At 46.5% G+C, this 47662-nt stretch carries 40 protein-coding genes and 1 pseudogene; 25 read left to right on the forward strand and 16 right to left on the reverse strand.

Translation table 11 applies throughout. The features are described 5' to 3' along the window. Positions 1–240 precede the first annotated feature (240 nt). Positions 241–1620, forward strand: a complete 1380-nt coding sequence (gene psbC / locus QT979_RS20205) for a photosystem II reaction center protein CP43 (RefSeq protein WP_333216871.1) — start codon at positions 241–243, stop codon at positions 1618–1620. A 568-nt stretch (positions 1621–2188) separates the two neighbouring features. Next, positions 2189–6049 (forward strand): GAF domain-containing protein, encoded by a 3861-nt coding sequence (locus QT979_RS20210; protein ID WP_333311505.1) that lies wholly within the window; start codon positions 2189–2191, stop codon positions 6047–6049. Positions 6050–6380: 331 nt separating this feature from the next. Here QT979_RS20210 and QT979_RS20215 read toward each other — a convergent pair whose 3' ends face one another. The 3 genes and pseudogenes from QT979_RS20215 to QT979_RS29070 form a co-directional block, all read right to left on the reverse strand. Continuing rightward, complete coding sequence (locus QT979_RS20215) at positions 6381–12413, reverse strand: response regulator (RefSeq protein ID WP_445304796.1); 6033 nt, start codon at positions 12411–12413, stop codon at positions 6381–6383. Between the two features lie 225 nt (positions 12414–12638). Next, a complete protein-coding gene (locus tag QT979_RS20220) occupies positions 12639–13652 on the reverse strand; it encodes a PleD family two-component system response regulator (protein WP_333311507.1) in 1014 nt (337 codons plus the stop codon). 514 nt (positions 13653–14166) lie between these two features. Then, positions 14167–14321, reverse strand: a pseudogene (locus tag QT979_RS29070) (IS701 family transposase); the annotation flags it as partial. A 164-nt stretch (positions 14322–14485) separates the two neighbouring features. Between QT979_RS29070 and QT979_RS20225 the strand changes: the two are divergent. The 5 genes from QT979_RS20225 (at position 14486) to folP (ending at position 18168) form a co-directional block, all read left to right on the forward strand. After that, on the forward strand, positions 14486–15439 hold the full coding sequence (locus QT979_RS20225; protein ID WP_333311508.1) for a hypothetical protein: 954 nt from the start codon (positions 14486–14488) through the stop codon (positions 15437–15439). A 100-nt stretch (positions 15440–15539) separates the two neighbouring features. Next, on the forward strand, positions 15540–15725 hold the full coding sequence (locus tag QT979_RS20230; RefSeq protein WP_006633749.1) for a PCP reductase family protein: 186 nt from the start codon (positions 15540–15542) through the stop codon (positions 15723–15725). Between the two features lie 75 nt (positions 15726–15800). Then, complete coding sequence (gene tpiA / locus QT979_RS20235) at positions 15801–16526, forward strand: triose-phosphate isomerase (protein ID WP_333295203.1); 726 nt, start codon at positions 15801–15803, stop codon at positions 16524–16526. Between the two features lie 121 nt (positions 16527–16647). Next, positions 16648–17208, forward strand: coding sequence for a Uma2 family endonuclease (locus QT979_RS20240; RefSeq protein WP_333311509.1), 561 nt, complete (start codon positions 16648–16650; stop codon positions 17206–17208). A 93-nt stretch (positions 17209–17301) separates the two neighbouring features. Further along, positions 17302–18168 (forward strand): dihydropteroate synthase, encoded by an 867-nt coding sequence (folP, locus tag QT979_RS20245; RefSeq protein WP_333311510.1) that lies wholly within the window; start codon positions 17302–17304, stop codon positions 18166–18168. Here the strand turns inward: folP and QT979_RS20250 are convergent. After that, positions 18159–18995 carry a stomatin-like protein gene (locus QT979_RS20250; protein ID WP_333213606.1) on the reverse strand — a complete coding sequence of 279 codons (837 nt, stop codon included), beginning with the start codon at positions 18993–18995 and terminating at the stop codon, positions 18159–18161. The genes folP and QT979_RS20250 overlap by 10 nt on opposite strands. 190 nt (positions 18996–19185) lie before the next feature. Between QT979_RS20250 and QT979_RS20255 the strand changes: the two genes are divergently transcribed. After that, positions 19186–19941 (forward strand): tetratricopeptide repeat protein, encoded by a 756-nt coding sequence (locus tag QT979_RS20255; protein ID WP_333213607.1) that lies wholly within the window; start codon positions 19186–19188, stop codon positions 19939–19941. Positions 19942–20037: 96 nt separating this feature from the next. Here the strand turns inward: QT979_RS20255 and aroB are convergent, their stop codons facing one another. Continuing rightward, entirely contained in the window at positions 20038–21132 is a 1095-nt protein-coding gene (aroB, locus tag QT979_RS20260; RefSeq protein WP_333213608.1) for a 3-dehydroquinate synthase, read from the reverse strand. A gap of 77 nt (positions 21133–21209) precedes the next feature. Here aroB and petL point away from each other — a divergent pair, with 77 nt between their 5' ends. Next, on the forward strand, positions 21210–21311 hold the full coding sequence (petL, locus tag QT979_RS20265; RefSeq protein ID WP_006633742.1) for a cytochrome b6-f complex subunit PetL: 102 nt from the start codon (positions 21210–21212) through the stop codon (positions 21309–21311). Between the two features lie 151 nt (positions 21312–21462). On the opposite strand, the gene QT979_RS20270 is transcribed toward petL, so the two are convergent. The 3 genes from QT979_RS20270 to QT979_RS20280 all read right to left on the reverse strand — a co-directional run bounded on the left by QT979_RS20270 (position 21463) and on the right by QT979_RS20280 (position 22723). Further along, positions 21463–21915 (reverse strand): HNH endonuclease signature motif containing protein, encoded by a 453-nt coding sequence (locus QT979_RS20270; RefSeq protein WP_333311511.1) that lies wholly within the window; start codon positions 21913–21915, stop codon positions 21463–21465. Further along, the gene (locus QT979_RS20275; protein WP_333311512.1) at positions 21834–22154 is read right to left on the reverse strand and encodes a hypothetical protein; all 321 of its coding nucleotides are present in this window, start codon (positions 22152–22154) and stop codon (positions 21834–21836) included. The genes QT979_RS20270 and QT979_RS20275 overlap by 82 nt, the downstream gene beginning before the upstream one ends. A 320-nt stretch (positions 22155–22474) precedes the next feature. Continuing rightward, positions 22475–22723 carry a hypothetical protein gene (locus QT979_RS20280; RefSeq protein ID WP_333311513.1) on the reverse strand — a complete coding sequence of 83 codons (249 nt, stop codon included), beginning with the start codon at positions 22721–22723 and terminating at the stop codon, positions 22475–22477. 39 nt (positions 22724–22762) lie between these two features. On the opposite strand from QT979_RS20280, the gene QT979_RS20285 reads away from it, so the two are divergent. Then, positions 22763–22975 (forward strand): helix-turn-helix transcriptional regulator, encoded by a 213-nt coding sequence (locus QT979_RS20285; RefSeq protein WP_333311514.1) that lies wholly within the window; start codon positions 22763–22765, stop codon positions 22973–22975. A 94-nt stretch (positions 22976–23069) separates the two neighbouring features. Here the strand turns inward: QT979_RS20285 and QT979_RS20290 are convergent, their stop codons facing one another. Then, positions 23070–23294, reverse strand: coding sequence for a KTSC domain-containing protein (locus tag QT979_RS20290; RefSeq protein WP_333102552.1), 225 nt, complete (start codon positions 23292–23294; stop codon positions 23070–23072). Positions 23295–23490: 196 nt separating this feature from the next. Here QT979_RS20290 and QT979_RS20295 point away from each other — a divergent pair, with 196 nt between their 5' ends. The 8 genes from QT979_RS20295 to QT979_RS20330 all read left to right on the forward strand — a co-directional run bounded on the left by QT979_RS20295 (position 23491) and on the right by QT979_RS20330 (position 34699). After that, entirely contained in the window at positions 23491–24081 is a 591-nt protein-coding gene (locus tag QT979_RS20295) for a chromophore lyase CpcT/CpeT (RefSeq protein ID WP_333213617.1), read from the forward strand. A 110-nt stretch (positions 24082–24191) separates the two neighbouring features. Then, entirely contained in the window at positions 24192–25340 is a 1149-nt protein-coding gene (locus QT979_RS20300; protein WP_333213619.1) for an NAD-dependent epimerase/dehydratase family protein, read from the forward strand. A 683-nt stretch (positions 25341–26023) separates the two neighbouring features. Beyond that, positions 26024–27157 (forward strand): glycosyltransferase family 1 protein, encoded by a 1134-nt coding sequence (locus QT979_RS20305; RefSeq protein WP_333311515.1) that lies wholly within the window; start codon positions 26024–26026, stop codon positions 27155–27157. 579 nt (positions 27158–27736) lie between these two features. After that, positions 27737–30388, forward strand: a complete 2652-nt coding sequence (locus QT979_RS20310) for a GAF domain-containing protein (RefSeq protein ID WP_333213625.1) — start codon at positions 27737–27739, stop codon at positions 30386–30388. A 150-nt stretch (positions 30389–30538) separates the two neighbouring features. Continuing rightward, a complete protein-coding gene (locus tag QT979_RS20315) occupies positions 30539–31681 on the forward strand; it encodes a response regulator (protein ID WP_333311516.1) in 1143 nt (380 codons plus the stop codon). Between the two features lie 150 nt (positions 31682–31831). After that, positions 31832–32662: a GUN4 domain-containing protein gene (locus tag QT979_RS20320; RefSeq protein WP_333311517.1), complete on the forward strand. Its 831-nt coding sequence runs from the start codon at positions 31832–31834 to the stop codon at positions 32660–32662. Positions 32663–33388: 726 nt separating this feature from the next. Continuing rightward, positions 33389–33979 carry a YdcF family protein gene (locus QT979_RS20325; RefSeq protein WP_333213631.1) on the forward strand — a complete coding sequence of 197 codons (591 nt, stop codon included), beginning with the start codon at positions 33389–33391 and terminating at the stop codon, positions 33977–33979. 102 nt (positions 33980–34081) lie between these two features. Beyond that, positions 34082–34699 (forward strand): GAF domain-containing protein, encoded by a 618-nt coding sequence (locus QT979_RS20330; RefSeq protein WP_333213633.1) that lies wholly within the window; start codon positions 34082–34084, stop codon positions 34697–34699. Positions 34700–34966: 267 nt separating this feature from the next. Here the strand turns inward: QT979_RS20330 and QT979_RS20335 are convergent, their stop codons facing one another. Both QT979_RS20335 and QT979_RS20340 read right to left on the reverse strand, forming a co-directional pair. Continuing rightward, positions 34967–35500 carry a hypothetical protein gene (locus tag QT979_RS20335; protein WP_333213635.1) on the reverse strand — a complete coding sequence of 178 codons (534 nt, stop codon included), beginning with the start codon at positions 35498–35500 and terminating at the stop codon, positions 34967–34969. Between the two features lie 154 nt (positions 35501–35654). Then, entirely contained in the window at positions 35655–36293 is a 639-nt protein-coding gene (locus tag QT979_RS20340; RefSeq protein ID WP_333213637.1) for a lysophospholipid acyltransferase family protein, read from the reverse strand. 134 nt (positions 36294–36427) lie between these two features. Between QT979_RS20340 and QT979_RS20345 the strand changes: the two genes are divergently transcribed. Next, positions 36428–36568: a hypothetical protein gene (locus QT979_RS20345; protein ID WP_333311518.1), complete on the forward strand. Its 141-nt coding sequence runs from the start codon at positions 36428–36430 to the stop codon at positions 36566–36568. On the opposite strand, the gene QT979_RS20350 is transcribed toward QT979_RS20345, so the two are convergent. From QT979_RS20350 to plsX, 5 genes are all read right to left on the reverse strand, one after another. Then, the gene (locus tag QT979_RS20350; RefSeq protein WP_333311519.1) at positions 36549–37493 is read right to left on the reverse strand and encodes a phosphate ABC transporter substrate-binding protein; all 945 of its coding nucleotides are present in this window, start codon (positions 37491–37493) and stop codon (positions 36549–36551) included. The genes QT979_RS20345 and QT979_RS20350 overlap by 20 nt on opposite strands. 10 nt (positions 37494–37503) lie before the next feature. Next, complete coding sequence (locus tag QT979_RS20355; RefSeq protein WP_333213643.1) at positions 37504–38217, reverse strand: PspA/IM30 family protein; 714 nt, start codon at positions 38215–38217, stop codon at positions 37504–37506. A gap of 392 nt (positions 38218–38609) precedes the next feature. Further along, entirely contained in the window at positions 38610–39491 is an 882-nt protein-coding gene (gene fabD, locus QT979_RS20360; protein ID WP_015175203.1) for an ACP S-malonyltransferase, read from the reverse strand. A 402-nt stretch (positions 39492–39893) separates the two neighbouring features. Beyond that, positions 39894–40895, reverse strand: a complete 1002-nt coding sequence (locus QT979_RS20365) for a beta-ketoacyl-ACP synthase III (protein ID WP_333213645.1) — start codon at positions 40893–40895, stop codon at positions 39894–39896. Between the two features lie 162 nt (positions 40896–41057). Continuing rightward, on the reverse strand, positions 41058–42107 hold the full coding sequence (gene plsX / locus QT979_RS20370; protein WP_333311521.1) for a phosphate acyltransferase PlsX: 1050 nt from the start codon (positions 42105–42107) through the stop codon (positions 41058–41060). 352 nt (positions 42108–42459) lie between these two features. On the opposite strand from plsX, the gene QT979_RS20375 reads away from it, so the two are divergent. The 6 genes from QT979_RS20375 (at position 42460) to QT979_RS20400 (ending at position 47584) form a co-directional block, all read left to right on the forward strand. Next, a complete protein-coding gene (locus QT979_RS20375) occupies positions 42460–43794 on the forward strand; it encodes a D-alanyl-D-alanine carboxypeptidase (RefSeq protein WP_333213649.1) in 1335 nt (444 codons plus the stop codon). A gap of 81 nt (positions 43795–43875) precedes the next feature. Continuing rightward, on the forward strand, positions 43876–44160 hold the full coding sequence (gene rpsP / locus QT979_RS20380; protein WP_333085027.1) for a 30S ribosomal protein S16: 285 nt from the start codon (positions 43876–43878) through the stop codon (positions 44158–44160). Then, the gene (locus tag QT979_RS20385) at positions 44099–44635 is read left to right on the forward strand and encodes a KH domain-containing protein (protein WP_333069122.1); all 537 of its coding nucleotides are present in this window, start codon (positions 44099–44101) and stop codon (positions 44633–44635) included. The genes rpsP and QT979_RS20385 overlap by 62 nt, the downstream gene beginning before the upstream one ends. 374 nt (positions 44636–45009) lie before the next feature. After that, entirely contained in the window at positions 45010–45963 is a 954-nt protein-coding gene (locus QT979_RS20390; RefSeq protein ID WP_333213651.1) for a PhoH family protein, read from the forward strand. A gap of 185 nt (positions 45964–46148) precedes the next feature. Beyond that, a complete protein-coding gene (locus QT979_RS20395; RefSeq protein WP_333227309.1) occupies positions 46149–46553 on the forward strand; it encodes a ChuX/HutX family heme-like substrate-binding protein in 405 nt (134 codons plus the stop codon). A 254-nt stretch (positions 46554–46807) separates the two neighbouring features. Continuing rightward, positions 46808–47584 carry a DUF6816 family protein gene (locus QT979_RS20400; protein WP_333311520.1) on the forward strand — a complete coding sequence of 259 codons (777 nt, stop codon included), beginning with the start codon at positions 46808–46810 and terminating at the stop codon, positions 47582–47584. The last annotated feature ends 78 nt before the right edge of the window (positions 47585–47662 follow it).

Below are 47662 nucleotides of genomic sequence, written 5' to 3' on the forward strand. Positions count from 1 at the left end.
CGTGCTTGGATGGCTCCGACAGACCAACCCCACGAAAACTTCATCTTCCCTGAAGAAGTTCTGCCTCGCGGTAACGCACTTTAAAAAAATCAGGATTTGGATTTCAGATTAATTTAGTTTTTTTAACTTAATCTGAAATCCAAATCCCTATTCCCCGGCGCAGGTGCGGTACTCCCGTGCCCTACTAGGGAACAAAAAAACCCAAAATCCAAAATCTAAAATCGTTGGAGGTTCTACCGGGTGGTAACGCTCTCTAATTCCTACGCAAGCGGTCGCGACCAAGAATCCTCCGGGTTCGCTTGGTGGTCTGGCAACGCTCGTTTGATCAATCTCTCCGGCAAACTGCTGGGCGCCCACGTCGCTCACGCTGGCTTGATCGTGTTCTGGGCCGGTGCAATGACTTTGTTTGAAGTCGCTCACTTTATCCCAGAAAAGCCCATGTACGAACAGGGCTTAATTTTGATGCCCCACGTCGCTACTTTGGGTTGGGGCGTAGGCCCTGGCGGTGAAGTCACTGATATCTTCCCGTTCTTCGTAGTCGGGGTTCTTCACTTAATTTCATCTGCAGTTCTCGGTTTGGGCGGCATTTATCACGCCGTTCGCGGCCCGGAAGTTCTCGAAGAATACTCTTCTTTCTTCGGCTACGACTGGAAAGATAAGAACCAGATGACCAACATCATCGGCTATCACCTAATTTTGTTGGGTGGCGGTTGCTTGCTGCTGGTTGCTAAGGCTATGTTCTTCGGCGGTGTCTATGACACTTGGGCTCCAGGCGGCGGGGACGTGCGTATTATCACGAACCCCACCCTGAACCCGGCTGTGATTTTTGGCTACTTGGTTCGCTCTCCTTTTGGTGGCGAAGGCTGGATTGTCAGCGTCAACAACATGGAAGACATCATCGGCGGTCACATCTGGCTTGGCCTGATTTGTATCGCTGGCGGTGTTTGGCACATTTTGACCAAGCCTTTCGGCTGGGCTCGCCGCGCCTTAATCTGGTCTGGCGAAGCTTACCTGTCTTACAGCTTGGGTGCTTTGTCCCTGATGGGCTTCATCGCTTGCTGCTTTGTCTGGTTCAACAACACTGCTTACCCCAGCGAATTCTACGGCCCGACGGGCCCGGAAGCTTCTCAAGCGCAAGCTTTGACCTTCCTGATCCGCGACCAACGCTTGGGTGCTAACGTCGGTTCTGCACAAGGCCCCACCGGTCTGGGTAAATACCTGATGCGCTCTCCTACTGGCGAAATCATTTTCGGCGGTGAAACGATGCGTTTCTGGGATTTCCAAGGCCCTTGGTTGGAACCCTTGCGCGGTACTAACGGTTTGGACTTGAACAAAATCAAGAATGACATTCAGCCTTGGCAAGCTCGCCGCGCGGCTGAGTACATGACTCACGCTCCTTTGGGTTCTTTGAACTCTGTGGGCGGTGTGGCGACTGAAGTTAACTCGTTTAACTTCACTTCTCCTCGTTCTTGGCTGTCCTGTTTCCACTTTGTGATGGGTTTCTTCTTCTTGGTCGGCCACTTGTGGCACGCTGGTCGCGCTCGCGCGGCTGTCGCTGGCTTTGAGAAGGGTATCGATCGCGAAAATGAAGCGGTACTTTCTATGCCAGACTTAGACTAATCGATCGAATTTATTTCTGATTTGATTGTCTAGTTGAAAAAGACTCCTGCTTAACGGCAGGAGCTTTTTTTTGATCTAAAAATATCTGAAAAAGCTGCGGATTGTCGATCGACCATTCTCCGAACCCGCTAGCAGCAGATCCAATCCTAGACATATAAACCCGGTTTCTGAGTTAACCTTTTGAATTCCATGCTATTTCTTTCCGTAAGCTCGTTCTTCAGCCAGCTTTTGCATCCTGGAGTCAGATACTTCGGTACGACCTTCATCGGTTGTGGTGAATGACTCTGCAAGTCTTGAAACTTGACAATTTTAGTCCGTTGGGGTAAAGAGCTTGCAAGGCAGGCTGTACAAAGTTTATATTTAAAGTACAAAAGTTGTAATCCCACACAATGGAAAGTTGCAATGGAAAGTTGCAATTTTAAGGCAGATCGCTACAGGTGTAAAACTAATCGACGATCGGCATCAGGATATTTATATTTTATTAAATGGCTGTGCTTGCCAAATTTTTTAACAGGCACAAAACTTGTGGGCCGCTTACTGTTATTGCTAGGAAAGCAAAAGATTAATAATGGACTCATTAAAGATCGAAAATCTCAAGGTGAGGTTCGATCGAGCAAATTTGCTCGAACGCATCGCCAACCGCATTCGCCGCTCTCTAGAACTCCCCGAAATTCTGAGCGCAACAGCAGCAGAAGTTCAATCCTTCTTGGGAACAGACAGAGTAAAAATCTACAAATTTCATAGCGACGGTAGCGGTGAAGTGATTGCCGAATCAATTAACGGCAACCGCTTGCCATCCCTATTGGGTCTGCATTTTCCAGCAGACGATATTCCCCCTCACGCCCGCGAATTGTTCGCGCAAGTACAGGTGCGATCGATCGTCGATATAGATTCCGGGCAGCTAGGCCAAAGTCCGCGCCGCGAGGCGGTTTCGGGCCAACTGCTGCCCGACGACCAAATGCACTTTCGTGCGGTTGACCCCTGCCACGCTGAATACTTGACTGCACTGGGCGTTAAGGCTTGCTTAGTAGTACCAATTTTTCACGGCGAAGAATTCTGGGGGTTGTTGGTATCTCACCACTCCGAGTCCCGGAGTGTTGGAGAAAACGAACTCCAAGGCGTTCAGATGGTGGCAGATCAGCTCGGCGTCGCCATAGCCCAATCAACCCTCCTCGCCCAAGCGAGGGCGAAAGCTCAACGGGAAGCTGCCGTCAACCGCGTGGCTGCCGCCCTTAACTCCCAGCCGGCGATTGAACTCCAAACGGCTTTGGTAGAATCGGTAGCAGCACTAGACGCCGCGGGCGGCAGGCTGTGCATTTTCGCCACGCCATTCATTTCCGACAGCAGCAAGGTTACGAACCGAGTTCCCTATTCGGATAACTCCACTGGCGAACTCACAGTCTACACTTGCGGCTCAGGGCCGAAGATGGGAATTTCCGCAAAATACCCCCAGGTTGAGCAATACAGCGTCTGGCACGAATATTTTAAATCCGGCGAGCAACAGGTTTGGGTAATTCCCGACTTGTACCAAATTAGCAGTTTGAGAAGCCTGCAACCTGCATTTCGAGCGACCAAAATTCGCAGCATTTTAATCGTACCACTCAGAACCCGCCAGCACATATTCGGTTACTTGACCATTTTTCGAGAAGAATTTGACACCGAAACTCTCTGGGCTAGACAGTTTGATAGCGACGGGCGGCTTGCCCAATCTCGGATATCTTTTGAAGCGTGGAAAGAGTCAAAAACTGCCCAAATTCGCGACTGGAAGGCTGAAGAAATTGAATTGATGCAAATTTTTGGCACCCATTTTTCTAATGCTATTAACCACTACCAACTCGATCAACAAATAGAGGAACTTAACACAAATTTAGAAAATCAAGTTCAAAAGCGCACCGCTCAACTACAGCAGTTGACCCAACAGCAGCGAGTGCTGTTTGAAGTGGTGGCAAAAATGCGGAAATCCCTCGACTTGACCAAGATTTTTAGCACGATGTCCCAGGAAGTGCGACGGGCTTTAAATGCCGATAGAGTTGCGGTTTACCGCTTCGAACTAGCGTCGGAATTTAACGACGGCGAATTCGTTTCCGAAAATGTTTTGCCAGATTTTGTGTCAGCAATGGCAGTCAAAGTGCAGGATCGCTGCTTTGGAGAAAAGTATGCCAATCTCTACTCTCAGGGACGAATTCACACAATTTCCGACATCAGACAGGCTGGACTCCAAGATTGCTATGAGCAACTATTGGAGCAATTTCAAGTCAAAGCTACTTTAGTTGCACCGATTATGAAAGGCAACGACCTTTGGGGGTTGCTGTGCGTACACCAATGTTCGGCTCCCCGCAACTGGGAATCTTCCGAAATTAAGTTTGCTACCCAAATTTCCGCTCAGCTCAGTATCGCCCTAGAACAAGCAGATTTGCTCGCTCAAACTCAGCAGCAAGCAGTTGAGTTGCAGCGGGCAGCAGAGCAGGAGCGAATACTGTTTGAGGTAGTTGCTAAGATTAGACAATCTCTCGATTTAGATACAATTTTTAGGACTACAACTACAGAATTGCGACGGATATTAAAAGCAGATAGAGTTGGCATTTATCGCTTCGATCCTAGTTTAAAATTTAATGAAGGCGAATTTATTACCGAAGATGTTTTGCCTGGTTTTTCTTCGGCAATGGATGTAAAAGTTCGCGATCATTTCTTTAGCGAAAACTATGCAAAAAAATACTGTCAGGGACAGATTCAAGTGCTACCAGATGTCGAGAATGCTGGACTTTCCGACTGCCATGCTGCTCTTTTAGCTCAATTTCAAATTAGAGCTCAGGTGATTATGCCACTGATGAATGGCAGCGAACTTTGGGGTTTGCTGTGCGTGCACCAGTGCAGCGGTTTGCGCCATTGGAACACTTCGGAAATTCAGTTTGCTACGCAAGTTGGAATTCAGTTGAGTGTAGGATTAGAACAAGCAGATTTGTTGGCTAAAACGCGGCAGCAATCAGTTTATTTACAGTGGGTAGCCGAGCAACAGCGGATACTGTTTGAAGTGGTAGCCAAGATTCGGGAGTCTCTCGATATCGACGCAATTTTTAAGACGGCTACTCAAGAAGTTTGTCAGTTTATGCAAGTTGATAGAATAGCTGTCTATCAATTTAATCCTGATTGGAGTGGCTATTATGTAGCCGAGTGTGTGAAAGATGGCTGGATAAAATTGGTAGGGGAAGGTATCAGTACAGTTTGGCAAGATACTTATTTGCAGGAAAACCGAGGCGGCAGATATGCCAACAATGAAACTCTAGCCATTGACGATATCTATCAAGTTTGCCACTCGGAGTGTGTGGTCGGTATTTTAGAGCAATTTCAGGTGAAGGCTTATGCGATAGCGCCGATTTTTGTAGGACAAAAACTTTGGGGTTTGCTGACAGCGTATCAACATTCTGGGCCCCGCTGTTGGGAAAGTTCAGAAGTTAACTTTTTAGCTCAGATTGCTAATCAATTAGGCGTAGCTATCCAACAAGCCGATTTGCTGGCTCAAACCAGACGCCAAGCAGAACAAATCGCTCAAAGTTTAAAGGATTTGCAGCACACTCAAGCTCAATTGATTCAAACTGAAAAAATGTCTGGTTTGGGGCAACTGGTAGCCGGGATTGCTCACGAGATTAACAATCCGGTTAATTTTATTTACGGCAATCTCAATCACGCTAGTGAATATACTGCTAGCTTACTTAGTTTGCTGGAACTTTACCAGCAGCAATATCCCGATTCTAGTCCTAAAATAGACAAATTAAGTGAAGATATTGACTTGGAATTTCTGCTAGAAGATTTGCCCAAATTGCTATCGTCAATGAAGGTGGGAGCCGATCGCATCCGTCAAATAGTTTTGTCTTTAAGGAATTTCTCCCGTCTTGATGAAAGTCAAATGAAGGCGGTTGATATTCACGAGGGCATTGACAGCACGCTGTTAATTTTACAGCACAGGCTGAAATCTAATGCGGACAGTGCCAACATTGTGCTAGTGAAAGAATACGGCATTTTGCATCGAGTTGAGTGTTATGCGGGACAGTTGAATCAGGTATTTATGAATGTAATTGGAAATGCGATCGATGCTTTGGAATCGAACAAGTTGCTCGCTGGTCAATCTGTAGTTCCTCAAATTAAAATCTCTACTGCTGTCGGTCAACTTAATGGTACTATTCCTAGCGCGCTGATTCGGATTTCTGATAACGGTACGGGAATTTCGGAATCTATGAGAAAACGCATATTTGACCCTTTTTTCACAACTAAGGCAGTGGGAAAAGGTACTGGATTGGGACTGTCAATTAGTTACCAAATTGTGGTAGAGAAACATGGCGGCGTTTTAAAATGCAATTCGGAATTGGGGAAAGGTACTGAGTTTGTGATCGAGATTCCGCTTCGACAGCAGTCATTAGTCATTAGTCATTAGTCATTAGTCATTATTGTAAAATCCAGCCAACAGTCAATAGTCAACAATCACGGACGCTCCAACCAGAATTGATCTAATTAATCTGCGTTACTCGGTGTTAGTCTGTCTGTATCTGCAGTTAAAATAAAAAATATAATTTATGAACCGCAGATGACAAGGAATTGATGCTGATTCACGCAGATGCAGAGAAGAGATATATGAATAATAATTCTGATGCTAACAGATTTGGAACCAGGCTTGATCATGCGTATGCGATCGCATAGTCATTTTGCGGCATCCAGGTGACAGTTGCCTAAGTCCTGATGCAAAAAGATACCTATTTAATGGACTTTCATAGATTAGTTTCGCTCTTTTGTAGTTCTTGTTGGAGAGTATTTTTGACACGATCGTACTCACCCTCGATTTGAGCCAATAGGGTTGAGGCTTGATCTAGTTCACCAGAGGTACTGATGACTTCTAACCTGCGACAAAGCTGGGCGAGAGGAGCAGCGCTTAGATTCGCACTACTACCTTTGAGGGTATGAGCCACTCGCTTTAGGGTTTGAGTATCCCCTTGGGCGATCGCTAATTTCATAGCTTCTAGCAACTTTAGACCTTCCTCCAAGTAGCAGTTCGCCAGCAAGCTCAAAATCTGGGTTGAATCTTGATCGATGCTGCTACAGAAAGCTTGCAGTTCTGTAAGATTAACTGCTGGCACATCAATTTCTGGCTTGTTGCTATCTGGTTCCTCCTTTTGGGCCTGCTGCGGTTCCGGGTTGGGTGGACACTGACTCAGCGCTTGGTTGAGAGCCTCTAGTCGAATTGGTTTACTGATATAGTCATTCATGCCAGCATCAAGACAAACCTGGCGATCGCCCTGCATGGCATTTGCCGTCATGGCAATAATCCTGGGACGAGTATGAGCCGGCCACTCCTGGCAAATACGACGGCTGGCTTCTAGTCCATCCATCTCTGGCATTTGTACATCCATCAGCACCACATCATAAGGCTGGCGATTCAGGGCTTCCAAAACTTCTAATCCATTGGCAGCAATATCTGCCCGGTATCCCAAACGCTCTAACAGCAGCAGTGCCACCTTCTGATTCACCAGATGATCTTCTGCTAAAAGAATTCGCAGTGGGAGTCTCTGGGCCAGTTTCATATCATCCTGAACAGATATAGGAAGTTGTTGTTGAACTTTTTTCGGTTGAGCTTGTAGCACATGGATCAGTATTTGATAGAGCTGGGATTTTTTGATGGGTTTGCTTAAAAAAGCCGCAAAGTGGGTCGATAGCGCTGAAGAAATCGCTTCTGGGTAGCCCATTGAAGTCAGCAACACTAGGGGTAAACGGTGGCACTTAGGATGCTGGTGGATGGCTGAGGCGAGTGTGAGACCGTCCATTTGTGGCATTTGCATATCTAAAATAGCCACATCAAAGGTTTCTCCACTCTCAAGCCAATTGAGCGCTTCCACAGCCGATTGGGCAGCCAGACTCTGCATCCCCCAAGTCTCTGCTTGCAACGTCAGAATCTTTCGGTTAGTGGGCTGGTCATCCACGATTAATAAACGCTTGCCAGATAGTTCTGGTACCATTTCCATCGGTTCCGCTAACTCAGTAGCCACAGAGGATGCCACAATCGTGAAGTAGAAGGTAGAACCCATTGTGACTCGATTAAGCTTAGCGGCTTGCCATTTTGGTGAAGGGGTTCCTCCGATGTGGCCTCGGCTTTCAACCCAGATCGTGCCGTTCATCGTTTCACTAAGTCGCTTACTAATCGCCAGACCTAAACCTGTCCCTCCATACTGCCGAGTCGTCGAAGCATCTACTTGACTAAAAGACTTAAACAGTCGATCGAGCCGGTTGGCTGGAATGCCAATGCCTGTGTCTTGAATGGCAAACTGGATTTCATACAAGCTTTCTGACAAGTTACCTGGCTCAGAAATTGTTTTGTCAGGATCAACTAGAGAGGCTTCCACGGAAATGGTAACTTCCCCAGTTTCGGTAAACTTAATCGCATTGTTGAGCAAGTTAACTAGAATCTGACGGAGACGGGTGACATCACCCAAAATCAACTTAGGAGTCTGAGGCTGGATGAGGTAGCCCAACTCAATATCCTTCTCATCTGCTTTAACTGCAAGTTGGTCGATCGCATTTTCTATGCAATCTCTCAAGCTCAAGGGATGCTTTTCTAACTCCAGCTTGCCCGACTCAATTTTGGAGAAGTCAAGGATGTCGTTGATGATACTCAGGAGGGTATCCCCACTATTGCGAATCGTCTCGATAAAGTCTCGCTGTTGAGCCTTGAGTTCTGTATCCAGCAGTAGTCCCGTCATGCCAATAACCGCATTCATGGGAGTGCGAATTTCATGGCTCATCATCGCCAGAAACTCACTTTTGGCTCGGTTCGCAGCTTCTGCTTCCCGTCTAGTTTGCTCCAGGGCACAGTTTTTCAGAGTTAATTCTTCTCGTTGTTGAGTTTCTTGCTCTAGTAACTTGGCTTGAGCTAGGGCAATTCCTACTTGAGCCGCGACGGATTCTAGCAACTCCACTTGATCGGTAGTCCAATGACGGTAACGATCGCACTGGTGCAAACAAATGGCACCATTCGGTTCTCCTTGGTAAGAGGTTCGCACTGCTAATGTCGATCTCAAATTCAGACGGGTACAAATTGAATGAGCACAGGTGACCAATGAATCGCAGTAGACATCCGGGGAGGCGAGCGCTTCATCTTGAGCCATCAACCGTTTTGTATAAGCAGGACTCGCCGCCAGAAGGTTATGCTCGCCGCTAGGCCCAGAGCCCACTCCTAGATACTCTGCAACGACAGGAAACTGAGCCAGTGGATTGTCCTGGTATGTGCTAATTAAGCAGCGACTGACCCCAAAAGTTTGCCCAATCTGAATAGCAGCCGTTGCAAATATCTGCTGAGCATTAAGGCTTTGACGAATTTCTTGGGTAATTTGCTTCAGCAGTAGGGCCTTTTGCAACTGTCGTTGTAGTGCTTCTTCTGCCTGCTTGCGATCGCTAATATCCTTCATGAAGCAGTGATGCCCGACAAACACATTTTGCTCGTCATAAGCAGAAACCATCACCAATTGTTTATAGAAGCTAGAGCCATCTTTTCGCATTCCCCTAGCTTCCGCTTCGACTCTGCCGTCTCTCAACATTTGCTCATAAGCAGCCCCCATCTTCTCAACATCTTCAGGATGAACGGTTTTTTGCCAGTCCATCCCTAGCAGTTCCTCGGGCTGATATCCGCAGATGGCAGCATAAGTCACATTGACAGAGATATAGCGTCCTTGAGGGTCAAGCCGAGAAATGCCTGCCACGGCATTTTCTAGAGCCGCACTCATTTGTTGCAGTTCTGCTTCGGCTCGTTTGCGATCGCTAATTTCAATTAGAATGCAACCCACTGCTATAGGCTGCTGTGCATCCTTGAAAATGGGAAAGTGAGAAACGAGCCAGTGGCGCTTGACACCCGTTTGACTGGATAGTGCTGTGCTCATTTCCAAGTTGATGGAAGGTTTTCCTGTCGTTAAAACCTGTTGTAACAGTGCATTTACAGTAGGAGCAAATTCCCCCAAAATATCATCGGTTGTCTTACTTAAGTGAGCCTCCACAGAGTGGCCATTAAATTCAGCTAGTGCCTCATTGATTTGTAAAAATCTCAACTGCCGATCGTGGATACACAGCCCCACCCCTGCTAGGGAAGCTCCTTTAAAAAAAGCATTCAATAATTGCTCTCTGGCTTGAATTTCCTGCTCTAAGTTTTTGCGCTCGGTAATATCGCTGTGAGAACCAGTCATACGGACAACTCGGCCCGCTTCATCCGAAAGCGCCTGCCCTCGAGTTAGAATCCACTTGTAGCTCCCATCCTTACAAAGAACTCGATGTTCCGTAGTATAAAAAGAAGTTTTTCCCTCAAAGTGATCTTGAATTACTTGCATGACGCAACCGAGATCCTCGGGATGCACCCGCTTGCTCCATTCGTCCAAGTGATGGGGAATTTCATGGTCTTCGTAGCCCAACATTTCTTTCCAGCGAGCGGAGAAGAATACTTCATTGGTGTTGACGTTCCAATCCCATACCCCATCATTACTACCACGTAGGGCGAGTTCCCACCGCTCTTCACTCGCTTGCAGAGCGACTTCTGCCTGATGCCGTTCAATTTCACTACCAATCCATTGAGCCATCAGCTTCAGTAATTCCACATGGGCAGATTTAAAGCTGTCTGCACGGGGAGATTTACTAGAAAAGCTGAGTGTACTGTAGACTTGGCCTGCAACTAAAACTCGTGTTCCAATATAAGCTTCCATGCCAAGGGCAAGATAGGCAGGATGGTAACGCCATTTTGAGGTGCCTATATGTTCGATGGTTAGGGGTTCATTTGTGTCTAAAGCTTCACAGCACAAAGTTTGCTTAATATCAAAGACATCACCTGGTTTCAGGACTCGATCGGGCGATCGCGCAACCATCACCTCATAACGGTTATCTTGCACACGAGCCAAGACGCCACTTTCAAGCCCCAAATTCTGACATCCCATGTCAATCAACGCTTGGATGCGCTGCTCAAAATTGAGATTTTGGGTAGCAGTGACTTCATATAAAGCTCGTATCGCCGCTTCTCTTGTTCTTAGTTCAGATTCGGCTTGTTTACGTCTCTTAATTTCCCCTTTCAGAGAGTGATTGATTCTGGATAATTTTTGCGTTCGTTCGTGAACCCGCTGTTCTAATGTAGCGTTGGCGTGTTTAATCTCCCTAAATTTTTGATAAAGCGCGATCGCCATCAATTGAAAATTGCGAGCAAGCTCATTGATTTCACTAACAGAGGTATGTTTCCATTCAAATGTTTCTTCTGAAAGCTTGTTGGGTAAGTCAGTAGTCGCACGAGCTAAATAAGATAATGGCTTGACCAGTCGTTCGCTAACCAACGTTGCAAACAAAAATGCCAACATTGTGACGACGAGTAGAATACTCAAGTCAACCTTGTAGCGATTTTGTAAATTTTCTACATAGGGAGCTGCTGGAATTTGTAAGCGTAATTTCCAGTCGAGATCGGAGCTAATAGTAAATTCCTGTATATACAGAGAATTTTTCCAACGGATCATCGGATTCTTGCCATTGCTAGGAAGCCACTGCTGCAAGGTTCCCTCTAAGGTGCGAGTGCTGCCGTCCTTTGACTCCTGAACACTGGTCAAAAGCTTTTGGTCGGATTGATTACTAGCAATGACTCGGTTGTTTTCATCGAGTAATGTAATGCCTAGTTGCTGATTGTTTCTCTGGAAAATGTAGAGAGCTTTGATCTGGCTTAATGCTAATGAACCGTGGATCAGCCCAAGAAAACGACCTTGAAATTGCAGGGGTACATTCAATCCTACATGAGGTTCGTCCACTAATATATCTTTGTGGATAGGAGTCATCCAAGGTCTCAACCGCTCTTGAGCCAGGGGAATTAGAGATTGATGTTCCCTGCTTTGTTCGATCAATCGCCGGCGGGTTTGATCTAAAGGAGAAGAAGTAGCTAAAATTGTTCCAGATGAATCGGCAACATAAATTGTGTCGAAATCTGGAAACAACTGCTCGATCAGGCGAATGTCTTGTTGTAGCTGCTGGGATGAATGAATCGCTTGATTAGTAGCAGTGGTGGCTTCAGGCATGAGCGATATGTCAGCTAATTGGTTCAAAGCTGTGAGGTATCGGTGATGCCATCGAGATATTGCGCTAGTGATAGTTTTTGCGTTTGCTTGTAACTCCGTTTGCACCGTCGTTGGGATTTGACCAACAAAGTATCTACCATCAAGAACTAATAGCATCAGTCCTGGAATAAAGACAAAAGCAACCAAAAGATGAAAAATAGTTTGTTGTAAAGAGAGGGCGAGATGCTTTGAAGGACTAATCCACCGAGAAATCGGCGCATACGAAATGATTAAGCTGGCAACTAAGGCATTAAAAATGCCGTTGACTGCTTGCTTGCACATAACGAGGATGGTCTGATTCGCTTCCATGTGCATCATTTGACCGTAGAAAAGCCAAACGAGGGGCATTCCAATTAAGAACCAGTAAATCCCATCGAATAAAAGGATATTTGGCTGTTGGCGCTTCTTGCAAAGAAACCCTACAAACAGAGCCTCAATTACCAAAATAATCGTGGCGTATGGATGATGCCAAAGGATATAAGTATAGCTGCCTGCAATTAGACCAGCCACGCCTCCCCAGCCCCAGCCGAAGTAGTAAGTAATAATCAGTATGGGAATACTGCCAAAGAGGAAATCAACCCCAAAGAAAAGAGACAAATTGCAATGGTTGCCCAGAACACCCGCACCAGTGAGAAGGGCGATCGCACCAAACCATCTTTGATCACGCACTGAGCTAGCTCTTTCCATAAACTTCTAGAATCGCTACTTGCTGAATATAAACTAATTTTGATAAAAAATTGTCGTAGACACACTCTCGTTCTATCCCTGACAGTTTTCATGAATGTCGCACAACCGATTATTGAGGCTTTAATACTAAAATCAAGGCTTACTCATGCAGGACTTGATATTTTCCTAAACTTTTAAAAAATAATTATTCCCAATTACGAGAGGCATAGTTTTTACCCTTATGATTTAACGGGTGAATTCATTAACTGTATGAATCTTGGTGCAAAAAGTATTACGACCTTGGTCTTTGGCTTGATAAAGTGCTGCATCGGCAGCAGTAATTAAAGTTTCTGGCCGGCTCTCTTGGGTAGGAATCACACTGGTAATACCGAAGCTGAGCGTAATACAATGATTCGGAGAACTCTTATGAACTATTGCTAAAGCTTGGATGCAAGCCTGAATTTTTTTAACGATTTGGACGGCTCCCTCAAGCTCTGTTTCGGGCAAAATCACTACAAATTCTTCACCTCCATAACGTGCGACTAAATCTCCAGCTCGATTAATACTGCGATTGAGAGCTGCGGCAACTTGCTGTAAACATACATCCCCTGCTTGATGTCCATAAGTATCGTTGTAAGGCTTGAATAAATCGATATCACACAAAATCAGTGACAAAGGAGTTTGCTGCCTCGTCATGCGTCGCCACTCCTCCTCTAGCTGTTGGTCAAACTGACGGCGATTGGCAATCTGAGTCAAGCCGTCAATTGACGCGAGGTATTTTAATTGCCGATTGGCGGCTTCTAGCTGTTTGTAAAGTAGGGTTTGTTGCTGTTGCAAGTGGAATTGCTGAATCAACCGTCGCACTCTCTGTCCCAGAACAGCCCAGTGAATTGGTTTGGTTATATAGTCAGCCGCTCCCGCTGCAAACGCTCGATCGACAGATTCTTTGTCTTCCAAGCTAGTAATCATCAAGATAGGTGGGCGATCGCTCTGAGCCACTTCAGATAATTTTTGACAACAAGCAAAACCATCCATAGTGGGCATCACTGCATCTAGCAGGATGAGGTCTGGATGTACTTCCTCATAAACTGCTAGCCCTGTCAACCCATCATTAGCTTCAGCCACTCGGTATTTTTCCTTCTGTAAATACAGTCGAAGTTGCAAACGCATCAAGGCATCGTCATCCACAATCAGAATTAGAGAGGACGATTCCGTAGATGGGTTAGTCGAAATGGCTGACTCTTCTAATGATTGATACATACGTCATGGTGTATCTCAAGCTTTGGAAATATTCTAGCCTAGCATATTTTGAGCTTGGGATGGAAAGTAAAAAATTGGCTAATATGTCATAAATTATACACCAGCTAAGCTGCCGCAACAACATCCTAGGTAGCGTCCGGTTTATTAAACCAACAGCCACACTCTACTTAAAATTTGTCGCTTTTTTTCGGAGATATAAAGTCTGGTCACTTGCACTAATTTTTGTAAATATGTAATTATTTTTGGGGTTTTAAACAGTTTTTACAACGTCGAGCGAGCTTTGACGAACGATCACCTGTTATCTGGCGATCGCCGCTCGAATAATATGCTATATTTCTCAACTTAATTCAGCCTTTTTTAGGTGCATCAAATTCCTACCTCATCTTTGAGCGATCGTCCGAGCTATTTTTGGGAAATACATCTGATGGTCACATTATCGCGTATAGCTTCGCCCTTAGTTGAGCGTTTGTTCGCACTAGGAAGCTCTGACGGCCAAAAGGCGTAAGCTTTGTTAAGAAATATTTACAGCCTTTTGCGCGTTCTCGGATAGGTTGTTTCTCTCCTTTCTCCCAATAATCCCCCCAGATAGTGTCTAAACTCCTGTCTTTGGGCTTGAGTCTGGAACACATCGTCAAAGCGTTGGCACTATCTTTCAAAGCATGGGGGCATGGAAGCTAATACTATAGAATTCTCGCATCATTTGTGAATTTCTTACGGACTCCCCGCGAGTTCGGGGAGGGTTGGGGTGGGTAAAAAGTTTATGACTCATTTAGCATTGGTATATACTATAATAACTGGCAAAGAGTAAATTAACTTGATGGAGATAACTTACTATGGCAGTAGCACTCCCTGATTTTTCTCAAAGCGTTCAAAAAACGAAAGAAGTTTGGACGCAACAAGTCGGAAAAGCAGTGAATTCTGTTTCAGAAGCAACAGCAGAAGCTAAATCTTCTCTCGCCGAAACTGCATCTCAGGCCAAAGAAGCTCTCAGTCAAACTACGAATTCTGCAGTCAATACTGTTAATCAAGCTACGAACAATGCTTTAGGTACTGTAGCGGAGAAAACAGAAAAAGCGAGACTTTCTATATCGGAAGTCGCGAATCAAGCAGTTAGTCGCGTCAGTGAAAGTACCAACAAGGCTGTTGATGCTGTTTCTCACTCTGCAGCAACTGCTAAAGAAACGATCAATCAAACTACTAACTCTGCGGTCAATACTCTGAATCAAAGCACTAGCCAAGCTGTAGAAAGTGTCAATCAAGCTACAGAAAAGGCTAAGGCTTCATTAGAAGATAGCATTAACAAGGCGGGAAATATGAGCGGTGCCGTTTCAGATGCCATCAAAAGTGCTATCAATGGTACTGTCAAAGATTGGATTGATGCTCACCCTGTAGTCTTCTGGTTGGTGAGTCATCCGCTGATATCTTTAGCAAGTTTGCTACTATTTATATTCATTATATTGGGTCTTTTTCAGGGTTTAAGTAGCTTTTTTGCTGGAGGATGGTTATTTATTCTGCAAAGCCCTGTAAAATTTATGCAAAGAGTTGTGAGTGTCGGCTCTAAATCTGTAAGTAATGTCGGTGGAGTGGCTGTAAACTCATTGGTTTCAAAGAATCCCCAAGACAAAAATAATTCAGGTTTACAATTGAGGGGAGTTGAATCAAACCGTTTGGAGTCTCAAGAACGACTTGCTAATATTTTGGGCAGATTGGAGGCAATTCGAGAAGAGCAGAATCAGCTTTTACAAGAAGCGTCGGCTATTTTAAGCAACAAATTTAAGGCAGAGTGATCAGGTGTGGGGCGATCGCAACTCGTGGTAAATTTAAGACATCCAGGCTTTCCATCAAAGCCAGATCCATGAAGGCTTGTAGTCGATCGCTCAATACGCCATGCCCGATTCCGAATTTTCCGATGATTTAAAATGGACGCCAGAAGCCAAGGCGAAGCTGAAAAATATTCCCTACTTTGTCCGGGGACAAGCTCGCGTCCGCATCGAGCAGTTGGCCCGCGAAGCCGAAACCGAAGTCGTCACCGTTGACTTAGTTGAGCAAGCTCGCATCGAGTTTGGGCAATGAAGGATCGAAAGGTACGCTAAAGCCTTAAACTATAAGTTGCCTGATTTTGATGTTCACAGAGCTACTGAGTCACCCGTGCGGAAAATAGTTATTGCTGGCAACTGGAAAATGTACAAAACTAGGACTGAATCCCTAGAGTTTCTTCAAGGATTCATGTCCTGCCTGACGGAAACCCCAGAGGAACGGGAAGTCGTGCTTTGCGTTCCCTTCACTTCCTTGGCTGTCCTCTCGAAAAATTTGCACGGCAGCCGGATCAGACTCGGTGCTCAGAACGTTCACTGGCAAGAGTCTGGAGCTTTTACTGGGGAAATTTCCGGGCCAATGCTGAGTGAACTTGGTGTCCGTTATGTCATCATCGGCCACAGCGAGCGACGCCAATATTTTGGGGAAACTGACGAAACGGTGAATTTGCGGCTGAAAGCGGCTCAGAAATACGATTTAATTCCGATTCTGTGCGTTGGGGAAACCAAGCAGCAGCGAGATGCAGGGGAAACTGAATCTCACATTTTTTCTCAGTTGGAAAAAGATCTAGTTGGTGTTGACCAAAATAAGTTGGTAATTGCTTACGAGCCGATTTGGGCGATTGGCACTGGCGATACTTGCGAAACGAAGGAAGCTAACCGAGTTATTGGTTTGATTCGCAGTAAATTGACTAATCCTAGCGTGCCAATTCAGTACGGCGGCTCTGTTAAACCGGAGAATATTGATGAAGTTATGGCGATGCCTGAGATTGACGGGGTTCTGGTAGGTGGTGCTAGTTTGGAAGCTGCGAGTTTTGCTCGAATTGTCAATTATCAGTAATAGATAATTGCTAATTGGTAATTGCTAATTGGTAAGTGAACAAGGGCAGCGGGAATTAAACAGCGATCGCCTACAATTGTGATGTGCCGTTCAGTGTTTCTCGGATCGGGAGAATTAAGCTATGACTGCGATCGTTAAACCCAAACCCGCCTTAGACGAGTTCCTCAAACTTCCTGAAACTGAACCGGCCTCAGAATTTCTTGAGGGACAAATCATTCAGAAGCCGATGCCTCAAGGTGAACACAGCGTACTTCTAGGTGAACTCTGCAAGACTATCAATCAAGTAGCGAAAACTCGGAAAATTGCCAATGCTTTTCCCGAGTTGCGCTGCACTTTTGGCGACGCATCAATCGTGCCAGATGTAGCAGTATTCCGATGGGAAAGAATTCCTTTTTTGCCGTCGGGTAGAATTGCTAACCGCTTTGACATTAATCCCGACTGGTCGATAGAAATTCTATCTCCAAACCAAAGTCAAACAAAAGTGCTGAGTAACTTACTCCACTGTTCGCGAAACGGCACTGAGTTGGGGTGGTTACTAGATCCAGAAGAAGAGAGTATTTTGGCGGTATTTCCGGGACAAAAAGTAGAACTGTACAAAGGTGCAGCTCGGTTGCCAATAATTGATAAAATTGAATTAGAATTGACAGTGGACACTGTTTTTAGCTGGTTAAGTTTTGGTTGAATTAAGAAAGGCGCTTCTGCTTTATTCTTGCGTATTTTAGAGAGGGATTTCGTTTTACAAGAAGCGATTTCAATCGCCGAGTGATGAGGTGATATGATAAATAACAAAAAAAATACAGTTAGAAATAAAGTTTTCGAGTGGGGAAAACGCACTTATTTAATGGGCGTTTTGAATGTTACCCCTGATAGCTTCAGCGACGGCGGAGATTTCTATACCATAGAATCTGCTTTGGCGCAAGCGGAAAATATGGTAAAATCGGGGGTAGATATTATTGATATTGGCGGTCAATCTACTCGGCCTGGTGCAGCGGAAATATCATTAGGAGAAGAGATTAATCGCGTTATACCTGTCGTACAAATACTCCGACAAAAAGCCGATATTTTTGGCTCAGTTCCTATTTCAGTCGATACTACCAGAGCGCAGGTTGCGAAAGCTGCGGTTGAGGCGGGAGCGGATATAATTAACGATATTTCGGGAGCTACTTTTGATGCGGAAATGCTGTCAACGGTTGCTCAGTTAAAAGTGCCAATAATTTTGATGCACATTCGGGGAACTCCCCAAACGATGCAACAACTGACAGATTATCGGGATTTAATGGGGGAAATTGGGGAATTTTTCGAGAGTCGAATTGCTGCAGCAGTTGCTGCGGGGATTGACAAATCTCAAATAATTCTCGACCCTGGTATTGGCTTTGCCAAGACTTACAGTCAAAACTTAGAAATTCTGCGAGATTTGCGAAAATTCCGTGTTTTAAACTGTCCGATTTTAGTCGGAGTATCGCGAAAAAGCTTCATCGGTCACATTTTGAATCAGCCAGAAGCGAAACAAAGAGTTTGGGGGACAGCGGCGGCTTGTACAGGTGCGATCGCAAATTTGGCAGATATCTTGCGAGTTCACGATGTCAGAGAAATGCACGATGTTTGTCTGGTTGCCGACGCTATCTTCAGAAATCAGTCTTGAGAAGTGTGAGTATCAATAACTTTCATTTCCCCGCCCTCAGAATGAATGACATCGGGCATAGAACCCATCAGCTCGCCCAGAGCTTCCGTCATGCTTCTCGGATCCATAAACAGAATTTTGGCATTGTCGCTTTCGCCCAATTTTTGTTGAGCGTCTAAGTATTTTTCGGTTACTAAGTAATTCAAAACTTGCTTACTATTGGGATGGGAGTCTAAAGCTTCAACTAAGAGCCTCATATACTCCTTAGTGCCGATCGCCTTATTAACCATTGCTTGCCACTCGCTCTTAGTGGCGCGCTCCAATTCCATAGCTTCTTGCACCCTTTTCGGAGGTGTAATGCTTTGAATTTCCACCCGAATTACTTTGACACCCCAAGTTTCGGTAGCTTCGTCCAACTTTTTGAGTAACTTTTTATTCATGTCATCTCGGGAACCCAAGATGTCTTGCATTGGCAATCGACCAATTTCAGCGCGAAACGTCGTTAACACTAAGTTGGCGATCGCATTTTCAATTTGATCGATTCCATAATAAGCTTTCTGTAAATTCACAACCCGCCAGTACACAACGGCATCGACTTCGAGAGCCACATTATCTCCCGTGATTGCTGACTGAGGTTTAATGTCTAAAACTCTTTCACGGCTTGTGTCCACGCAGACGACTTTTTCGACCAGGGGACTGATAAAGTGGAATCCTGGCTTTAGAGTGCGCTTGTATTGACCCAAACGTTCCACTAAAGCTTCGTCGCCACCGCTGACTATTTTGACGCTGGAGTTAACAGCGTAGCCGAGGATGAGCGCAAAGAGCATGGTAAGAATAGACTGCCCCATTTCTATTTTCCTGCTAAGGTTGACTGAGAATTGATCGAAATTCTACTCTAATTTAACTCAAACTCGGCTCCGCAGTGCTAAAATATCTCGACTGTTAATAACTAACTATTTCACCGGGTGGGTTCCATCGGCTCCGACTCTCAGGGCGCTAGTCAAACCCAGGATATCAACAAACGTTTCCACAAAAGACATGAAAAACGATCGAGAGTTTCGCTTGTTCAAACCCTTAAGGTGGATCGCCCCAAGCATTTTGGTGGGTGCAGGAATCTGCAATGCAGCAGTGGCTCAATCGGCACAAGCTGAGCCAATCGCCCTGCAACTCTCGCAAAACTCGCAGCCACCGCGCCGAGGCCCTGCTGTTCGGGAAGTAATTTCCTACGAAATGAAGGGAGACGAACTCAGGATTTGCAAGCAAGAAGGCAACTCCGAGAAAAAGTGCCAAGTTGTAGGTAAAGGCTACACGGTGGGCTTGAGAACTGCCAACGACCTTTACGGTCAAGGGAATCTTGTCAATGCCGAAGCTTTGTACCGACAACTAATCGCTCGCTATCCCAAAGAAGCGGATGCTTATTACAAGTTGGGAACTATGCTGTCGGGGCAAGATAAAATGAGCGATGCGATCGTTTTATTCCAAAAAGCAATTGAAGTCAACCCACAGCACGCCAAAGCTCACAACGATTTAGGCGTGGCAATGGCAAGTCAAGGCCAGTTGCCAGAAGCAATTGTTCAGTGGAGACAAGCCGTTAAAATTAACGATCGATATCCCGATGCTTTAAACAATTTAGGAGTCGGTTTGTACCAGCAAGGAGACAAGGAAAACCAAGCGGAGGCGGTAGCCAGTCTCAAAAAAGCTAAGGAGTTATTTATCAAGCAAGGTAGAACTCAAGCTGCTAACAGAGTAGATAAAATTTTGGAGGAAATCAATTCGCGATCCAGCGAGTCCTAAACTCAACCGCCGATCGCACATTGAAAGAAAAAACACCTTTGGCGATCGGCGTTAATGGGCGTTCAGCGGCGGTTAAACAGCCCCAAAAACGAGAATCTAAAGCATTTCCTTCAAAACTTGTATAATCAAATCCCCATCCACCCGATCGCTCACAGCAGCCTCACCCAAGCGCACCGGCAGCACAAACCGCACCTTGCCATCCTGCACCTTCTTATCCAGTTGCAAAGTATGCAAAATTTCCTCAACATCCACACCCGCCGGCAATTTGGCAGGTAAACCCGCTTTTTCAATCAAAGCAGACTGACGGCGATCGCACTCAGCATCCCACATTCCCAACTCCACAGCCAATCGGCTTGACGCAGCCATGCCGATTGCCACTCCTTCCCCGTGATTGATCACCTTGTAATTGGTCAAACTTTCCACAGCATGACCGATGGTGTGTCCGTAATTCAAAATCGCCCGCAAACCCGATTCCTTCTCGTCTTTGCTAACCACCTCAGCCTTAGCTTGGCAAGACCTGCTTAAAATTTCAGCCAACAAATCCGCCTTCACATAGCGCATTTGATCCAAACGCTTGCACTTTTCCAACTTTTCAAACAATTCAACATCCCAAATCACTCCGTACTTAATCACTTCCGCCATCGCCGAACGAAACTCCCTCGCCGGCAGAGTTTTGAGTACATCCGGGTCAATTAACACCAAACGTGGCTGGTGAAAAGCCCCGATTAAATTCTTCCCTAAAGGATGATTTACCCCTGTTTTGCCACCAATAGAAGCATCAACCATCGCCAGCAGCGAAGTCGGAACCTGCACGACATTAATTCCCCGCAGCCAAGTCGCCGCCGCAAAACCCGTCATATCGCCCACAACCCCGCCGCCCAAAGCGACCATTGTCGAGGAACGTTCTAAGCGGTTTTCCAAAGCCGCACCGTAAATTTTCTGTACCGAATTTAAAGTTTTGTACTGTTCTCCCGGTGGTAAAATGCAGCTACCGACTTCCAGACCGGCTGATTCGAGGGCTGCGGTTGCTCTTTCGCCGTACTGCCGAAAAATCGACTGATTGGACACCAGCAGCACTTTTTTGCCCAAACTTAGATCGCCCATCAGACTGCCGAGTTCGTCTAATCCGCCCGATCGCACGCAAACATTGTAAGATTGTGGCCCCAAGTCAACTTTAATTATGGATTGCATATTTATCTAATTTAGATATTAGATTTTAGATTATAGTTCTTATAGGTCTTTTTATTGATTGTTTTGGAGAAATTGCAATGACTCTTAGCGGAGCAATAACTTATTTTGGGATTTTTGGCGGCATGATCGGCTTGGCGACAGTGCTGATGTTTGGTCTGCGGGCTGTCAAACTCATCTAATTTGCTAATTTAGATGTCTCAACCAGAGGATTTAATCTCTGGCAAAAGTATCAGTTCGACAACGTATTTGCGCCAAAAATCTCTAGGTTTATCTGTAGATTGACGGCGCAAATGCTTCATTTCATAAAACTTTTGGATTGAACGATCGTGCTTATTCTAATTGACGAGCATCTTCAGCAGGTGGATGCCAACCACATTCTACCCAAAACCTGCGCGATCGCCGAATCGAATCCTCTTCATCATAACGTTCATAATTAAGGTCAAGCCGATTGCACGTTGCTCGACCTATGGGAGTTTTAGGGACAATATTTAGACCATCTGCTGTCCAGATAAAATGTTCTGACCACTGCTGCTGACGAGAATTAAATAATAAACATTCTTGCTGAGTTTCCTGGTCAATTCCGTTGGTAAAATTGTAGTGGCATTCGTTGCAGCGACGGCAAGCTAATGCTAAATTTTTACTGTCATCAGATCCGCCTAGAGATTTGGGCATGAGATGATCTATGGTAAAGCGATCTGGGCTTAGATATTCTGGAGAGTGGCAGTATTCGCAGAGATATTTAGCTCGTTGTCGTATAAATTGTCGAGTGCGATCGGACACCATTTAGCTTGAGTGGAAAGTTGGGCGTTAATCAAGGTAAAAATTCGGGATAGTTCTATGAGGCCAGCTAATTCGGGAATTTCATCGACAGTTAACAAATCTAGTCTTTTTCTCTCTAGCAGTTCTTCCATGCGAGATTGGAGATCGTCGGTAAATCTGAATAAGTAAATATTCCCAAATTCTACCATTTTGATGCCCCAAAGCATCAAAGAAGAAGGTTTTACCATTAATTGAGTATTCATAGGGATCGAAGCTCTCAAATACTCTTGAAATATTGTAGCTTATCAGTTGTCAAGTGGATTTAATGAAGGAGCGATCGCACTTGCTATAAGACACGATCGCTCCTGATTAATTAAAACATTCAATCTAACAATAGTCCGGACAGTTTTCAATCACTAACGGCAGAATGAGGGTTTCAGCCTTCTCAGTGAGGTCGAATGCTAACGGTAGAATGAGGGTTTCAGCCTCCATCTCAAAAACTGTCCGGAGTATTGAATCTAATTGAGTCGATCGAACTTCTGCCAATTTCTCAGCCCCTGTCGTATCAAAAACTATCGCGTGTTTAGCCGTCGGCAACAACCGCCATAAAATCTGTATGTATCCCTCCGCATCGCCCCGACGGTGGAACCGAGCAACCACCAATCGCTGCATATTTGGTAATTGCCGCACGATACACCAGGGATGAGTGTTTAATTTGGGCTTGGATGTTGGTATCATAGGGTAATCCTTCCCCACGTTCGTGGGGTGTGGTAGAAAAAGCGATCGCCCTTAAGTTTTCGAGGCTAGGAGGGCGATCGTTTTCACTGTACATAGATCATATGTTGCATACGCATCAATGTCAAGTTAAAACATGGGATACGTTAGACTGCGGATTCGAGAACTAGCTGAGCAAAAGGGTTGGACACTAAAGCAAGTTGCCAATCAATCCGGAGTTAATTACAACACTGTCAGAAGCTACGTTCAGCGTGATGCTTTGAATACAGTCGATCTTTCTGCTGTCTACAAAATTGCCCGCGCCTTCGACGTGACAATGGAAGATTTGGTCGAGATTTTGGAAGATTGAGGGCGCACCAATGGGGCGTGTTCGACTAAAAATTCTAGCGCTGGTAGAAGAAAAGGGCGATCGCGCTAATGGGATACGTTGATTAATGCCGTACTTATCGCCGCCGTTTCTTTACTTGTTCGTAGGGGAAACAATCAATAACGTCAGATAGCATATAACTACCTTTGGAATCTGATTCCATCAGTTCCAAGTAGACAGTCTTGGGGACTTCAAAGTATCGATATGTTTTGCCACTATTGAAAACAACTTCGAGGGTGTAGCTTTCCTCGTCATAACCCGCAGATTGGATCATGCTAGATTCAACAGGTTCTAGTTTCATGGTAATTAGGCGATGCTTTTCTCTAACTATTTATAGCCGATCGCCCTGCAATTTAAATTAGCCCGCCTAAAAAAACAGAATACTCAGATCCTCGACTTCGCAGAAGTCCGGGATGTAGCGCGCGATCGCCCGCTTTCCCCTAAAATAACTTCTACTCCCCCAATCCAAAATCTAAAATCTAAAATCTAAAATCGATATGTCTCATTCCACAGATATCGTCACCCTCGCCCGCTGGATGGCTGCCGATTTCAGCAACCAAGCCCAAGCCTTTGAAAATCCGCCATTCTTCGCCCACATCCGCGTCTGCATGAGGCCTTTGCCGATCGAAGTTCTGGATGGGATCAGCTTATACCTAGAACAAGCCTACGATATTGAACTGAATGTACCGTACCGAGTCCGAGTTTTGAAATTAGTCCCGGTGGGCGATCGAATCGACATCGAAAATTATGCCATAGAAAACGAAGAACAATTCTACGGCGCTGCCCGCGACCCGCAACGGCTGCAAGAAATCAAAAAAGCACAACTGACTCTACTTCCCGGCTGCACCTTTATTACGCAGTGGACGGGCAACAGCTTCAAAGGGTCTGTCGAACCCGGAAAAGGCTGCATGGTGGTCAGAAAGGGCAAAAAAACCTATTTAGACAGCGAATTCGAGATTGACCAAGAAAAGTTTATTAGCCACGATCGCGGACGTGACCCAGAAACCGACGCCCACGTCTGGGGGGCCCAGGCCGGCCCCTTTGAATTCACCCGCCGAGCCAGTTTCGCCGACGAAATTCAGGTTTAATCTAAAAAAACAGACTCCTTCCTGGGCGAACACGCTTGATTAAAGGTTCAGAATGCACCAATACCTGGTACATTAACCCAGTATTGGCAAGCAAGATTCACCGTTGATTTATGAAAGTCCTGGTTATTGGTGGCGATGGCTATTGCGGTTGGGCAACCGCACTCTACCTTTCTAACAAAGGTTACGAAGTTGGCATCCTCGACAGCTTCGTGCGGCGGCACTGGGATCTGGAACTGTGCAGCGACACCCTCACTCCCATCGCACCGATTCAGCAACGACTCCAGCGATGGCAAGATTTAACGGGCAAGTCGATCGACTTGTTCGTCGGTGACATCACCAACTACGATTTTCTCAGCAAAAGCATGAGAAAATTTGCACCAGAGGCGATCGTCCATTTCGGCGAACAGCGTTCGGCACCTTTCTCAATGATCGATCGCGAACACGCAGTCCTTACTCAAGTCAATAACGTCGTCGGGACACTCAACCTGCTGTACGCCATCCGCGAAGACTTCCCCGATTGTCACCTAGTGAAATTGGGGACAATGGGCGAATACGGCACGCCGAATATTGACATTGAAGAAGGCTACATTACGATCGAACACAACGGGCGCAAGGATACACTACCCTATCCCAAACAACCAGGCAGTTTCTACCACCTGTCAAAAGTCCACGACTCCCACAACATCCATTTTGCTTGCAAAATCTGGGGTTTAAGAGCCACCGACTTAAATCAGGGCGTAGTTTACGGCGTGCTCACAGATGAAACCGGCATGGATGAACTGCTGATCAACCGTTTGGACTACGACGGAGTATTCGGTACAGCATTGAACAGATTTTGCATCCAAGCTGCGATCGGTCATCCTTTGACGGTTTATGGCAGTGGCGGACAAACCCGCAGCTTCTTAGACATTCGGGATACCGTGCGGTGCGTGGAATTAGCGATCGCCAACCCCGCCGAAGCCGGACAATTCCGCGTCTTCAACCAATTCACCGAACAATTCAGCGTCGGCGACTTAGCCTCCTTGGTGCAAAAAGCAGGCACGGCAATGGGATTAAAAGTAGAAATCAACAACATCGAAAATCCCAGAGTCGAGAAAGAAGAACATTATTTCAATGCCAAAAACACCAATTTGCTAGATCTCGGTTTGCAACCGCACTATCTCTCAGATTCCCTGCTCGATTCTCTGCTGAATTTTGCTACAAAATATCAGCACCGTGTGGATAAAAACCAGATTTTGCCGAAGGTTTCTTGGAAGTAAGTTCTGGTATCTATTTGCGGGGTAAGAGATTTTTTAACGAACCGCGAAGGCGCGAAGCGCGCGAAGTAAGAGAAAAGAAGGGAAGATAGGAGAAGGGTTCGCAAGTTCTGAATGGACTTGGCTGTATATTACGATAATCTATCTTTTTTATCTCTTGCTCTGTGTTCTCTGTGTCCTCTGCGGTTAATTAAAAGATGGCATCAGGTTTTTACTGCTGGCTTGTTTGAGAAGAAAAGCCGTGAAAAGTCGAATTCTAATTCTGTTACTTTTAGTGGTTATGCCTGGATTTTCAGCGAAGGCAGTTTGGGCTTATTATTTAATAGGACAATGGGCTGCTGTAACGCCGAGCGATCTAAATTAGTGGCGAGTTAGCGAAGGCTTATCTGCCACTTAAAAAGCAAGATAAATTGCCGGAACAGCACAGGAAATTTACAGAATTAATTGCTTGACCAAAAGTGTGGGATGGCTTTTAGGTGGGATAATTGTATCAATTGGCATTCAGGGAATTGGCATTTTATCCCAAAAACCTCTCGCTCGGAATTAGCTGTACTGCAACTGACAGAAAAAGTGTAGAAAAGCAGCCGATAGCACGCCATGACTGACTCCCCCCGACACAGTGTATCCTGTTACCGATGACGTTTGCCCCAAGCTATAATTATCTGCTCCCTAAGTAACTTATTTTTATGAAAATTGCTCTTTTCACTGAAACATTTTTGCCGAAAATAGACGGCATTGTAACGCGCCTGATTCACACTGTAGATCACTTGCAGCGATCGGGCGAACAAGTTCTGATATTTTCTCCAGATTACGGAATTAAAGAATACAAAGGCGCACGAGTTTACGGGGTGGAGGGCTTGCCTTTGCCAATGTACCCGGAATTGAAAATGGCACTTCCTTCTCCCGCTGTCGGTCGCCAATTAGAGCAGTTTAAACCGGATATTATTCATGTTGTCAATCCCGCTATTTTGGGATTGGGCGGTATATATTACGGGAAAAAGTTCAACATTCCGATTTTGGCTTCTTACCACACGCATTTGCCGAAATATTTGCACCATTACGGTTTTGGAGTCCTCGAACCTTTATTGTGGGAATTGCTCAAAGGTGCTCACAACCAAGCAGAATTGAATCTGTGTACTTCTACAGCAATGGTGGAAGAACTCAGAAACCACGGCATCGATCGGGTAGATTTGTGGCAGCGGGGCGTAGATACTGAAATGTTTGTCCCGGAATTGGCAAGTCGAGAAATGCGATCGCGCCTTTCTGCAAATAACCCAGACAGTCCCCTGCTGCTGTACGTCGGCCGCCTCGGTGCAGAAAAAGAAATCGAACGCATCAAACCCGTCCTCGCAGCAATTCCCGATGCCCGCCTCGCCTTAGTGGGAGACGGCCCGCATCGGCAAACCCTGGAACAATATTTTGCCGGTACACCCACCAATTTTGTCGGCTATCTCAAGGGGCAAGAACTGGCAAGAGCTTACGCATCTGCCGACGCCTTCATTTTTCCCTCCCGCACCGAAACCCTGGGCTTAGTGCTCCTAGAAGCCATGGCTGCGGGGACGCCTGTAGTGGCAGCGCGCAGCGGCGGAATTCCCGATATCGTCACCGACGGTGTTAACGGATATTTATTTGATCCCGCTGACGAAGAAGGAGCACTCGCCGCCACCCAGCGTCTGTTTGCGAATCCTGAAGAACGGGAAACCCTGCGCCATAACGCTCGCCGAGAAGCCGAACGCTGGGGTTGGGCCGCCGCCGCCGCACAACTGCAGCGCTACTATCAATCGGTGGTATTTTCCCAGTCCATGCCCAGAGCAGCCTAAATGTCAGGATCTGTAGCACCTTGAAACATCACCGCCAGCTTAGCTTCGCTGTTCGATCGTCAGTTTGTATTGAATACGGATGTTTTCAAAGATTGATCGAACTTTTTTGCTGTATAAATTACCGTTGTTATCCTGCTGTTGCATTTACCATTAAACTATGAGTAAGCTCTGTAGGAATGCCTTGCGCGCTGCTTTCATAGCGCCCTTTAGCTGACCGGATACGGTCGCCGAGTGCGCTAAAACAGTCACACCGCGCGCTGGGGCCGAGAACAGGGCGTCCAATCTACATTGCACTCTCGATCCAACTAAAGCCTGTCACCTAATGTTCAGGCTAGCAGTTTTGCTAACTCAAGTTCAGCTTGAATTGACGAACCCTCATCAGTATCGAGGTTGTAAAAAAGATCGATCGAGCATACATAACAAGCAAACTGAAGTTGCGTGCGCCACTTTTGAACTCACGATTCATCAAAGCGACAAGCGAGTGCCGATGCGCTTGCAAACAAATTCAAGAGTTTGCACCGCCGAATCTAGCGCCGATCGACCTGCGGTCAGTCTACCCCTCTGAGCAAGCAGTTAATCATGACATTCTCCAATACTGGTAGCGTTCTGGCTACACTGACTCAAGTCAATTTTATGGGGGCATTGACCTCCCGTGTTAAGAGCCTGCCAGTTCCTGAATTAGTGTGCCTGCTGGACTTTATCACGGCTGAATTTCAGCAATTTATCCGGGCGATGGACCTGATTAACAATGAAGCACTCGAAAGTCTCTTAGAGCAACTTTTAGATGCCTTCACTGTCAAAATTGGTCAAATTTTGCAAGCAGACCGGACAACAATTTTTTTGGTTGACTCGAACAAAAATCAACTGTGGCACAAAACCGTCGATCCACTTACGGGCGAGGATGTAGAAGTGCGCTTGCCGATGGATGCAGGCATTTTAGGCTATGTAGCAACAACCGGAAAATCGATTAATGTCGCCGAAGCTCGATCGCACGAGTATTTTAATACCGAAGTAGACGAACCACCGGGCTATCAGATCGAGACCATCCTCTGTATGCCAATTTTTAGCAGCAAGAGCCAACATGAACCCGTAGCGGTGGTCAGATTGTTAAATAAAGCTGGCGATGCCCCCTTTAACGAGGAAGACGAACAGCAGTTCCAGGCTTTTGCAGATTCGATCGGGATTATTCTCGAAAGCTGTCAGTCTTTCTACGTCGTGGCGCGCAACCAGCGAGGGGTTGCCGCACTTTTGAGAGCCACCACGACTTTGGGTCAAAGTCTTGACTTGGAAACAACTTTGCGCTCTGTAATGGATCAAGCTCGCGACTTGATGCAAGCCGATCGCAGCACGCTATTTTTGTTAAATCGGGAAACCAACGAACTCTGGACAAAAGTCGCCAAGGCTGACGGCACAACGATGATGGAAATTCGTATTCCCGCGAATAGGGGAATTGCTGGCTATGTCGCTTCGACTGGTCAACCTCTAAATATTACAGATGCTTACGACGATCCCCGCTTTGACCCATCTACAGACCAGCAAACGGGATACCGCACTCGGACTGTTTTGTGTATGCCGGTGCATAACGCTAAAGGTGAGCTGATCGGGGTAACTCAGCTAATTAATAAGAACCAAGGTAGTTTCACCCCTTCCGACGAAGAGTTTTTGCGAGCGTTTAATTCCCAAGCGGGAATGGCGCTGCAAAATTCTCAACTGTTTCAAAACGTGATGGTGGAAAAGCAGTATCAAAAAGATATGCTGCAAAGTCTTTCAGATGCAGTAATTTCCACCGATTTACAGGGGCGAGTTGTAACAATTAACGAAGCAGCGCTGGAATTGTTGGGCTGTCCGGTAAATCAAGCTAAAAGCAAACACAATCCCCAGATTTGGGAAGATAAACTGGTGAATCGCTATGTTTGGGAAGTTGTGCCGATCGACAATTTGCAATTTCGACTAGAAGACAGTCTCAAAAATGCTGCCCGACATTACGTTCCTGAACAAAGTTTAACTGTGGGACTGTTGGTAGAAAAAACGCTAAATTCCCAAAAAAAAGAAGAAGAAGAAAGTTATATTTTGGCCGTGCCCGATCGCACTGATCCTAATTTATATTACGCTTGGGGCGAAAACCGCGCGTGGACTGAGGAAGTAGCGCTGGCAGAATTAGCTAATGCCCAATCTCTATTTGCGCTGCGAAATTCTGCCCTGTATCACCCTTATTGTCCGCTGCCCATCCCCGCCTCTCGAATTAAAGTAATTGAACGTAGTTTGAATTTGACTGTCAACCCGCTGATCAATCCAGAGGGCGGCGTGCGCGGAGGTTTAGTGGTACTCGAAGACATCAGTCGCGAAAAGCGGATGAAAAATACGATGTACCGCTATCTGACTCCTGGAGTCGTAGATAAAGTGATGGCCTTGGGTGAAGGCGCCCTGATGGTGGGCGAACGCAAAGAAGTGACTATTTTATTTTCCGACATTCGCGGCTACACCACGCTGACTGAAAATTTGGGAGCGTCGGATGTGGTATCCCTGCTGAACGAATATTTTGAGACGATGGTGGAGGCAGTTTTCCACTACGAAGGCACTTTAGACAAGTTTATCGGCGATGCTTTAATGGCGGTTTTCGGCGCGCCCCTGCCCCTGAATCCCCCGGAAAGTCATGGTTGGATGGCGGTGCAGTCGGCTTTAGATATGCGCCGGCGTTTGAAAGAGTTTAATGATTCTCGCCCCGGCGAAGATCCATTTCGCTTCGGAATTGGAATTAGTTCCGGAGAGGTGGTTTCGGGAAATATTGGTTCTCAAAAGCGAATGGATTACACGGTAATCGGCGATGCGGTGAATTTGAGTTCGCGATTGGAACAGCTTACAAAGGAGTACGGCTGCGATATAATTTTGAGCGAATTTACATACAGTTTGTGTCGCGAAGGGATTTGGGTGCGAGAGTTGGACAAGGTGCGGGTTAAGGGCAAAAATCAGCCAGTGGGTATTTACGAGTTGCTGCAAAATAGTTCTGAACCCATGGATGGGGAAACCGTTCGGTTTTTGGAACTTTACAGTAACGGTAGGGATGCTTATATTGCTAGAAATTTTCAGAAAGCTATTAGTTATTTTGAAGCGGCTTTAGCAATGCGACCCAGCGATCGACCTGTGGAAGTTCACCTAGACCGATCCCTGAGCTATTTGGAAGTACCCCCGCCCGATGATTGGGACGGTGTGCATACGATGACAACCAAGTAGTAGATCATATTACATCCGAGTGTTCAAAAGTAAAAAGATTTGATAAAGATTTTAAATCTTCCTTATGACAGAGTTAACAAGTGTAAAAATGTGAAATGATAAATCGGATGGCATATTAAAGTTAGTATTTATTTCCAGGCTAACAATTAAATGAGTTATTTATCTGTTCCCAATGCCACAAAAGCTGATCGCATTCTGGTGGTAGACGACGCACCAGATAATGTTTTGTTGGTTCAAACAATCCTAGAAGAAGAAGGTTACGAAATTAGCACGGCGGAAAACGGCTTTTCTGCCTTAAGTCAAATTGAGAAGTCAGCCCCGGATTTGGTACTTCTCGACGTGATGATGCCGGGAATGGATGGTTACGAAGTCACTAAACGCATCCGACAAAATAAGGAATTGCCCTTTATTCCGATTTTGCTGATCACGGCTCACGACAGTGCCAGCGTAGTCCAGGGATTGGACATGGGAGCAGACGATTTCATCCGCAAACCAGTCGAAATGGATGAACTGCTGGCGAGGGTTCGATCGCTCCTGCGGCTTAAACACAGCGTAGACGAGCGCAATTCGATCGCCCTGCAGCGCGAAGATTTTGTCTCCCGACTCGCTCACGACTTGCGGACGCCCCTCGTAGCAGCCGATCGAATGCTAACTTTAATGCAGCAGGGAGCTTTGGGAGAAATTTCCCTTCCCATGCGCGACGCTTTCGGGACGATGGTTCGCAGCAACAAAAACCTGATCGCGATGGTAAATATGTTGCTGGAAGTCTACCGCTACGAAGCAGGCCGCAAATCCCTAAGTTTCGCTGCCGTGGACTTGCGCCAGCTTATTACTGAGGTAGCTGAAGAACTAGCTCCCCTAGCCGATGCTAAAGGTTTATCCGTAAATTTAGACTTGACAGAAAGTGCAGAAAGTGCACCGATTGCGAAGTATCCGGGCGATCGTCTGGAACTGCACCGCTTGCTGACAAATTTAATCGGAAATGCAATTAAATTCACCGACAACGGCTCAATAGATGTCAGCTTAAAAGCTGCTAATTCACCTGCTTATACGAGCTTCAAAAACCAACCGCTGGCATGGGTAATCATAGACATCAAAGACACCGGTGCCGGCATTTCTCCCACCGAACAAGCAAAGTTATTTGAAAGGTTTAGCTCGGGAACTCATAAGAAGTCCAGTACAGGTTTGGGACTACATCTCTGCCGCCAAATAGTCGAAGCTCACCGCGGCACGATCGAGGTAACATCAGAGTTGGGCAAAGGCAGTTTGTTTACTATTCGCTTGCCTTGTTAGAGCGGTATAAATAACTCTAACTTTCGGGTGCTAAAGGCCCACATTACTACAGATAAACTGTAAGTGTAGGGTGCGAACTGCGTACCTAATCGAATTATGGTTAATTTACCAGATGTCATATAATGACTTGGCAACCAAATTGATGGCGATATGTCTAACTGTCCAGTGTGTGGTGCTGAATACTTAGAAGGAAAAGCAGAGTTTTGCTCGATTTGCGGCTGGGATTTGACTCCCTACCCGCAGCGTGCGAAGCCTTCCAAAACTTATTTAAAAAAAGAACAAGTTAGATTGCAGTGGGCAAAAGAAATGTGGGAATTTGTCCGCAATCAACAAAATTTATCAGCTAAATTTGATGAGTTGCAGGGGGAATTGCAGCAAGGCGCGATCGCCCGCACGTACCTTCAATCTCAGTTAGAATGGGTTCTATACCGCCTCGAACAACTAAACCCCGAATTGATTGTCAGCACTCTACTGCGGCTGGAAGACAAAATCGGCGCTATACCTGACAAAACTCCGGCTATCTCCGAAGTGGGGATGGACTACCGCCAACTGACAAAGCTATTAGAAACTGGAAAATGGCGCAAAGCTGATGAACACACTTGGGAAATCTTGCTGCAAATCGCTGTCAGGGAAGACGAAGGCTGGCTGAGTGCAGCCGATATTGACAGTTTTCCTCCTACAGACCTTCGTACGATCGACCGACTTTGGCAACAATACAGCAGCGGGCGGTTCGGGTTGAGCGTGCAGCAGCAGATTTGGGAAAGTACCGAGGCAAATTATACTGAATTTTGCGATCGAGTCGGCTGGCGAGTCAAGGAAAATTGGAAATATTATAGCGAGCTCTCCTTCAACGAAGATGCTCCCCCCGGACATCTCCCCGTCACCGCATGGAGGCAGCGCGCCTGTTACGGTGCTGGTCAACTCACCGCAGCAGAAAACTTTGCCCGCATTGCTGCGAAACTGGCAACTGGCGATCGGTGATCATCCAAAATAAAAAATTCAAAATCGACATTAACTGCTATAATCAAAACGGTTTAGCAACTGGGGCTGTGGCTCAGATGGATAGAGCAAGCGCCTCCTGAAGAATCGGGCACCCTGCGAGGAAACTCTAGGAGTGAATGTGGTCAAATTTGGTGAAACCTAAAGAGTTCGTGGGTTCCTATGACTCTAAGGCAATACCAAGCCAAGCCTGAGTTCAGGGCGATTATGCGATCGCCTATATTGAAATCAGGAAGGTTTAGAGACTAGACGGTCACCACCTAAAAGCTGCAAGCATATGGTGAAGGTATAGTCCAGAGAGTGGGGAAACTCACACAAATCTGAAGCGCTAGGCCGCCGGTTCGAACCCGGCCAGTCCCGTTAAAAACCAAGAAAAATTAAAATCAGGAGGGGAAAGCTTAAGTTTGGCCCCTCTTTTTTGCATATCCGCTAACGAATTCGCCCACAGACGAATACTTGCTGGAAGACGAGGACTTACGCAGAACCTCTCTCTCTAGAGTCCATCTGAAATCTAAAATCTAAAATCCCCCGTTTAAGCCCCCAACATAAGCGTAGAGTCAATCTAAAATCTAAAATCTAAAATCTAAAATCCTATGATCCCCCGACCCTTTTTTAATTTTTAATTTTTAATTCCTGTTAGTGGGCTATACGTGCGGTATTTTTTGTTATGGTTCCTTTGTGAGTTACATAAAATTTTTATAGGTTTAGATGTGGTTAAAAATCAATTCAAACACGCAGCGTTACAAGCGTTTGAACACTTCACGCAGTTTTTGGTTCCTAGTAGGGCTTTTGATGGCGTGCTGGTTTGGCTATCAGCAGGTTAAGAGCGAATTTCAGAGACCCCAAGCTTTGTTAGTTCTAGGTGGGGCTACGGAGCGAGAGGTGTTTGCCGCCAAATTTGCTCAGGATTATCCTGAATTGCCGATTTGGGTGTCGTCTGGGAGCAATCCTGAGTTCGCGGAATGGGTGTTTTCAGAAGCGGGAATTGAGTCCGAGCGCCTGCACTTAGACTACAGAGCGGTGGATACGGTAACAAATTTTACTACCCTGGTAGATGAATTGAAAGCTCAAGGGATTGAGAGCGTGTATCTGATCACTTCTGACGATCATATGCGGCGAGCTCAGATTATCGGCGAAATCGTACTCGGCAGTCGAGGCATTAGTTTTAAGCCTGTGGCAGTTCCGTCTGGGCGAACCCCCGAACCGGTGGAAAAAGCTGTTCGCGACGGCGCTAGGGCTATTCTTTGGCTCACCACCGGTTATACGGGTGCTAACTTCAGCCAAGCCAGAATTGAATAAACAAAGGGAAGGATTAAGCAAGTTTTAGTTTTTTCCATTCCCTCTGGTTTTAAAACTTCTCTTCTATCGCGATTTAAGGAAACGCGAAGATGCTGATGAAAAATGCGTAAAAGAACAGAAGAGAAAAGAAGGAGTAGTTTAAAATTAGTAGATGAACTTCAAAAGCTAAAATTAATGACCGAGCAAATTCTGCCGCAAGTTCTGGATAAAATTTTGAGTGACACCAAAACGCCGGATGATGTTTTTTCCGCTTTGGTGCCGGCTTTAGGCGAGGTGTTAAATTGCGATCGGGTATTTCTCTACCTCCGCAATCCTGAAACGCAAAGGGGCAGAGTACCTTACTGCTGGCGTCGCAACTCGAACTTTCCAGAGATTGGGGACGCGGAATGGAAAAAAGAACCCGAATCATTAGGGGAAGAAGACCCTTTATTTGCAGCAGCTTTGCGAACTGAACCGTCGATTTTTGTTGAGGATGTTGAGACAGCCAATCCTGAAGTTGTCAACAAAAATTTTGAGGCAAAAGAGTTCGGACATCGAGCTTTGATACACGCTCACCTTTGTGCTGACGGGTTATTGTGGGGGGTTTTGCAGCCTTGTATGTTCGATCGCCCCAGAGTTTGGACTGACTTCGATCGCCAAGTTATCGCAGCAGTTACAGAAAAATTTTCCCCTTTAGCTGTCGCTTATGTCACCGCATCAGCATCAAAAGATGAGCGATAAAAATCAATAATTTACCTGTAGGCAGCGGGTGGGTAATGAATGAATGTCAAGTTAAGACTAAAACCACGTCTAGGTCGGGGTTTTATCCGAATTTCAATGCCCTTCCCGGCCGAGAAAAGAATGTTTCCTCAATCCCCCCTTTTTTAGTTAGGGGGCATTGAGGAACTAATTTTCAAACAAAAGTCGGGTACTAAATTTGAGCTGATTGTTATCACGAATGGTGAGGTGTGCATCGCCCTAGGGATAGACTTGGTGCACAATTCCTGTTTAAAAAACGCCCCAATTTTGAATACCCCGACTGCTGAAAACCCCTTGGGCCCGACTAATATCATCCTCAGCGCCATCTACTACTACCAAATAATCGCCCGCGTGCAGGCGATCGGTGTAAGTTCTAGCTGTTTCTTCGGGAATTCCCAAGTCAGTCAAGGCCTTCACCACCCCACCGAAAGCTGCCGCTGAGACGCCAGTGCTTGCTACGCTAGCCACCAGTGAGGCGCCCAAAGTGCCCGCTGCAATCATCGGCCCGATTCCGGGAATAGCTAAACTTCCGAGACCCACTAGCACGGTGGCTAAAGCACTATTTGTCAGAGTGTCTGCTACCACTCCTGCTCCTGTGTCTAGATTTTTATCGCCTACCTGAGCGATCGTTTGAGTCTCGCCTACAGACTCGCCTGCCTCCCTAGCAACAACCGAAACTTTATCCATTGGAAACCCGGAAGATTTCAATTCTGTCAGAGCTTGCTCTGCCTCTTCGCGGTTAGAAAACAATCCCAACGCGCGGGTTTGATTGCTTGTTACCATATCTTTCTTCTTATCTCCTGTCCAATTAAACTCAAATTCAAGCCTAATTATTGCGCTTGTTTTCAATCAGTTATATTGATATTTTTCGATGTTTATCTTCAGCATTCATCTATCTGTAGATATAACCTGAAAAACAGCAACAACAGTTATAAAATCAGCGCCCCAAATCGTGCATGGCATTAATCTCGATCGCACATCTTTGAGTCAGCGCTTGCAACTCCTCGCGATCCGACGAACCGGGCGCTTCAATTAGCTTGCCAATTCGCACCGTCAGCGGCACCGGACGCGGCATTCCAGAACCTTTCGACGAAATCGCGTGAGTTCCCCACAAACTAACAGGTAACAGCGGCGCTTTTGCCTTAGCAGCTATCAGCGCAGCACCTAATTTCGGTTCAGTAATTCTGCCGTCTGGCGTGCGAGTTCCCTGCAAAAATACACCCGTCGCCCAGCCATTTTCCAAAGAGTTGATAGCCGAGCGAATTGCACTGCGATCGGCACTTTCCCGCTTAACTGGATAAGCACCGTAAAGCGTAATTGCCTGCTTCAAAATAGGAACTTTAAATAACTCTTCCTTTGCCATAAATGCGACGGGCCTCCTCATGCAATTCGACAAAATCGGAGGGTCAAAATCGCTGGCGTGATTGCTGACTACCACCACCGGCCCTTCTGTCGGAACATTTTCTGCACCGTAGATGCGGCCTCGAAAGTACAGGTGCAGCATCGGGCTGACAATTGACCATTTAAATAAATAGTAGAGAAGTAAACTTTCAACTGGTTCGCGACTTTTGCTCACAGAAAAACCTTAAATTTTAAATTACATCGAATATTAGCCTATCAGTTCAGCAATCAAAAAAGTAGCACTACACGGATTTTGACACGGATACACGGATAGGCCCAGCGATCGCACTGTTTAGCTAATTGGCTAAGTTGACTATCATCACTGTATCCGTGTTTATGCGCGTCGTGCTGTTAGATGATTCGGCAGTTGAAACCGCTTTGCAAGCTGGTGTAGCGCCAGAATTTATTCTGGCGAATTCTTTGCAAAGGCTCAATTTCCGGCCAGCATAGCTTTCTGTCCCTCCGAAGAAGTCGCGTAGCCCAAGAAATCCTTAACTGCTTGGCTAGGAGGATTTTTGTAGGCGTAGTACAACTTCCGCTGGTAAGGATAGTTACCAGCATCCGTAGTCGCACCGTTGATTGGAACAACGCGCCCCGTTTTCTGATTGACGACTTGAGCGAAAGTCGCATAGCCTATGCCGTTGTTGCCTAAAGCTTGCAGCAGGGGAGTTGTCGCATCTCGATCGAGCGTGGTAATATTTGCCGTCGTGCCAAACTCGCCACCTCGGAGCACTTGTTCTTTAAACGTTTGGTGAGTGCCACTAACTGCGGGTCTGTTAATTACTTTCATCGGGCCCGCCGGGCCGCCGACTTTCGACCAGTCTTGAGTATTTCCCTTAAAAATATCTTGAACTTGAGCCGAGGTTAAACCTCCTTTGAAAGGGTTGTTAATGCCAACTACAATGGCGATCGTATCTAGGCCAACAGGCACCGCTGCCAAACCCTGACCTTGTGGTTGAGCCGTCAAAGGCTGCGATACCGCAGCAATATCGGCTGTTCCTGCCACCAAATCTTGAATTCCCTTTGCAGAACCGTTAGCTTGGGAATCAACTCTAGTGCCAGGAAACTTGGCTTGAAAGCCATTCTTAAGATTGAGGTTGATTGTCACCATACTGGTAGAACCTTGAATCCTGACAGTCGTACCCGCAGGAACAGAAGCTGGAAGCGCAAAGGAACTAGCTGCAACAGGCGAAGAAGCACCGCCGACTACTGGCGCGACGGGAAGTGGGACGACATCGCCTGCAGGTGTGGGAGTGGGGGGATTGTTACTAACATCTTGCGACGCTGGTTTGTTGAGAAAAAAGAACCAACCGCCACCGGCTAGCAAGAGAAATAACAGGATAAAAACTATGGGGGGAGGCCCGCTCTTCGCCATAAAATTGTCCTTAGCTGGGAAGTTCTTTGTTGTTGGAGTCGTCTAACATTTGTAACCTACGATTAACTTCATCGTCTAAGGTCATATTTTCTAATTCGGCCTGAAGTCTTTCTTGGGGGTTCTCAGATATTTCTGCTAAAGCTTGCTGTTTGAGGTTGCGGCCGTGGACGGCGTTTTTGGCTTGCTCAAACTGCGATCGAGCTGAATCTATACTGAGGTCGTTGTTGACTTTGGATATGGCTCCGAGGGCTTCGTTAATCTCTGCCATATCTTTCATATTTTGCATATCGGTTTTGTAAGCTTCCAGCTTCATCCGTTCTCGATTTAGCTTGTCTTTGGAAGCGTTGACGTATTGTTCGGCTTGTTTTACTTGGGATTCTAATTGCGGCAGAATTTGTTCTGTCTGAATTACCTTCGCCATTGCCAAGCGAGCTGCTTCTTCGTTGCCATTGCGCTGGGCTGTGATGGCTTGGCGCTCTACGGTTTGCATTTCCCTAACTTTTTCTTCATATTTCGTTTTGGCGCGCTGGTAGGCTGCAACTTGGGTGGACACTGCTGCTGCTAGCTTTTGCACTGATTCTTGCATGGATCGCAGTGACTCTTCGGCTACCGCCACCGACACCTGGCCGCCGGATTCTACGGGCAGTCCCCACATCCAGTTCCAGGCACCTACTATGGTTCTGCCTGCCTTGTCGCCCATCAACCAGTAAAGGACTTTTTTCATATAAGTAGCAGATAAGCTTGGTTTTTATGCCTAGTGTATATCAGGATTTGTCGATCGCCCCGTCAATCGATTTTAGATTTTAGATTTTAGATTTTAGATTTTAGAATTGAAGCATTGACCCCACGGATAAATTCGGGAGATCCTTTATCGGATACAGGTTTTTTATTTCTGGACGGATGAATCCGGGGGCTTGTATCATGGATGCTTTCGGTCAGGTCGATCGATTTCTCGATTTTTGATTAATATTGTCTAACTGTCTGGATCGTCTATCCCCAATTTGCAAAACAGGCAATATTCGGATTTGCCTGTTTTGCGATTCGTTTTTGGGCAATCTTCGGATCGATTAACTCTCAATTTTATAACCTGCCGTTTAATAACAGGCTAAAAATAGATTAAGCGGGTAAATCTGCAAAACTGCTAACATTTACCAATGCTAAATCGGGACAAGTCCGTTTGATCAAACCTGTGAGAACTTTGCCGGGGCCAATTTCCACTACCCGATCAATTCCTTGTTGTGGCAATTGCAGGGAAATTTCTCGCCACCGCACGCCTTTGGTCATCTGCTGAGTCAACCGCTGCTTTAAAGTGGCTGCGCTGGTAGTGGCTGACGGTTCTGCGTTCGAGAGCACCAGCATTTTAGCATCGGAAAACCTTGCAGACTTTAAGGCTAGTTGAAACTCGGCAGCCACTGATGCCATCAGGGGAGAGTGAAAAGCACCGGAAACATTCAATTTAACGGCGCGTTTGACTTTGATTTTGGCAAGCAAATCTTCTACTGCTGCGGGCGTTCCAGAAATCACGACTTGTGCTTCGCTGTTGTCGTTTGCCAGCACCACGTCTCGGCTGTATTGAATTTGCAGTTCTAGTTCCTGCCTGTCGAACCCGATCAAAGCCACCATTTGACCGCCGGAGGCAGTGTCCATGAGTTCGGCGCGACGTTTGACTAAGCGTAATCCGGTTTCAAAGTCAAAGACGCCTGCTGCGTAGAGGGCAACATATTCTCCTAAACTGTGACCGGCAACTACCGCTGGTCGATCGCTTTTTTCTCGCACTAAGTCGGCCAAAATACTTTCTACTACGAACAAGCAAGGCTGAGTGTAGAGAGTCCGAGATAGTTTTGCTTCTTCTTTTTGGCAAACTTCCGGGACAGACCAGCCTAAAATTTCTTTAGCGAGCTCAAATTTGGCTTTGGCTGTTGGCAAGTTTAATAAGTCTGCACCCATCCCGATCGCCTGGGAACCTTGTCCGGGAAATACCCATGCTGTTTTAGTCATTTTTCCGGTAATCTGCTAATTGGTGGTTGCTAATTGGTGATTGCAAAAATTCTTTCTTTCCCGCTTCTAAGTTCGCTCGCTGGTATCCGCTATCTTTCGGTTAACGAACTCTCTACTCGCGACTCATAATTCTAACATCTAACTGCGATTTTTACCAGGTTTATTTTTTTTTGCTACTTTAATTTGATTAATAGGCGTAGCACAATTTTCAACCTTCAAACCGGGGAAAGTCGATCGAAGAATAGAGGATGTTCCATTTCCGCACGCCCTTGTCAATAACTGCTGTCCGGCTGGTGCACCGCTGCGAACCTTGCCCTATGTATGGCGTGTTAAAGGATTTGTATTTTACTCGATCGAACTCCCGACAATAACCGGAGCAAGTTTACAGCCGGCCGCCAAATATTACCTTCCCCATTGAAAAATCGCAGCCCCCCAAGTCAAACCTGCACCGAAACCAGCAGCAGCAATAGTATCGCCCGCTTTAACTTTACCCAGACGCACGGCTTCGTCTAAGGCAAGGGGAATTGAAGCGGCTGAGGTATTGCCGTAATTCGCCAAATTGCTGATTACTTTTTCGGGGGGAATCTTTAGCCTTTGGGCAACTGCATCAAGAATCCGCTGATTGGCTTGGTGCAACAACAGCCAGTCAATTTCGGCGACGCTGATATTGGCCCGAAACATAGCTTTTTCTATGACTTCCGGCACTTTTCTCACGGCAAAGCGATAGATTTCTTGACCATTCATTGTGATGGGTTCAAATCCGCCAACTCCGACGCTGACGCCCTCAATTAATTCTTTTGACTCGGCTTTGTAAGCCAAATTGAGAGACGAATTTTGTGTGCCGTCGCTGCGAATTTCAAATCCCAAAAAGGAATCGACTTCTGAAGCTTGCAATACCACCGCACCTGCACCGTCTCCAAATAGAATGCAAGTACCCCGATCCGACCAATTCACCCAGCGAGATAAAATATCTGCTCCGATCAGCAAAACATTTTGATAAACCCCTGTCCGAATGAACTGCGAGGCTGTCACTAAACCAAAAATAAAGCCCGAACAAGCTGCTGTTAAATCAAAAGCCACAGCTTTTGTCGCGCCCAATTGATATTGAATTTTACTGGCAGTGCCAAACAAATCGTCAGGACTCGAAGTCGCCAAAATAATTAAATCGATATCTGTCGGCGAAATTTCTGCCATGGCGATCGCCTTTTGAGATGCCTCTGTGGCTAAATCGCACAAAGAAGTGCGATCGTCCGCCAGCCTGCGGGAACGAATGCCCGTCCGCGCGCCAATCCACTCGTCAGAAGTTTCTACTATCTGACTCAAACCGTTATTATCCAGCGAAACCTGCGGTGTACAAGAACCGCTACCTGTGACGGCAATGCCGAACCCTGATTGCTGCAACATTCCTCTCCATTTATGAGCGATCCATCTAGAAATTAAAAATTAAAAACTCCCAATTAAAATTATTTTTTAAACTTCTGAAATTACTTTTTTTAAGCAAAACAGTTGGTTTAAGCTGACATTTTTAATTTTACATTTTTAATTTTTAATTCCTACTTACTGCCTCTAATTCACAGCTTCTTGTTCCAGAGCGCTTTGGTTATTGGACGATCGAATTCGCTCCAGCACTTGGTTGTCAATAGCCTCCTTCGCCAAACGAATGGCATTAAAAATCGAGCCAGCTTGAGACGAACCGTGGCTGATAATGCAAACTCCAGCAACGCCCAATAGCAAACCGCCGCCGTGTTCAACGTGGTCTACCCGCTGCTTGAATCCTTGCAAGCTTTTTTGCAGCATAGGGTCGTTCATTTGATGTTGGAGTCCTTTGACCAACTCTTCCTTAAGCACCTGGACTACGACTTCGCCCACAGCTTCGGCAAACTTCAACAACACGTTGCCTACAAACCCGTCGCAGACAATCACGTCGAATTTCCCCGACAGCACGTCGCGGCCTTCGGCATTGCCCACAAAAGGAATGTTCGGGTTGTCCACCAATAACTGGTGAGTTCGCACTGCGGCGTCGTTGCCTTTAGAAGGTTCTTCGCCAATGTTGAGCAGGCCGATTTTAGGTTCGGCGACGCCCAGCACGCACTGGCTGTAAATAGTTCCCATAAGAGCGAACTGCTCCAAAAATTTGGGGCGGCAGTCCACGTTAGCGCCAACATCGAGAATGAGTACAGAGCTGCCCGGTATCATTGTCGGCAAAACCGCACCGATCGCAGGGCGATCGATTCCGGGGAGCCGGCCCAACCTGAGCAGGGCAGCAGCCATTGCCGCGCCGGAGTGACCGGCGGACACCACAGCATCAGCTTGCTGCTGCTTTACCAAGTTCATCGCTACGTTAATCGAAGCGTTGGGCTTGCGTTTGAGGGCACTCAAAGGTTCTTCGTGCATTTCCACCGCTCCTTCAGAAGGAACGATTTCTAGCTGACCTGTACAGACGCGGCCGAGCGCGTCTTGTTGCCGGAGCGAGTCTTCTATTTGCTGCGGGTCGCCCACGAGCAAAATCTCTACGCCTAATTCTTCTTGTGCCTTAAGCGCTCCAGCTACAACCTCGGCGGGGGCATGATCCCCACCCATAGCGTCTATTGCAATTCTTGCGCGTGTCGATCCCATTGACCAATGTTTGAGAAACACTAAAAATTCTACCAGGAAGTCAGGAGCGTGAATCCATAAGTCTGAATAAAGAACTAAAATCCGCTCGCTAGGGCGATCGGACAATTCTTATTTCCGACTACTCTGATAGAACTTGTTTTGTCACTACTTTACTATTTTTGACGGCATATTGAAAAAATCAATGAAATAGTTTACATGACCGCAAGCACTTTAGTCCGGGAACGCCGGATTCATCCGTGGAGCAAGAAAAAAGCTCCCCATCCTCATCACTTGCCCCCGGATTTATCAGTGGGAGCGCTTTCTTCAATTCTTTAATCTCAAATCTCAAATCGATTGACTTTAGGAGTAAAAAATGCTGGATTTATTTAGCTCAGGGATGATGTCTCTGTGGCTGGACATGGCTGGGGTAGGCACTGCCGCGCCTAATGCTGCGTCAGTGCTGGCTTGGCGGGGAGGGATACCCGGGTTAGTGGTGGCCGAAGATTTGGCTTTTGGGCGAATAAATGCGGCAAATCCAGACTTGCCTGCAGAAGCGACAGTGCGGGAATATTTAAAAGAGTTGAAAGACAAAAACCTGATTGATGGAAATCAGGGAATTTGGGTGCAAGCGGGAATGGTGCCACTGGTAAGTCAGCAGGGGAAGACGCTGATGCCTGGGGCTTCGCTGACTAAGATTGCAACTTCTCTGGCGTCGCTGGAGACTTGGGGCCCTGATTATCAGTTTGAAACGCGGTTCCGGGGAACTGGGCCGATTAGGAATGGGGTGTTGCAGGGAGATTTGGTGGTCAGCGGCGGGGGCGATCCGCTGTTTGTGTGGGAGGAGGCGATCGCCGTTGGCAATGCTCTCAATCAAATGGGTATCAATCGTGTGGCAGGGAATTTGGTGGTGACAGGCAATTTTCGCATGAATTATCAGTCCGATCCTTTGGCCGCGGGGGAGATACTGCGGCAAGCTCTTGAGGGTAGCAATTGGCCTGCGGACGTGGTGGCAATGTATTCTAAGATGGCTCCGGGAACTAGAAAGCCGCAAGTAACGGTGGCCGGCAGCGTCATTGCTGAGAAATTTGTGACTTCGGGGCGTTTGCTGCTGAAGCGCCGATCGCTCCCTTTAGCCGAAATTCTCAAGCAGATGAACGTCCACAGTGATAATGAAATAGCTCAGATGCTGGCAGACGATTTGGGCGGGGCAAAAATAGTGCAGCAGCAAGCGACTTGGGCTGCGGGGGTGCCGGAGGAGGAACTTCAATTAGTTAACGGTTCGGGATTGGGAGTGGAAAATCGGATGTCTCCGAGGGCGGCTTGTGGGATGATGCAGGCGATCGGGCGCAACCTTCAGACGACTGGGCTGACGATTGCTGACTTGTTTCCGGTGTCCGGGCGCGATCGAGGAACTTTGGAACACCGACACATTCCGCGATCGGCTGTGGTGAAAACTGGTACTTTGGACACGGTGATTGCTTTGGCTGGAGCCATACCCACGCGCGATCGGGGTTTAGTGTGGTTTGCAATTATTAATCGCGGCACCGATTGGGACTCTTTGAGAGCACAGCAAGATATATTTTTGCAAAAATTGGTGCAGCAGTGGGGAACTGTATCGATTTTGCCAGTAGCAATTACACCGCACATTGACGGCGCCAGACCTGCCTTAGGGGCAGCAAATCGTAGCGATATTTTGGTCGGAGGTTAAGAAATAGGGGTTGAGTTGGGGTTCGGGGAAGGAGCACTGACAAAATAGCTTAGAATTGAAACAAGACTATTGTGCAAGAAGATGATCAAACTGCGATTGAAGAGATACGGGAAAAAACGCGAGACAAGCTACCGGATTGTAGCGATGAACAGTTCTACCCGCCGCGACGGCCGTCCCTTAGAAGAGCTCGGCTATTACAACCCCAGAAATAACGAAACCAGGCTGGATGTTCCAGCGATTGTCAAGCGCCTGCAAGACGGCGCTCAGCCAACTGACACTGTGCGTGACATCCTGAGAAAAGCCCATGTATTTGAACAAGTCGGAGCCGGAGCCAACGTTGAATCCAGCACAGCAACAGTCAGCTAGTCCCAACTATGCTGGACTGGTTAAGTTTTTAATTGGGCCTTTTTTAGAGACCCCAGGCTCTTTGCGGGTTGATTGCGAACTGCACCCGCGCCAATCGCGGGTCTGGGTTAGGCTGGCTTTTGAAGATCCCGACAAAGGCCGGGTTTACGGTAGGGGCGGACGCAATATTCAGGCGATTAGAACTACGCTCGAAGCGGTGGCGCAGACGGCGGGTCAGTCGCTCTACTTAGATATATACGATGGTGAAGCGGGTGATCGCGGATCTGGCCCGCCCAGGGGCGATCGCGATCGCCCGGATCGCGACCGCCCAGATCGCGATCGGCCAGATCGTGGCTCGCGGGAGCCGCGAGGCGACTTCCGACCCCGGACGCCACCTCCGTCGCCGAGTCCCTTAGCTAGCAGAACTCCGAGAGAACAACCTCGCCGTACTAACACACCTACGTTTAGAACGAGCAGAAATACTCCCGGTTATTAGCTAACTGCAGAACCCAGAAAGAATTTTAGATTTTAGATTGCCTGTTGTAGACTTTGTATTACAAGCCCCGTTTGGTTTGAAATTGCCGATTTTGCGATCGGAAACAAATGTAAAATTTAAAATTTCAAATGTCAGCGGCATCAGGTTAATCTAAAATCTAAAATTTCCCATCTAAAATCTAAAATTGCCTGACTTAATAGAAGGGAGATTTGATTTGTGCCTCAAGCACCAAACTCATTTGGGAGCTAAATCTAAAAGACGCCTTAGATACTAGGTAAAACCTAGTAACTGGCGTCTTTTTGTTCGCAAATAGTGACAGGTTGAACGTTTAGTTGTTAACTATTAATTGCTTATTTGGAGGAGCTTATGTTGGCATGAATGAAAAACTAATAATAGAGTTACCGAGCACCCAAAGCGCAATGTCGCTGGCCGGTCATCAAGAAGAAAACCTGAAAATGATCTCTAAGCAAACCGGTGCTAACGTGGTAATGCGAGGGCAAGAACTGCTGATTTCCGGCACAAAAAGTCAAGTAGAATTGTGTCATAAATTAGTGCGATCGCTCTCCGACTATTGGAAATCCGGCAAAAATATTACCGGAGTTGAAATCCAGACGGCGCGCCAAGCTTTGGATACCAACCGCCAAGGCGATTTACAAGACTTGCAGCGAGACGTTCTCGCCAGAACCCGCCGCGGCGAAGAAATTAGAGCCAAAACCTTCAAGCAGCGGCAATACGTCCAAGCAGTACGCACGCACGACCTGACATTTTGCATTGGCCCCGCTGGTACTGGCAAAACATTTCTAGCGGCTATTTTCGCCGTGCAAGCCCTGTTGAGCAAGCAGTACGAACGGCTAATTTTAACAAGACCAGCCGTGGAAGCTGGCGAAAAATTAGGGTTTTTGCCGGGAGATTTGCAGCAAAAAGTCGATCCATATTTGCGCCCGCTTTACGACGCCCTGCAAGAAATGATCGACCCTGAAAAAATGGCTGATTTAATGGAAAGAGGCTTGATCGAAGTAGCTCCTTTAGCTTATATGCGGGGGCGTACTCTCAGCAATGCTTTCGTAATTTTGGACGAAGCTCAAAATACGACGCCGGCTCAGATGAAAATGGTGTTGACTCGTCTGGGCTTTCGATCGAGAATGGTAGTAACGGGGGATATCACTCAAACAGATTTGCCGCCAAACCAACAGTCGGGATTGTCAGTCGCCCAAAACATTCTACGCAACGTTGAGGGCATTGCTTTCTGCGAATTCTCTCAGGCGGATGTAGTGCGACATCCTCTAGTGCAGCGGATTGTCGCTGCTTACGAACTGCACGAAACATAGTCATTAGTCATTAGTCAGTAGTCAGTAGTCAGTAGTCAGTAGTCAGTAGTCAGTAGTCAGTAGTCATTGGTTGTTAGTTATTGTTGTTTTTAATTACCAATAATCAATGCCCAATGTCCCATGCCCAATGCCCAATGCCCAATGCCCAATTCCAAATACCCAATACCCAATTCCAAAATTAAATTATGCCTAACCTGAAAGAGTTCTTGGAAGCTTGCGAACAATTGGGAACGCTGCGTTTAATCGTGACTAGCAGCGCGGCGGTGCTGGAAGTGCGCGGTTCAATTCACAAGCTGTTTTATGCGGAGTTGCCGAAGGGAAAGTATGCCAATATGCACGCCGAAATATTTGAGTTCCACCTAAATATGGATAAAATAAAACAGGTGAAGTTTGAAACGGGTGAGGCGAAAAGAGGGAATTTCACTACTTATGCAATCCGTTTTATCGACGAACAAAATGAGGCTGCTTTGAGCGCGTTTTTGCAGTGGGGAAAGCCGGGTGAATACGAACCAGGACAGGTGGAAAATTGGCACGAATTGAAGGAAAAATACGGGGAGGTTTGGGAACCCGCACCTGTTGAGGCGCTTTAAAACATAGGTTTTTTCACCTTTAAATTGCATATAGGGGGCGGGCAGGATGCCCAACCTCTACTCCCCAAAAGCAGAACATATATTTTTGTGCAACAGGCATCTTGCCTGTTTATGAAAATGGTATAAAGTAAGATGTTTAAGTGATTTGTTGTCTAATTGTTGAATTAATGAACCGCAGAGGGCGCAGAGAACGCAGAGAAGAGATAAAGAAGAGAAAGAGAGACAGAAAGTTAGTTGTTTGAATGTAATTGGGTATGAAGGTAATTTGGGGTTTTTGTCTGGTTTTGGCGGTACTGCTGTGGGGTGGCGGTGCGAGAGCGGGGGTTTTGGGCGATCGCATATCAAGTTTTCCCGATTGGGAAAGCAAGCCTTCTATCGCTGTAGCTAAGGGAGATTTGGTATATCCAGACTGGATGGCGGGGAATTGGAATGTTGCTAGCACTTTGGTAGATTTAGCCTCTCCTTTAGCGCCAAATATTGTCACGCCAGGGTTTGAAAGCAACCGCCAGTATTTGCAGCAGCCGATATTATTTAAAGTGCGATTTCAACCTAAAAAAAATCTTGGGTTAATTTCTAATTTAACATTTAAAAAGGCTCAAAAGATTGTAGCCGATCGCAATTTTAACGGTTTGAATATTGCCAAGGCTTATTTAGGCGATCGTGGCGTACTTTCAGTGAAAGTCGATCCGACCAATTCCAACCGCCAAATTACTGTTTTGAAAGGGGAACGCCAATTAATTTCGATTGTTACCAGTCGGGGAACTGAGACGCCGAATCCTCGCGAGTTTGTGTCTACAGAGATTTCTCAGCAGATTTTTCGGGGAGAGTCTGATATTTATTTAAACGAGGTGGAAACTACAACTGCTTATCAAGTTGTTGGAGGTGGGAAAAATGGCGATTCTGCGAGTAAAAGAATTGAGGCGGATCAGGTGACAGCGATTTATTTGTCGCCACAAGACCCGGATTATTTTGTGGCTGGGGGGCATCCTGTGGCTTTGTACCGATATCGGTTGGAGTTGGTGCGGGCATAATTAGGGCTTGCTGAAAAAGCCTAAAACCCTTACATCAAAAGACTTTGGCTCCTGACAGCGCTGAGCATGTGTAAGATT

The organism is Microcoleus sp. w2-18bC1 (genome assembly GCF_036700365.1).
Taxonomy (GTDB): Bacteria; Cyanobacteriota; Cyanobacteriia; order Cyanobacteriales; family Microcoleaceae; genus Microcoleus.

Bases quoted from the DNA above. Each gene is read 5' to 3' on its own strand.
- QT979_RS20210 (WP_333311505.1), top strand. From the start codon at position 2,189: ATGGACTCATTAAAGATCGAAAATCTCAAGGTGAGGTTCGATCGAGCA.
- QT979_RS20215 (WP_445304796.1), bottom strand. From the start codon at position 12,413: ATGGAAAGAGCTAGCTCAGTGCGTGATCAAAGATGGTTTGGTGCGATC.
- QT979_RS20220 (WP_333311507.1), bottom strand. From the start codon at position 13,652: ATGTATCAATCATTAGAAGAGTCAGCCATTTCGACTAACCCATCTACG.
- QT979_RS20225 (WP_333311508.1), top strand. From the start codon at position 14,486: ATGGCAGTAGCACTCCCTGATTTTTCTCAAAGCGTTCAAAAAACGAAA.
- QT979_RS20230 (WP_006633749.1), top strand. From the start codon at position 15,540: ATGCCCGATTCCGAATTTTCCGATGATTTAAAATGGACGCCAGAAGCC.
- QT979_RS20240 (WP_333311509.1), top strand. From the start codon at position 16,648: ATGACTGCGATCGTTAAACCCAAACCCGCCTTAGACGAGTTCCTCAAA.
- folP (WP_333311510.1), top strand. From the start codon at position 17,302: ATGATAAATAACAAAAAAAATACAGTTAGAAATAAAGTTTTCGAGTGG.
- QT979_RS20250 (WP_333213606.1), bottom strand. From the start codon at position 18,995: ATGGGGCAGTCTATTCTTACCATGCTCTTTGCGCTCATCCTCGGCTAC.
- QT979_RS20255 (WP_333213607.1), top strand. From the start codon at position 19,186: ATGAAAAACGATCGAGAGTTTCGCTTGTTCAAACCCTTAAGGTGGATC.
- aroB (WP_333213608.1), bottom strand. From the start codon at position 21,132: ATGCAATCCATAATTAAAGTTGACTTGGGGCCACAATCTTACAATGTT.
- petL (WP_006633742.1), top strand. From the start codon at position 21,210: ATGACTCTTAGCGGAGCAATAACTTATTTTGGGATTTTTGGCGGCATG.
- QT979_RS20270 (WP_333311511.1), bottom strand. From the start codon at position 21,915: ATGGTGTCCGATCGCACTCGACAATTTATACGACAACGAGCTAAATAT.
- QT979_RS20275 (WP_333311512.1), bottom strand. From the start codon at position 22,154: ATGAATACTCAATTAATGGTAAAACCTTCTTCTTTGATGCTTTGGGGC.
- QT979_RS20280 (WP_333311513.1), bottom strand. From the start codon at position 22,723: ATGTACAGTGAAAACGATCGCCCTCCTAGCCTCGAAAACTTAAGGGCG.
- QT979_RS20285 (WP_333311514.1), top strand. From the start codon at position 22,763: ATGGGATACGTTAGACTGCGGATTCGAGAACTAGCTGAGCAAAAGGGT.
- QT979_RS20290 (WP_333102552.1), bottom strand. From the start codon at position 23,294: ATGAAACTAGAACCTGTTGAATCTAGCATGATCCAATCTGCGGGTTAT.
- QT979_RS20295 (WP_333213617.1), top strand. From the start codon at position 23,491: ATGTCTCATTCCACAGATATCGTCACCCTCGCCCGCTGGATGGCTGCC.
- QT979_RS20300 (WP_333213619.1), top strand. From the start codon at position 24,192: ATGAAAGTCCTGGTTATTGGTGGCGATGGCTATTGCGGTTGGGCAACC.
- QT979_RS20305 (WP_333311515.1), top strand. From the start codon at position 26,024: ATGAAAATTGCTCTTTTCACTGAAACATTTTTGCCGAAAATAGACGGC.
- QT979_RS20310 (WP_333213625.1), top strand. From the start codon at position 27,737: ATGACATTCTCCAATACTGGTAGCGTTCTGGCTACACTGACTCAAGTC.
- QT979_RS20315 (WP_333311516.1), top strand. From the start codon at position 30,539: ATGAGTTATTTATCTGTTCCCAATGCCACAAAAGCTGATCGCATTCTG.
- QT979_RS20320 (WP_333311517.1), top strand. From the start codon at position 31,832: ATGTCTAACTGTCCAGTGTGTGGTGCTGAATACTTAGAAGGAAAAGCA.
- QT979_RS20325 (WP_333213631.1), top strand. From the start codon at position 33,389: ATGTGGTTAAAAATCAATTCAAACACGCAGCGTTACAAGCGTTTGAAC.
- QT979_RS20330 (WP_333213633.1), top strand. From the start codon at position 34,082: ATGCGTAAAAGAACAGAAGAGAAAAGAAGGAGTAGTTTAAAATTAGTA.
- QT979_RS20335 (WP_333213635.1), bottom strand. From the start codon at position 35,500: ATGGTAACAAGCAATCAAACCCGCGCGTTGGGATTGTTTTCTAACCGC.
- QT979_RS20350 (WP_333311519.1), bottom strand. From the start codon at position 37,493: ATGGCGAAGAGCGGGCCTCCCCCCATAGTTTTTATCCTGTTATTTCTC.
- QT979_RS20355 (WP_333213643.1), bottom strand. From the start codon at position 38,217: ATGAAAAAAGTCCTTTACTGGTTGATGGGCGACAAGGCAGGCAGAACC.
- fabD (WP_015175203.1), bottom strand. From the start codon at position 39,491: ATGACTAAAACAGCATGGGTATTTCCCGGACAAGGTTCCCAGGCGATC.
- QT979_RS20365 (WP_333213645.1), bottom strand. From the start codon at position 40,895: ATGTTGCAGCAATCAGGGTTCGGCATTGCCGTCACAGGTAGCGGTTCT.
- plsX (WP_333311521.1), bottom strand. From the start codon at position 42,107: ATGGGATCGACACGCGCAAGAATTGCAATAGACGCTATGGGTGGGGAT.
- QT979_RS20375 (WP_333213649.1), top strand. From the start codon at position 42,460: ATGCTGGATTTATTTAGCTCAGGGATGATGTCTCTGTGGCTGGACATG.
- rpsP (WP_333085027.1), top strand. From the start codon at position 43,876: ATGATCAAACTGCGATTGAAGAGATACGGGAAAAAACGCGAGACAAGC.
- QT979_RS20385 (WP_333069122.1), top strand. From the start codon at position 44,099: ATGTATTTGAACAAGTCGGAGCCGGAGCCAACGTTGAATCCAGCACAG.
- QT979_RS20390 (WP_333213651.1), top strand. From the start codon at position 45,010: ATGAATGAAAAACTAATAATAGAGTTACCGAGCACCCAAAGCGCAATG.
- QT979_RS20395 (WP_333227309.1), top strand. From the start codon at position 46,149: ATGCCTAACCTGAAAGAGTTCTTGGAAGCTTGCGAACAATTGGGAACG.
- QT979_RS20400 (WP_333311520.1), top strand. From the start codon at position 46,808: ATGAAGGTAATTTGGGGTTTTTGTCTGGTTTTGGCGGTACTGCTGTGG.